44 protein-coding genes are annotated in these 57,671 nt (G+C 42.6%); 25 read left to right on the forward strand and 19 right to left on the reverse strand.

The genetic code is table 11. The features are described 5' to 3' along the window. Nucleotides 1–85: 85 nt before the first annotated feature. The gene (locus PY364_RS10580) at nt 86–592 is read right to left on the reverse strand and encodes an adenylyltransferase/cytidyltransferase family protein (protein WP_275522356.1); all 507 of its coding nucleotides are present in this window, start codon (nt 590–592) and stop codon (nt 86–88) included. A gap of 257 nt (nt 593–849) precedes the next feature. Here PY364_RS10580 and PY364_RS10585 point away from each other — a divergent pair, with 257 nt between their 5' ends. Both PY364_RS10585 and PY364_RS10590 read left to right on the forward strand, forming a co-directional pair. Then, nucleotides 850–1,680: an HpsJ family protein gene (locus PY364_RS10585; protein WP_275522358.1), complete on the forward strand. Its 831-nt coding sequence runs from the start codon at nt 850–852 to the stop codon at nt 1,678–1,680. An 82-nt stretch (nt 1,681–1,762) separates the two neighbouring features. Further along, nucleotides 1,763–2,647, forward strand: a complete 885-nt coding sequence (locus PY364_RS10590) for a glycosyltransferase family 2 protein (protein WP_275522361.1) — start codon at nt 1,763–1,765, stop codon at nt 2,645–2,647. Between the two features lie 213 nt (nt 2,648–2,860). Here the strand turns inward: PY364_RS10590 and PY364_RS10595 are convergent, their stop codons facing one another. Together PY364_RS10595 and PY364_RS10600 are read right to left on the reverse strand one after the other, a co-directional pair. Continuing rightward, complete coding sequence (locus tag PY364_RS10595) at nt 2,861–3,223, reverse strand: hypothetical protein (RefSeq protein ID WP_275522363.1); 363 nt, start codon at nt 3,221–3,223, stop codon at nt 2,861–2,863. Nucleotides 3,224–3,240: 17 nt separating this feature from the next. Continuing rightward, the gene (locus tag PY364_RS10600; protein ID WP_275522365.1) at nt 3,241–3,519 is read right to left on the reverse strand and encodes a hypothetical protein; all 279 of its coding nucleotides are present in this window, start codon (nt 3,517–3,519) and stop codon (nt 3,241–3,243) included. A 322-nt stretch (nt 3,520–3,841) separates the two neighbouring features. Between PY364_RS10600 and dxs the strand changes: the two genes are divergently transcribed. The 3 genes from dxs (at nt 3,842) to PY364_RS10615 (ending at nt 6,523) form a co-directional block, all read left to right on the forward strand. Further along, nucleotides 3,842–5,749 (forward strand): 1-deoxy-D-xylulose-5-phosphate synthase, encoded by a 1,908-nt coding sequence (dxs, locus tag PY364_RS10605; protein ID WP_275522367.1) that lies wholly within the window; start codon nt 3,842–3,844, stop codon nt 5,747–5,749. 91 nt (nt 5,750–5,840) lie between these two features. After that, nucleotides 5,841–6,158 carry a hypothetical protein gene (locus PY364_RS10610; protein ID WP_275522369.1) on the forward strand — a complete coding sequence of 106 codons (318 nt, stop codon included), beginning with the start codon at nt 5,841–5,843 and terminating at the stop codon, nt 6,156–6,158. Continuing rightward, nucleotides 6,155–6,523 carry an aspartyl protease gene (locus PY364_RS10615; RefSeq protein ID WP_275522371.1) on the forward strand — a complete coding sequence of 123 codons (369 nt, stop codon included), beginning with the start codon at nt 6,155–6,157 and terminating at the stop codon, nt 6,521–6,523. The genes PY364_RS10610 and PY364_RS10615 overlap by 4 nt, the downstream gene beginning before the upstream one ends. Before the next feature lie 363 nt (nt 6,524–6,886). On the opposite strand, the gene PY364_RS10620 is transcribed toward PY364_RS10615, so the two are convergent. Further along, a complete protein-coding gene (locus tag PY364_RS10620; protein ID WP_275522374.1) occupies nt 6,887–11,458 on the reverse strand; it encodes a DUF4347 domain-containing protein in 4,572 nt (1,523 codons plus the stop codon). A 535-nt stretch (nt 11,459–11,993) separates the two neighbouring features. Between PY364_RS10620 and mtnA the strand changes: the two genes are divergently transcribed. Together mtnA and PY364_RS10630 are read left to right on the forward strand one after the other, a co-directional pair. Further along, the gene (mtnA, locus tag PY364_RS10625; RefSeq protein ID WP_275522377.1) at nt 11,994–13,055 is read left to right on the forward strand and encodes an S-methyl-5-thioribose-1-phosphate isomerase; all 1,062 of its coding nucleotides are present in this window, start codon (nt 11,994–11,996) and stop codon (nt 13,053–13,055) included. 286 nt (nt 13,056–13,341) lie between these two features. Further along, nucleotides 13,342–14,958, forward strand: a complete 1,617-nt coding sequence (locus tag PY364_RS10630; RefSeq protein ID WP_275522379.1) for a type IV pilin-like G/H family protein — start codon at nt 13,342–13,344, stop codon at nt 14,956–14,958. 119 nt (nt 14,959–15,077) lie between these two features. Here the strand turns inward: PY364_RS10630 and PY364_RS10635 are convergent, their stop codons facing one another. Together PY364_RS10635 and PY364_RS10640 are read right to left on the reverse strand one after the other, a co-directional pair. Next, the gene (locus tag PY364_RS10635) at nt 15,078–16,220 is read right to left on the reverse strand and encodes an ABC transporter ATP-binding protein (protein ID WP_275522380.1); all 1,143 of its coding nucleotides are present in this window, start codon (nt 16,218–16,220) and stop codon (nt 15,078–15,080) included. Between the two features lie 125 nt (nt 16,221–16,345). Continuing rightward, the gene (locus PY364_RS10640) at nt 16,346–16,912 is read right to left on the reverse strand and encodes an HD domain-containing protein (protein WP_275522382.1); all 567 of its coding nucleotides are present in this window, start codon (nt 16,910–16,912) and stop codon (nt 16,346–16,348) included. A gap of 72 nt (nt 16,913–16,984) precedes the next feature. Between PY364_RS10640 and PY364_RS10645 the strand changes: the two genes are divergently transcribed. The 4 genes from PY364_RS10645 to PY364_RS10660 all read left to right on the forward strand — a co-directional run bounded on the left by PY364_RS10645 (nt 16,985) and on the right by PY364_RS10660 (nt 21,118). Further along, a complete protein-coding gene (locus PY364_RS10645) occupies nt 16,985–17,563 on the forward strand; it encodes a Uma2 family endonuclease (RefSeq protein ID WP_275522383.1) in 579 nt (192 codons plus the stop codon). A gap of 196 nt (nt 17,564–17,759) precedes the next feature. Then, nucleotides 17,760–19,259: a thymidylate synthase gene (locus PY364_RS10650; RefSeq protein WP_275522384.1), complete on the forward strand. Its 1,500-nt coding sequence runs from the start codon at nt 17,760–17,762 to the stop codon at nt 19,257–19,259. A 34-nt stretch (nt 19,260–19,293) separates the two neighbouring features. Further along, nucleotides 19,294–20,085 (forward strand): hypothetical protein, encoded by a 792-nt coding sequence (locus PY364_RS10655; RefSeq protein WP_275522385.1) that lies wholly within the window; start codon nt 19,294–19,296, stop codon nt 20,083–20,085. A gap of 430 nt (nt 20,086–20,515) precedes the next feature. After that, the gene (locus PY364_RS10660; protein ID WP_275522437.1) at nt 20,516–21,118 is read left to right on the forward strand and encodes a dCMP deaminase family protein; all 603 of its coding nucleotides are present in this window, start codon (nt 20,516–20,518) and stop codon (nt 21,116–21,118) included. A 209-nt stretch (nt 21,119–21,327) separates the two neighbouring features. Here PY364_RS10660 and PY364_RS10665 read toward each other — a convergent pair whose 3' ends face one another. Next, nucleotides 21,328–22,305: a DUF4917 family protein gene (locus tag PY364_RS10665; protein ID WP_275522386.1), complete on the reverse strand. Its 978-nt coding sequence runs from the start codon at nt 22,303–22,305 to the stop codon at nt 21,328–21,330. Between the two features lie 353 nt (nt 22,306–22,658). Next, the gene (locus PY364_RS10670; protein WP_007356714.1) at nt 22,659–23,195 is read right to left on the reverse strand and encodes a P-loop NTPase family protein; all 537 of its coding nucleotides are present in this window, start codon (nt 23,193–23,195) and stop codon (nt 22,659–22,661) included. 238 nt (nt 23,196–23,433) lie between these two features. Between PY364_RS10670 and PY364_RS10675 the strand changes: the two genes are divergently transcribed. Further along, nucleotides 23,434–23,991, forward strand: a complete 558-nt coding sequence (locus PY364_RS10675) for a nucleoside monophosphate kinase (RefSeq protein ID WP_275522388.1) — start codon at nt 23,434–23,436, stop codon at nt 23,989–23,991. Between the two features lie 151 nt (nt 23,992–24,142). Then, on the forward strand, nt 24,143–24,871 hold the full coding sequence (gene rph / locus PY364_RS10680; protein WP_275522390.1) for a ribonuclease PH: 729 nt from the start codon (nt 24,143–24,145) through the stop codon (nt 24,869–24,871). Nucleotide 24,872: 1 nt separating this feature from the next. Here the strand turns inward: rph and PY364_RS10685 are convergent, their stop codons facing one another. Next, complete coding sequence (locus PY364_RS10685) at nt 24,873–25,340, reverse strand: DUF29 domain-containing protein (protein ID WP_275522391.1); 468 nt, start codon at nt 25,338–25,340, stop codon at nt 24,873–24,875. A 235-nt stretch (nt 25,341–25,575) separates the two neighbouring features. On the opposite strand from PY364_RS10685, the gene PY364_RS10690 reads away from it, so the two are divergent. Further along, a complete protein-coding gene (locus tag PY364_RS10690) occupies nt 25,576–27,243 on the forward strand; it encodes a hypothetical protein (protein ID WP_275522392.1) in 1,668 nt (555 codons plus the stop codon). Between the two features lie 400 nt (nt 27,244–27,643). Further along, the gene (gene bchB / locus PY364_RS10695; RefSeq protein WP_275522394.1) at nt 27,644–29,170 is read left to right on the forward strand and encodes a ferredoxin:protochlorophyllide reductase (ATP-dependent) subunit B; all 1,527 of its coding nucleotides are present in this window, start codon (nt 27,644–27,646) and stop codon (nt 29,168–29,170) included. A gap of 58 nt (nt 29,171–29,228) precedes the next feature. Here the strand turns inward: bchB and PY364_RS10700 are convergent, their stop codons facing one another. Further along, a complete protein-coding gene (locus PY364_RS10700) occupies nt 29,229–30,266 on the reverse strand; it encodes an Ldh family oxidoreductase (RefSeq protein ID WP_275522397.1) in 1,038 nt (345 codons plus the stop codon). A gap of 143 nt (nt 30,267–30,409) precedes the next feature. Between PY364_RS10700 and PY364_RS10705 the strand changes: the two genes are divergently transcribed. Continuing rightward, complete coding sequence (locus tag PY364_RS10705; protein ID WP_275522398.1) at nt 30,410–32,035, forward strand: calcium-binding protein; 1,626 nt, start codon at nt 30,410–30,412, stop codon at nt 32,033–32,035. A 3-nt stretch (nt 32,036–32,038) separates the two neighbouring features. Here the strand turns inward: PY364_RS10705 and PY364_RS10710 are convergent, their stop codons facing one another. Beyond that, entirely contained in the window at nt 32,039–32,398 is a 360-nt protein-coding gene (locus tag PY364_RS10710) for a hypothetical protein (RefSeq protein WP_275522400.1), read from the reverse strand. Nucleotides 32,399–32,863: 465 nt separating this feature from the next. Between PY364_RS10710 and PY364_RS10715 the strand changes: the two genes are divergently transcribed. The 4 genes from PY364_RS10715 (at nt 32,864) to PY364_RS10730 (ending at nt 42,281) form a co-directional block, all read left to right on the forward strand. Then, nucleotides 32,864–33,703, forward strand: coding sequence for a photosystem II manganese-stabilizing polypeptide (locus tag PY364_RS10715; RefSeq protein WP_275522403.1), 840 nt, complete (start codon nt 32,864–32,866; stop codon nt 33,701–33,703). Between the two features lie 494 nt (nt 33,704–34,197). Then, nucleotides 34,198–34,965 (forward strand): RNA polymerase sigma factor SigF, encoded by a 768-nt coding sequence (locus PY364_RS10720; protein WP_275522404.1) that lies wholly within the window; start codon nt 34,198–34,200, stop codon nt 34,963–34,965. 373 nt (nt 34,966–35,338) lie between these two features. Then, entirely contained in the window at nt 35,339–40,654 is a 5,316-nt protein-coding gene (locus PY364_RS10725) for an ATP-binding sensor histidine kinase (protein ID WP_275522405.1), read from the forward strand. A gap of 88 nt (nt 40,655–40,742) precedes the next feature. Beyond that, a complete protein-coding gene (locus PY364_RS10730) occupies nt 40,743–42,281 on the forward strand; it encodes an ATP-binding protein (protein WP_275522407.1) in 1,539 nt (512 codons plus the stop codon). Nucleotides 42,282–42,616: 335 nt separating this feature from the next. Here PY364_RS10730 and PY364_RS10735 read toward each other — a convergent pair whose 3' ends face one another. After that, nucleotides 42,617–43,792, reverse strand: a complete 1,176-nt coding sequence (locus tag PY364_RS10735) for a pyridoxal phosphate-dependent aminotransferase (protein WP_275522410.1) — start codon at nt 43,790–43,792, stop codon at nt 42,617–42,619. A gap of 322 nt (nt 43,793–44,114) precedes the next feature. Between PY364_RS10735 and PY364_RS10740 the strand changes: the two genes are divergently transcribed. Continuing rightward, nucleotides 44,115–46,781 (forward strand): GAF domain-containing protein, encoded by a 2,667-nt coding sequence (locus PY364_RS10740; protein WP_275522412.1) that lies wholly within the window; start codon nt 44,115–44,117, stop codon nt 46,779–46,781. A 135-nt stretch (nt 46,782–46,916) separates the two neighbouring features. Here the strand turns inward: PY364_RS10740 and PY364_RS10745 are convergent, their stop codons facing one another. Beyond that, complete coding sequence (locus PY364_RS10745) at nt 46,917–48,002, reverse strand: class I fructose-bisphosphate aldolase (protein ID WP_275522414.1); 1,086 nt, start codon at nt 48,000–48,002, stop codon at nt 46,917–46,919. A gap of 119 nt (nt 48,003–48,121) precedes the next feature. Further along, a complete protein-coding gene (locus PY364_RS10750) occupies nt 48,122–48,700 on the reverse strand; it encodes an antibiotic biosynthesis monooxygenase (RefSeq protein ID WP_275522416.1) in 579 nt (192 codons plus the stop codon). A gap of 306 nt (nt 48,701–49,006) precedes the next feature. Between PY364_RS10750 and PY364_RS10755 the strand changes: the two genes are divergently transcribed. From PY364_RS10755 to PY364_RS10765, 3 genes are all read left to right on the forward strand, one after another. Further along, nucleotides 49,007–51,628, forward strand: a complete 2,622-nt coding sequence (locus PY364_RS10755; protein ID WP_275522417.1) for a M1 family metallopeptidase — start codon at nt 49,007–49,009, stop codon at nt 51,626–51,628. 132 nt (nt 51,629–51,760) lie between these two features. After that, on the forward strand, nt 51,761–52,174 hold the full coding sequence (locus PY364_RS10760; RefSeq protein WP_275522419.1) for an NUDIX hydrolase: 414 nt from the start codon (nt 51,761–51,763) through the stop codon (nt 52,172–52,174). A gap of 321 nt (nt 52,175–52,495) precedes the next feature. Further along, the gene (locus PY364_RS10765; RefSeq protein ID WP_275522421.1) at nt 52,496–53,179 is read left to right on the forward strand and encodes a manganese catalase family protein; all 684 of its coding nucleotides are present in this window, start codon (nt 52,496–52,498) and stop codon (nt 53,177–53,179) included. Between the two features lie 141 nt (nt 53,180–53,320). Here the strand turns inward: PY364_RS10765 and PY364_RS10770 are convergent, their stop codons facing one another. The 5 genes from PY364_RS10770 to PY364_RS10790 form a co-directional block, all read right to left on the reverse strand. Next, nucleotides 53,321–54,403 carry an FAD-dependent oxidoreductase gene (locus tag PY364_RS10770; RefSeq protein WP_275522422.1) on the reverse strand — a complete coding sequence of 361 codons (1,083 nt, stop codon included), beginning with the start codon at nt 54,401–54,403 and terminating at the stop codon, nt 53,321–53,323. A gap of 2 nt (nt 54,404–54,405) precedes the next feature. After that, nucleotides 54,406–55,254, reverse strand: a complete 849-nt coding sequence (locus PY364_RS10775; RefSeq protein WP_275522423.1) for an alpha/beta fold hydrolase — start codon at nt 55,252–55,254, stop codon at nt 54,406–54,408. A gap of 5 nt (nt 55,255–55,259) precedes the next feature. Then, nucleotides 55,260–55,391 carry a hypothetical protein gene (locus PY364_RS10780; RefSeq protein ID WP_275522424.1) on the reverse strand — a complete coding sequence of 44 codons (132 nt, stop codon included), beginning with the start codon at nt 55,389–55,391 and terminating at the stop codon, nt 55,260–55,262. A 35-nt stretch (nt 55,392–55,426) separates the two neighbouring features. Continuing rightward, nucleotides 55,427–56,416 (reverse strand): apocytochrome f, encoded by a 990-nt coding sequence (gene petA / locus PY364_RS10785; protein ID WP_275522425.1) that lies wholly within the window; start codon nt 56,414–56,416, stop codon nt 55,427–55,429. A 153-nt stretch (nt 56,417–56,569) separates the two neighbouring features. Then, on the reverse strand, nt 56,570–57,112 hold the full coding sequence (locus tag PY364_RS10790) for a cytochrome b6-f complex iron-sulfur subunit (protein WP_275522427.1): 543 nt from the start codon (nt 57,110–57,112) through the stop codon (nt 56,570–56,572). Between the two features lie 226 nt (nt 57,113–57,338). Here PY364_RS10790 and PY364_RS10795 point away from each other — a divergent pair, with 226 nt between their 5' ends. Further along, complete coding sequence (locus PY364_RS10795) at nt 57,339–57,647, forward strand: DUF3067 family protein (protein ID WP_275522430.1); 309 nt, start codon at nt 57,339–57,341, stop codon at nt 57,645–57,647. Nucleotides 57,648–57,671: the final 24 nt, after the last annotated feature.

Below are 57,671 nucleotides of genomic sequence, written 5' to 3' on the forward strand. Positions count from 1 at the left end.
GGTAAAGATACCGCCTAGAAGGCGGCGTTACGGATAGTTTTGCGTAAGTCCTGTTTACAAAACATCACAGTTTTATTGAGAAAAGTTAACTTTTGTCTCTCTGGCTATGCTCCAAAATGCGGTTAATTAGGGCAGTTGTAGAACTGGGAACCTCCACTTTCACAAAAGAAATCTCACAGCCGATCGCTTGTGCGGCCGGGCCTTCCGGCAAAGTTTCAATTAAATAGTCACCACCTTTAACATAAATATCGGGCTTTAGCCTCTCAATCAATTTAATAGCCGTAGTATCAGCAAAAATTACCACTGCGGTCACTGGTTTTAAGGCCGCCAGCACTTCTGCCCGCTGCATTTCCGGTACAATAGGACGAGATGGAAACCCAAGCTGTTGCGGCTTGATAGCTTGCACGCTAGTATCGCTATTTAATCCCACAACCAGCGATCGCCCCAAAGCTTTCGCCGCCTGCAAATATCGGACATGACCCGCGTGGATCATATCAAAGCAGCCATTAGTAAAGACCAAAGGTCGCCACAGCAGCGGGTCAGCCGCGATCGCCTCTTCAAGTTCCGTCAAAGTATAAAGACCTGAAATCATAGAATTTTAGACATTAGATTTCCAATTCGGCCAACCCCAGACTTCCCGCATCCATTCTCTTGTCCAGCTCACTCTCCGTTACTATAAGACAGGGGATACTTTAGCCCCTCATTCTCCAAACCGTCGGCGTAGGGGAGGGGGGTAGGGGGGAGAGGTCAGATTGCGTAAGTCTTATGTATCCTCAGAGAGGATGTAAGCCCGTAGCAAAGATAATCTATTTTGGTGCAAAATAACCTAACTCATTAAGCACAATCTAAATGAAAGCAACTAATAGTCGTCAATTTTCCTCAATGGCCGCTCGGACTTTAAAAGTAGTGGGTATTATATTGATTTTGTCCGCCGTCTTCGACTGTATCATCCTGTCGCTTCCCGGCGAATCCTCTGACTTTTTTACTAGAGGCTGGCAAATGGCCTTAACAACTCAAGTAGTTGACCGAGGAATTTTGCCCATGACAGGTATCGCCCTTCTATTTACAGGCTTTTGGGTTGACAGCAATTCTGGAGTCGTCCAAGAACCGCGCAATATTGGCCTCGATCTCAGATTTTGGGCAATTTTGTTTTCCAGCTTAGTCGGGCTATTCTATCTGCTGGTAGTTCCCGTCCACCTTAATAATACTCGCCTAGAAGTCACCGAAAGTCTTGCTCAAATCGATCGCGAAGCCACCGCCGCCGAAAATCAACTTAATGCCCAACTTAGCAGCGATCAATTCAAAACTCAGGTCGAACAACTCAAAAGCCAACGCCGCAGCCAAATCACTAGCGTACTTAGCGACGAACAAAAATTAAAGGAGGTACTCCAGAACCCACAAACCCCACCAGAGTTAAAAAAATTACTTCAAGAGGCCAAAAGTAACCCGAAAGCCCTGGAAACATTTCTCGACCAGCAAGCCCAATCCCTGCCAACTCAGGCTATTAAAGAGATTACCACCCGCAAACAGCAAAAAGAAAAAGAGATCAGAATGCGATCGCGCAATTCTAGCTTACAGACAGGAATCAGCAGTTTATTGTTAGCGATCGGCTACATTACTATTGGCTGGACTGGATTAAGAAGTATGGGGATTTTGCGAGCCGGTCGCCGCAAAGCTTAAAGTAACCTGGATGGCAGTACGAAAATTAGGGCATCCTGAAATATCGTCACCAGCCTAGCATTGCCCTCAATGAAAGCTTGGAATGTTCTCAATTTATATTCTGACTTACAACGAAGAAATTGACATCGCCGCTTGCATTGAATCGGCGCTGCTATCCGACGACATCATTGTAATTGACTCTTTCAGCACCGATCGCACCATTGAAATAGTCCGCCGCTATCCCGTGCAAATCGTGCAGCACGCCTTTGAAACTCACGGGAAGCAGCGGACTTGGATGCTAGAGGAAGTACCCACTAAAAACGAATGGGTTTACATTCTCGAAGCAGACGAACGAATGACCCCAGAACTTTTTAATGAATGTTCTGAAGCCATAAAAAATCAGAACTACATCGGTTATTATGTCGCAGAGCAGGTAATATTTATGGGGCGGTGGATTCGTCGCAGCACCCAATATCCTCGCCACCAAATGCGCCTATTTCGCAAAGATAAAGTCCGGTTTGGCGATTACGGTCACGCCGAACGAGAAATTTGCGAAGGCCCCACTAGCTTTTTGAAAGAAACCTATCCGCACTATACCTGTAGCAAAGGTCTTTCCCGCTGGATTGAGAAACACAATCGCTATTCTACTGACGAAGCCGCAGAAATTTTACGCCAATTAGAAGCGGGTAAGGTGAATTGGTGGGATTTGTTTTTTGGGGCCACTGAAGTAAACAGGCGTAGAGCTTTAAAAGACATCTCTTTGCGTTTGCCTTTAAGACCATTAGTACGCTTTTTCTATATGTATTTTTTGCTAGGTGGGTTTCTGGATGGCCAACCGGGATTTGCTTGGTGTATGCTACAAGCTTTCTATGAATATCTAATATCAATTAAAGTTTGGGAAATGAGAAATATGCCTTTGCCGAAGTTGGATTCTACAGGTAAGCAGCTTTCTAGCGAAGAAACTAAATTAGAATTGCATAGGCAATAACTGCGATCAAATCCATCGGCTTTTTAATCCATCAACAAATATTTTCTTTAGTACCTAGCCTCCGTTTTATTAGGCGATCGCTCTTTTTTCCTTAGCGCGATCGCTATAATCCAAAAGTTTAAGGAGTTTTATCATAGTTTAAGAAAAGCTTAAATCAACCGAGGGTTAGAATTCAGACTTCGCGGACTTCATCTGTTGATAAAAATCTGACTATCACTCAATAATAACCAAATCTTTTGCAACAATTTCGCTCTTGTGAGTTAAGAGCTTACTACGATGCTTATCAAAGTAAACCACCTCATAATCAGGGGCTAGTTCTTCCCTAAGCTGTAGCCACAAACTAACTCCCTCCTGCTCAAAATCCTCCTTAGCTTCCCTACTAGAAAATCCAACAGAGTTAGCAGGATCGGCCATATTTAAAGTAGCGTCATAGACATTCGCCCAAGCATCTAGCCGCTTAATCGTTTCCTGACTCAGAGGTAAAGTTTCTGGGTCAATGTTACCAACTTTACCCGGTACTTTCCACCACAGCGGATAGCATCCATAATCAGGCATCAGTTTGATAGTTTCCGGCATATTTTTCATTTATCAAATTAAGGTCTATGGGCTGGATTAGCACCGACTATGTAGCCGTTGTCTCCAACTGTAACACTTATGTACTGGATGTTGCCATCAAAGAACACTTCATAAATAGTGCGAGGGGTAGGCGATCGCGTTTTTTGATACCCAATTATTTGCCCTTGAGTGACAGCGGCCATCACTGCATCTATAATTTGAGTAGCACCAATTCCACGTTCCATAAAATCTTCCTGATGGTTCTCCAAAATGTGTGCAAGACCCCGCCCACCTTCACCGCCTTTTCCTTCTTCCAAAAATACTATTTTACCATCTTCTAGCTTAGCTATCCGCAGGATTTTCTCTGGTGTATGCTTAATTCCTGCCTGTTGTAGTTCAGCAATTAGAGCTGCTTTTTGAACTTCTATTGTAATTACTGATAAGTTTCTGTTGTTAATGCCGATTAACTATCCTTTCCGCAACCATGTGAGAACGCATTATCAGGCTTAGCACAACTCCAATATATCGTTAGTATAAAAGTGGTTAACTTTTGTACCCCAGACCAACCAAAATTAGAAGGGGCAAACCAAGTCAGTTAAAATTGCTTGAAGTAATAGCTATCCAGGGTAATTAAACTTTATGCACTTGAGCGAACTGACTCATCCGAATCAACTGCACGGTCTATCCATTAACCAATTGCAGCAGATCGCGCGGCAAATTCGAGAAAAACATTTAGAAACAGTCGCAACTAGCGGCGGACACCTCGGCCCCGGCTTAGGAGTCGTCGAACTAACGATCGCACTTTACCAGACCCTAGACCTCGATCGCGATAAAGTCCTCTGGGATGTCGGCCACCAAGCCTACCCTCACAAATTGCTAACCGGTCGCTACGATCGCTTTCACACTCTACGCCAAAAAGACGGCGTAGCTGGCTACCTCAAACGCTGCGAAAGCAAATTTGACCATTTTGGTGCCGGTCACGCTTCCACCAGCATCTCCGCCGGTTTAGGTATGGCCCTAGCGCGGGACATGAAAGGTGAAAACTTTAAGGTTGTAGCCGTAATCGGTGACGGCGCATTAACTGGCGGTATGGCCCTAGAAGCCATCAACCACGCCGGTCACTTACCGAAAACTAACTTATTAGTCGTCCTCAACGACAATGAAATGTCAATTTCGCCCAATGTCGGCGCAATTCCCCGCTATCTCAACAAAATGCGCCTCAGTGCTCCAGTCCAGTTTCTCAAGGATAATCTAGAGGAACAATTCAAGCACATTCCCTTTGTCGGTGAAACTTTCACCCCAGAAATGGAACGGCTAAAAGAAGGAATGAAACGGTTAGCAGTACCGAAAGTTGGCGCTGTGATTGAAGAATTGGGCTTTACTTATATGGGGCCAGTAGACGGCCACAATTTGGAAGAATTGATTACTACTTTCAAACAAGCACATACAATACAAGGGCCCGTATTGGTTCATGTAGTGACAGTGAAGGGAAAAGGATATGCGATCGCAGAAAAAGACCAAGTAGGCTATCACGCCCAATCTCCCTTTAACTTAGCTACTGGCAAAGCCATACCCTCCAGTAAACCCAAGCCTCCCGCTTACTCAAAAGTCTTTGCCCACGCCCTAATCAAACTAGCAGAAGATAACCCTAAAATTGTCGCTATTACTGCGGCAATGGCAACAGGAACAGGTCTAGATAAACTTCAGGAAAAACTGCCTAAACAATACATCGACGTTGGCATTGCCGAACAACACGCCGTTACTTGTGCCGCTGGATTAGCCTGCGAAGGAATTAGACCCGTTGTCGCCATTTATTCTACCTTTTTGCAAAGAGCCTATGACCAAATAGTTCACGATGTTTGCATCCAAAAGTTACCAGTTTTCTTCTGTTTAGATCGGGCAGGAATTGTCGGCGCAGACGGCCCCACTCATCAGGGAATGTACGATATTGCTTATCTGCGGTGTTTGCCAAATATCGTATTAATGGCACCAAAAGACGAAGCCGAATTGCAGCGGATGATTGTTACTGGCATTAATCATACTTCCGGCCCGATTGCGATGCGTTATCCTCGCGGTAATGGTTACGGCGTACCCCTGATGGAAGAAGGATGGGAAGAACTACCAATTGGTAAAGGTGAAATTTTGCGTCAAGGCGACGATGTACTCATACTCGGTTATGGATCTATGGTACAACCAGCGATGCAAACCGCTGAAATTTTGAGCGAACATGGCATTGAAGCAACAGTCGTGAATGCCCGTTTTGCTAAGCCTTTAGATGAAGAATTAATCTTACCTTTAGCTCAAAAAATTGGGCGGGTTGTTACCTTGGAAGAAGGCTGTATTATGGGCGGTTTTGGTTCAGCAGTGGCCGAATCTTTACTGGATAATAATATCCTAGTACCAGTAATGCGAATTGGCGTGCCTGATGTCTTGGTCGATCATGCAACTCCTGAGCAATCTTTTGCAGAATTAGGTCTGAATCCATCTCAAATTGCAGAGCGTGTGCGGGCAAGCTTCAGCTCAAAGTTATCAACAGTTAGCGTCTAGTTAGCTATAATTGTAACGCCGCCCTCTGGGCGGTCAAAGAACCGCCAAGATGGCGGCGTTACGGCAATTTGAAAAAGAGAGAAAATCAACTATGACTCAAGCAAAAACAACTCGGACTGTAAGGCGAGGTCGATTATTTCCTGAAATCCAGTGGTCTGAAGAAAAGAAAGCCCAGTGGCGAGCTGAAATAGAAGATATTTACCAGCGTTGCAAAATAGTGTTCGATCGCCTTCAACCGGAGTTGATTAAAACACACTATAACTGGTATATGGCAGTTGAGCCTGATAGTGGTGATTATTTCATTGCCAACGATGATGAATTAGTGACAAAAATGGCAAAAGAGAAGCATTCCCATGCTAAAATTCACGTTTTTCGGATTAACGAGACAGGAGTTTGTGGCACAATATGATAGAGGGAAGGTTTGGTCATGAGGATGAACTTTTTTTTGAAATTGAGTTAATAACTCCTGATGACTTAGAGTTACCAGTTGATGCCATGCTAGATACAGGTTTTTCAGGCTGGTTAGCGATAGAAAATCAGGATTTAGAAGGCCTTGATTGGATTTACGTTAAGCAGGAAAGGATGCGTACAGCTAAGGGAGAATTCATTTTCGAGCTTTATGCAGGAAAGGTACGAATAGATGGACAAGAATTTGATATTCCCGTCCATGTGCGTGATGGAGTCCCGGAAATTTTAATCGGTAGGCAATGGCTAAAAACTCGGCGTTTGATAGTTGATATGCCGTTAGGTATATTAACATTAGGTGCAAATTGAAGTGGGAGCGAACTAAAGTTTTTTTTCAAATATATAAGTGTAGAACTTACGCACAGAATAACTAAAAAATCACCCTTTAATACCAAATCCGACTTTACTACCCCCTCTATTGTCATTGCGAGCCAAGCGAAGCGCAGTTGCGAGGGTACGAAGCAAGCCCGAAGCAATCGCAGAGACTAGGCGATTGCTTCGCTTCGCTCGCAATGACGGATTATTGCTAATAAAGGGGATGACTAACCCTGATTTGGTATAAGATTGCTTGAATGCGTAGGTGTAAGCAGTCAAAGGTATCAAAATGACAGCCAACGCCAATGACAGAAATAGTAGTGAGTGCGTAAGTCCTAAATAGTTTGCAGACAGACTCTAGATCATGGCAAAATTTGTGGCATTAATTAAATTTGCCGAAATTCCGTTCACAGAGGCAAGCAATTCATTGGTACTCGCCAGCCGAATTAAGGCAGCATTATTGCCCTGAGTAATACTCAGATCGAAGAAACTTAAACCATTACTTAATCCCATCAAATCTTGACCTGTTTGAAAGTCCAAAATAATATCGCTTCCTTCTCCAATAACTAAAGCGAAGATATCCTTTCCGCTACCTCCCAACAGAGAATCATTGCCCTCATCGCCTTTCAGCAAGTCATCATTAGCACCACCAATCAGGTAATCATCATCTTTACCGCCGTAAAGAGTATCATTACCAACATAGCCATTGAGTGTATCTTGACCTTCATTACCATAAAGTAAGTCATCGCCCAAACCGCCGCAGATTTGGTCTTGCCCACCCGCAGTACCGACGGCAAGGGGACTGCCTGTATCCCCGTAGATGGTATCATTTCCGTCGCCGCTGCAAAGAGTGTCATTTCCTTCATCACCGAAAAGTAAATCGTCGCCTAAATCCCCTACGGCGATGTCATTGCCTTTGCCGCCCTGTACTGTATCATTTCCATCACCGCCAGAAAGAGTATCTTCGCCTTCCTCTCCGTTGAGGTAGTCATTGCCAGTACCGCCAAAAAGTAAATCTTGGCCTGTTAAATCGGGATTTGAAGGGTCAAGAGTACCGCCATAAATGGTGTCGTTACCTTCATTGCCAAGTAGGGTATCGTTTCCTTTGTCGCCAAAAATCAGGTCGTCATCTTTGCCGCCGATCGCGATATCGTTATCTTTACCTGCGAAGATAGCATCGTTGCCTGCGTTGCCGTTGAGGTAGTCATTGCCTTCATTTCCAAACAGCAAATCGGGGTCTACGTCGGGGCCAATGGGGACAATGTTAGGAAATCCACCGTAAATATTGTCGTTTCCTGCTTGACCAATGAGGCGATCGCTACCATCTAATCCATTAATGCTGTTATTGGCATTATCGCCGATGATGTTGTCGTTGCGATCGCTACCATTTAGTATATTCTCGACTGCATTTGGGCCGGGAATATCACTTAAGCTAGGGAAGGTTATCTGTTTGCAAATGCAATCAGGATCTTGAGGTTCTGGAGTTGGAGTTGGAGTTGGAGTATTTGTTGGAGTTGGAGTTGGAGTATTTGTTGGAGTTGGAGTTGGAGTATTTGTTGGAGTTGGAGTTGGAGTGTTTGTTGGAGTTGGAGTTGGAGTATTTGTCGGAGTTGGTGTTGGTGTCGGATTCGGGGTTGGAGTTGGAGTTGGAGTCGGATTCGGGGTTGGAGTTGGTGTTGGTGTTGGAGTCGGATTCGGGGTTGGAGTTGGTGTTGGTGTCGGATTCGGATTCGGGGTTGGAGTTGGTGTTGGTGTCGGATTCGGATTCGGGGTTGGAGTTGGTGTTGGTGTCTGCAAGTCGTCATTTGCGATCGCGCCAATGCCCGTCGCTTTTGCTATAGTCGCATTAGTAGGAGTGCTGAGATTAACATTAAATGTTTCGTCAGCTTCAAACTTAGCATCGCCATTGACAGCAATAGTAATGGTTTTTGTGGTTTCTCCTGCGGCAAAAGTGACGCTTCCTGTGGCCGCTGTATAATCGCTGTCACCAATAGTAGCAGTGCCGTCAGACGTAGCGTAATTAACGCTGACTGCTTGGGAACTAGCATTATTTAAGCTAACAGTAAATACAGCATTTGTAGTGCCGCTGTTGCCTTCTGTAACCGTGAGATCGTTAATGCTGATACTAGGTTGAGTAGATAGAGTATCATCATTAGTAATAGTCCCAAGGCCAATCGCTTTGCTAATAGTCGCATTCGTAGGAGTGCTGAGATTGACATTAAATGTTTCGTCAGCTTCAAACTTAGTATCGCCATTGACAGCAACATTAATGGTTTTTGTGGTTTCTCCTGCGGCAAAAGTAACGCTTCCTGTGGCTGCTGTATAATCGCTATCAGCAGTGCTAGCAGTACCGTCTGATGTGGCGTAATTAACAGTAACAGGTAAATTAGAAGCTGCTGAAAGAGTTGCAGTAAAAGCGGCATTAACAGTACCAGAATTTCCCTCAGTGACAACTACATCATTGATAGAAATACTGGGAGTATCATCATTTGTGATAGTAGCTGTTGCGGTACTTGTGGTGACTGTAGAACTTTCCGGCGCTGCGGTCAAATTCGGGTTAGATAAAGTGGCAGTAATTGTCTCATCAGCTTCACCTAATGTTTCTCCCAAAACATCGAGAGTAATGGTTTTACTTGTCTCGCCGGCAGCAAAGGCGATCGTTCCTGTTGCCGTAGTAGCGGGGTTTGCATTGATGTTATTGTAGTCTGCGCCGTTAGTAGCCGTGCCTGCGATCGCATAATCTACCGTACTCGCTACCCCAATACCGCCGCTGCGGGTGACAGTGTAGGTGACAGTTTGAGTGCCAGAATTGCCTTCAGTTAGAGAACCTGTAGCGGGATTTGTCAGCGCGATCGCATAGGAAATCGGGTCATTCGCAGAAATCGTAACTGTAGCATTGCTATTAGTGGTATCTATCGTGTAATTGCCAGTACCTAAATTCAGTCGCAGCGTCTCTCCAATCTCAGGAATAGTATCGTCAACCGGGGTGAGAGTAACATCAACAAAAGCTTGTCCGTTGGGAATAGTAACAGGAAAATTACTGCTAAGATTGTAGTCAGCAGCAACAGCGGTGCTACTGCCATCAATAGCGAGATTAACTGTTAAAATACCTACGGTGCTATCACTGCGGCTAATGCGAAAAGTACCTGGGCTTCCACCTTCAATAGCTGTAGCGGTTGGGGCTGTAATGCTGACGGTTTGCTGTAGTTCAAAAGCACCAATATCAGCAGCACTGCCAGAAGGTCGAGTTAAGCTACGTTGATCGGTAGCAGGTGCGATCGCAATATTACCATTATCAAGAGCAGGACTTCCAGCGAGTAAGGCGTGAGTTTGTGTAAGGCCGCCGTTATTTGCTAGTGTTGCTAGTCCGGGAGTTAGATTAACAATATCGCTGCCAGTGCCAAGCGTACCCGTATTACCCGTTAGATTCCCGATCAGGTTATTGTTATTCCCAGTGATGTTGCCAGAAACGTCGGGGTTGATAGTTCCTGCTGCGGGAGAGGCATCAAAGTTACCGGCGATGATAGTATTTCTGAGAGCGATCGTAGCCAGACTGCTGAATATTCCACCCCCGTTATCATTTGCGCCATTGGTAGCATCTGAATCAGCAGTGTTATTCGTGATAGTGCTATTAGTGATAGTCCCCGCAGTACCAATCCACCAGATAGCACCCCCTTTTTCCAGTGCAGTGTTCCCGGAGAGAGTCGTATTGGTGAGGTTGAGAGTGCTGCCACCTCCGCCGTAGATTGCGCCGCCTCCCCAAGTAGCGTCGCTGGCTTTGTTGCCAGAAAAAGTGCTGCCAGTGATATTAAGCGTACCTTCGCTGTAAATGCCGCCGCCACCTTGCGATGTCACCTCGTTATTGGTGATGCTGCTATCAGTGACTGTCATCGTGCCTTGGTTTCTGATCGCACCGCCACCGAATGCAGTTGCCTTATTATTAGTAAAGGTGGTATTAGTGAGTGTGGCCGTACCACCGCCATTATTGAAAAGAGCACCACCTCCTCCAGCAGTGTTATTAGAAAAGGTAACGTTGGTGAGGTTTAGCGTAACGCCATTGCCGTTACTAATGCCACCGCCACCAGCAGCAGTATTGGCGTTAGCAAAGGTCAGGTTAGAGATGCTAACAGTGCCGTTAGCAGTGCTAAGTATCTGCACTGCGTTGCTGCCGCTAACGGTCAAAGTAGCTGCACCTGGGCCGTTCAGAGTGACGCTTTCATTAATAGTTGGTAATGTCGCAGTGAGGGTAATTGTGCCAGTAATGCCAGTCAGGTCAATAGTGTCGTTAGTATTGTTGAAAACAATAGCGGCGAGATCGGCATTTACGGGTGTATTGGTGTTGAGAGAAGTAATTGCTTCGCGCAGAGTGATCGTGCCGTCAACAGCAATAGTATCTGCTGTGCTATTTACATTAATAGTTGTCAGTACAGAGGTGTAAGCTGCGATCGCATCTTGGCTAAATGCCAAAGGTGTCTCAATCGAACCAATTTTCACTTCTAAATCCCAGTCGCCGCCTAATGCAGCACTCCCTGTAAGACTTTTGGAGGCCGCAATATCTGCACCCGTAAGTTGATTGAGGCGAGAGATAAAATTTTTCCCTTCTATTTGGGCCGCTACGTTGCAACCATATAGAAGGATGTCAGCCTTGGTAGTTAAAGCATTTTTCCACTGCTGAAACTGACTAGCGTATACGTCTAAGTTGTGAGAATTTAGCTGAATTGCGCCCAGTTGCAAACTTCCAGGGCCGCCGTGAGAAACGATGTGAATGGCAGAAATATTAGTACAGCTAGCAAGTAACTGTGTAATTTGTTCGACTCCATCTCCCGTTGCGTCCAGTATAAATACTTCTTTCCCTGATTCCGCACTCTGTGCAAGACTTTGGTAATCTTCAACGGTAGAGTCAATAAAAACTATTTGTGTATTTTCCATGATGAGTTTTCCTGATAGATGCAAATGGGATTGATGATGACTTTTCCCAGTAAATACAAATACAGCCAGATGAACAGGACTTATGCACTTTGAAGTCAGAAACCTGGTTTCTTCGTAAATTTCTAGCGAGAAACCAATTATTTTTCTGAGAATCCCGGTTTCTGTGCGAAGTCCTAATCAAATAGCGATCGCCTTGCCAACAATGCAAATTAGTATTGAAAAATAACCATTAACTTGACAGTAATGGCTGAACTAAGTTTATGAGCGGCAAAACGAAATACTTGAGTCATCGCCTGACTTAAAGCTCAAGGACAACAACTAGAACAAATTCGTTCCCAATTCTAGTAAAAATATCTGTAAGGCAAGCATTCCGGCAGTAAATCTCTGCGTCTAACCAATAACTTATCAGCGGTTATGCTTCGCCCCTACAAAATTGGGATGCTACCCTGGATGTATCCCTGGCAACATTGGCGAAGTACCGCTAATATGGCATGATTAGGTTTGTCTGTGATATTTTTAAGTTCCCTTCACGTCTATGACTTCCCAAGCCACTCAAGTTTCTCCTGTCATCTGGAAAGAAGACCGCGTATATCTCATTGACCAAAACCGACTTCCCAGCGAATATACACTTGTCGAAATTAGCTGCTGCGAAGATATGGCAGAGGCGATTAAGACCATGATTGTCCGAGGTGCTCCGGCGATTGGTATTGCGGCGGCCTACGGCATTTATTTAGGTGCAAGAGAAATTGACACAACTGACCGCGATGAGTTTTTAACTAAACTCGAAGCAATCGGCGATTTATTAGCTGCAACTCGTCCTACTGCTGTTAATTTGTTTTGGGCAATATCGCGAATGCTAAAAACTGCCCGTCAAACTAGCGGTTCTGTCGAACAAGTGCAACAAGCATTGTTAGAAATGGCGAAAACCATTCATGCAGAAGATTTGCAAACTTGTAAAGATATTGGCGATAAAGGTTTAGAAGTATTGCCAAAAACCCCAGAAAAGCTAACTCTTTTAACTCACTGCAATGCAGGTGGTTTAGCAACTGCTGGCTATGGTACGGCTTTAGGTGTAGTGCGTTCCGCTTGGCGAGATGGAAGATTAGCAAGAGTTTTTGCTGATGAAACTCGCCCCCGCCTTCAAGGTGCAAAATTAACAACTTGGGAATGCGTGCAAGAAGGGATTCCGGTCACTTTAATTAGTGATAACATGGCGGCTCACTGCATGAAACAAGGTTTAATTCATGCTGTAGTTGTAGGTGCTGACAGAATTACCGCAAATGGTGATGCTGCTAATAAGATTGGTACTTATAGTTTAGCAATTGTTGCCAAGGCTCATAATGTACCATTTTTTGTAGCTGCGCCCCTATCTACGATTGATTTTGAGTTGTCCAATGGCGATTTAATTCCGATTGAGGAACGCGATCCAGTTGAGCTTTATCAAGTTGGCAATACGCGGATTTGTCCCGTAGGAGTAGAGTTTTATAATCCCGCTTTTGATGTTACGCCTGCTGAATTAATTACTGCAATTATTACAGAGTATGGCGCGGTTACTCCAGGGGAATTAAAACAGTTTCAGGCTAAGCAATTAGTTTAATTGTTAACGGTTAACGGTTAACAGTTAACTGTTATAATGGTACAGTTTAAATGTAGGGTGGGCATTGCCGCAGACAATCGTTGATTATTAGCCGATATTCATCGCCGGCAATGCCCACCTTACAAAGGCTAAAAACAGTTTCAGGTTAAGCAATTAGTTTACATATAGCAACCTTCTTGGCAGTTAGGACATTCTAGTTTCGACCAAACCCTTAATTATCTTCCCTTCTTCCCTAGTGCCTAGTCCCTTCTTCCCTAGTCCTTAGCCCCTAGTCCCTAGCTATAGTATGTCACTAAACCACTTGTTCAATCGGATTTCTATAAGACTCAGAAATGCTTATAGCTACTGCAATCGGCAGATCAAAGCTATTTTAATGGCTCTGATGACAGTTTTTTTCACTACAACCAGTCATTCACAGTTAGAAAAAGAAGCGATTAACGCCAAGGAATCAGAAGGAATACAATATATTTGGGCTATGAATATATCTCAGCAAGGTTACTATGCAGAGAATGGTGATTTTACGGATTCTATTCCCAACTTGGGGAGTAGCATCCAAACTCAAACTGCCAATTATAACTACTCAATAAGCAAGGGGAACCAAGCTGTATTTAATTATGCCACAGCGCGAGAACAAAACCTAAAAAATTTTGTAGGCGGAGTCTTTTTGGTAGGTGATGAAATTCAAACAATTTTATGCCAAGCTAATATTGCAGAGACGACTAAACCTGCTAATCCAATTAATAACAATGGCGTTTTACTCTGCGGTGTTAATACTACAGAAGTAAGCAATTCACCGCTGCGCTCAAATGCCAGACAGTCTGTTTCATCAATGAACTATGCTCAGCAAGCTTACTATGCAGAAAATGGTAGTTTTACAGATTCCCTTCCAAAACTAGGAATTGGTATTAGGGCTCAAAATCCTAATTACAACTACTCAATGAGCCTCAGCAACGAAGCTGTATTTAATTATGGAATTTCAAGGGAATCAGACCTATATAGTTATGTAGGAGGTGTCTTCTTAGTAAGAGATGTTAACACCGATATTTCTACTAAGACAATTGTATGTGTAGCTAATCTTCCAGGCACGGTTCAACCCGCCAATCCTACTAATAATAATGGCGTTTTAGCCTGTGGTGCTAATACTACGGAAGTAAACAATAATTTACCTAGTGCTCAAAAGTTTGTTTCGTCAATGAACCTTGCTCAGCAAGCTTACTATGCAGAAAACGAGAGTTTTACGGATGTAGTTGAAAAACTAGGACTTGGTATTAGTCCTGAAAATCCCCAATACCACTACTCAATTCAGCTAAGTAACAATACGGTATTTCATTATGGAATTTCACGGCAATCTGACCTTAAAAGTTATGTAGGAGGTGTATTTTTACTACCAAATATTGATAATGGGATTTTTTTTAAGAGAATTTTATGTGTAGCTAATCTTCCAGGTACGACTCAACCCGCAAATCCAATTAACAATAATGGTGTTTTAGCCTGCGGTGCTGATACTGTGGAAGTAAGCAATCCACCACGATCATTAAATACTGATGCTAAGCAGTATATTTTTTCAATGAACATCGCTCAGCAATTCTACTATGTAAGGCACGATAGTTTTACAGATTCTCTTGAAAAACTAGGGGTTGGCATTAAGGCTGAAACTCCAAATTACAACTACTCAATTCACCTGACTAACAATGCTGTATTTCATTATGGAATTTCACGGGAATCGGGCTTTAAAAGTTACGTGGGGGGTGTATTTTTACTAGGAACTGGTGACAAAGAAATGTCTGCTACTCATAGAATTTTATGTGTTGCTAATCTTCCGGGTACGATTCAACCTGCTAATCCAATTAATAATAATGGTGTTTTAGTCTGCGGTGCTGATACGACAAAAGTTAGCCTATAAATACACCAATGTGGAAAATTAGCTAGTTTAAACTCAAAATTAAGTTAATACTGAGATTAAGGGGTTAGTTTCAGCTTTGTTAATTAATTGTACAGTATTCTACGAAGATATGCCCGAAGCTATGGATATAACGCCTCGCCAGTGGTAGGATCGAAGACAAAGAGATGATTAAAATCTAGTTCCACAGAAATGCGATCGCCTGGATGTAAACGCACATTTGCTGGTACTTGTATCTGTATAGATGTTACGGAATTATCTCCCCCTAAAATAGGTAAAGCAGCACGGATTAAAGTTTCTCGTCCCAGAGGTTCAACTACTTTGACTTCAACTTCTAGCGGCAATTTCTCCAATGCCCAAAGATCGCTATTTAAGTCGTCTTCCTGTTTACTAAAACTGCCAAATATTTCTATATATTCGGGGCGAATCCCTAAATCAAAACCTTGCCCATCACGGGGTTGCAATCTCTCTCGAATTGATGGCGGACAGGCTAAAGATTGACTTCCTATTTGAAAAGTGCTATTAGTATAAGTGGCAGGCAAAATATTCATTGAAGGATTGCCTAAGAATGTGGCAACCATTCGGTTAGCAGGTTTAGCATAAATATTTTGAGGTTCGCCAATTTGTTGAATTTTACCCTGATTTAATACTACAATTTTATCAGCTAATGTCATCGCTTCTACTTGGTCGTGAGTAACGTAAACTGTAGTAATTCCTAGTCGTTGATGTAATTGTTTTAGTTCTGCCCTAGTATCGTCTCGCAATTGGGCATCGAGGTTAGATAAAGGTTCATCTAATAGAAATACTTTCGGTTCTCGTGCGATCGCTCTTCCCAATGCTACCCGCTGTTGTTGTCCTCCTGATAACTGTTTGGGTTTGCGGTTGAGGAGGTGATCGATAGAAAGAGAACGGGCTACATTTTCAACTCTCTCTCTGATTTTTGTAGCTTCAAAATTACGCATTTTTAACCCAAATGCCAGATTTTCTGCTACTGTCATGTGTGGGTAAAGGGCGTAATTTTGAAACACCATTGCGACATCTCTTTGTCGGGCGGGGACATTATTAACTAATATATCTTGAATGTAGAGATTGCCAGAGGTAGCGGTTTCTAAACCTGCAATTGTCCGCATAATTGTAGATTTGCCGCAACCGGAAGGCCCGACTAAAACCCAAAATTCACCATCAGGAACTTTAAAGGTAATGTCTTCGATGGCGGTGACGTTATTAAATCGTCTGGTAATGTTTTCTAAGCGCAGGTTTGCCATTTGGTAATTGTTAGTTGTTGGTTGTTAGTTGTTGGTTATTTAGTCAGGACTTACGAACATCGCGTAACGCCGCCCTCTGGGCGGTAAAATTACCGCCCAGAGGGCGGCGTTACAAACTGTTGGAATTAACCATTAACTAATTTTTCTAACTCTAAAACTACCCGGTCTAATTCTTCAACAACAGGTGTTGGTTCAGCCTTGCGAAATGCCTCGACTAAAGACCGATAATACCAGAGACTTCCCTCTTTTCTGCCTTTGAAGCGTTCCCAAATTAACTCTCCAATTTGGCGGTAATCATTGAGAATTGACCTGGCATTATACAGCTTATCTGCGGCTGAAACTAATCTTACCGATCGCGTAGCTGTGGGGATGTGGGCGATGTAGGCTTCCTTGCGCGATCGCCAAGGGGGTTTCGGGGTCACATCTGAGTCCGTACACCCGTCTACAATAGCTGTTACAGCGTCCCCAAAGCGGCGGCGAATCTCTTGGCGGGTAGCGTCGCCGCCTTGGTCTTCGATCGCATCGTGGAGGAGGGCCGCGATCGCTTCATCCTCACTTGCGCCATATTCTAAGGCAATACTGGCAACACCTAACAAATGAGCAATGTAAGGAACACCCGAACCTTTACGGATTTGATTAGCATGGAGTTCGGTAGCATAAATGAGAGCTTCTGTAAATCTATTTGATAGCATTTTTTGTGTTTATTTACTCAAGTTTATGTTTTAATAGTAATGGTCAGTTTTTTCTGGAAACGAGGTAACAAAATGGTAATTGCCATTAATCCAATTTTAGCAGATAAATCGGAAGAATTGCAAGTAGAAGAGCCGCAAAAAGTTTTATCCTTAGAAGAGTTTATCGCACACCCTCCCGACAGGATGGAATGGGTTGACGGTCAATTAGTGGAGAAAACAGGAATGGGTTTTAAACATGGTCTTGCTCAATCTAAACTAGCTACTTACTGGAGAAATTACCAAAACTCTAGCGGGCAAGGGGGAGAAGTTATTACAGAAGTTCTTTGTCGCACTCAAAAACAGGGTCGTAAGCCTGATGTTGCCTATCTTACGCCTGAATTGATACCAACAGATAATTTGACAATATTTCCTCAAAGTTTTCCGCTGATTGCCGAGGTTGTTTCTCCTGATGATAGTGCTGAAGACTTATTTGCCAAAGCTCAGGAATATTTAGAATCAGGTTGTCAGGAAGTGTGGCTATTATTTCCTGAAGCTAAGTTGATTTTAGTTAACGATCGGCAGCGGTGGATATTATTTAATTCGGGGGAAATTGTCAGCACTCAAAATGTACTTTTAGGGTTTAGCGTGGCAGTGAATGAATTATTGGTGTGACTTGGTTGCTAAAAGATCCATTTTATGAAATGAGATTTATAATCTCAAGCAAAAATTTGCCTATTGATATTATAATGATTACTTATAATCAATTAATTTATCATTTGAATTTTCTATCTATTTTAGGGTGACTTTGTAATTTCTGCGTTATATTATAATTTTTGTGCTAAGGTGATAAGTTTGTGGGCATAAATTAATGGTACTAACCGAACAATTAACTCAATTTCCGTACAAACCTCTGTACAAACCCAATCAACTAATTTGCGGTACGGGTCAAATTGGAATTGTAACCGGTTGGACTGTCAGAGGAGCGATCGCTAAGCATTTATCTTCCGATGAGTTTGCTGTGATTGGGCAGCTATACAGCCCAACTCGCGGAATTAGTTTTTTAATTAGGAATTTATTAGCTAACCCTCATGTTCGTTTTCTGGTAGTGCTTAACGCTACAAAAGAAGACATTAACGCGGGTGGATGTGAATGTTTACTAGACTTTTTTCGTCAAGGTTTTAGCGAAGGCAAAAGTGATACTGGGCGCAAATGTTGGATAATTGAATCTCGCATTTCAGGATACATTGATATCGAGATTGAAGCCAATGCTTTAGAACAACTGCGACAATCTGTGCAATGTCGAGAAGCCAAATCAATTTCTGATGCAGTCAGTATAGTTAAAGATTATTCACAACTTAGAGAAGTTAAACCTTGGGGTAAAGAATTAAAATTTCCTCTAGCAGAAATTATCCCAAATGTACTGCCAGGAACACGCTATGGTCATCGCATTGAAGGAAGAACAATTGCGGAAACCTGGGTAAAAATTATTCATCGAATTAAAACAACAGGTACACTGCGACCAACAGGTTATGATGGGCAATGGCAGGAACTAATTGATTTGATGGCAATAGTTACTGATGAACCACCTGACTTTTATTTCCCTGAACCCAATTATTTACCATTAGATAGAGAGTTTATTGAAGAATACGTCCATCAAGTTGTTGACGATAGTGCTTATAGACAAGGAGTAAAATACACTTATGGTCAACGATTGCGTTCTTGGTTTGGACGCGATCAAATTGAACAAATTATCCATAAATTGATAGGAGAGATTGACGCTGCTAGTGCAGTTATGTCTTTGTGGGATGTTAAGGATCACGATACAGGTGGTAGTCCATGCCTTAATCATATTTGGTTGAGAGTTGTGGATAACGAACTGTCAATGACTGCTACTTTTCGCAGTAATGATATGTTTAGCGCCTGGCCTGCTAATGCGATAGGATTGCGTAAATTACAAGAACATATCCGAGACGAAATCGCTAAGAAATCTGAGTATAACTTAAGAATGGGACCGCTAATTACGATCAGTCAAAGCGCTCATATTTATGATGATACTTTCGATTCAGTCGATCGGACTATTAACGATCATTACCATCATATTATTGAAGAGGAACGTAAGCGTTATTTGGATGCCGTTGGCAACTTTTTAATCAAGGTAGAAGGGAAAGAAATGTTAGTTTGCCAGACAACTCCTGGTAGTGGGGAGGTTGTCATGTATTATCGTGGTAAAGACCCACTCAAACTATTGCGAGAGATTTGTGCTAGTTCTCCGGCAATTCAGCCTGAACATTCGGGTTACTTAGGTCTGGAGTTACAAAAGGCTTTTGACTGCATTAGAAGCGGTAAAATCTACGTTCAAGATCAGTAAATTTAAGTGAAAATTAAAGTGCAAGGAGTTGTTTATGTCAGTTCTCAGTGAGTGGGACATCATTAATGAACTAGGTAGAGGACTATTCATTTATCCCTTTAGAGGAAGGGAGGAAAGTATAACAGGTTGCTGTTTATGTCTAACGGCAAGTAGATATGCTTATAGATTTGAAGTTGAGCAGAATGGAGAGAAAAAAACAAAGCCTTTAGAGATTAAAACTGATTCAGAAAGTCTACATCAATTTTTGATAATACCTCAAAGAAAAACTGCTGTAGTATGGACTAATGAATCTGTACTTTTGGGAAATTATTTATGTGGCTCAATTCATTCAAAAGTAAAGCTAGTGTCTAAGGGAATAGGTCATATTGGAACAAGAGTAAATCCAAATTATGGAGGTATTATGGCTATAGCTCTTCATAATTTATCAGACCAAGATATAGAAATTGATATTGGCAAAAATGATGAGGATTATGGTGAGACTATTGCTTATTTAAGAATTTATAGGTTAAGCTCTAAATCTTCATCCTCTGAAAGAATAGATCCTGCTGGCAAGCTTAAAGATGCTATTCCTCCAGGTTTTACACCCCCTCCTGAGCTTATTTCTTGGCTTTATAAAAAAGCGTGGAGAAATGGCGATAAAAGTGCTCTTGAAGAAATTTTGGAACAGTCGCAAAAATATAAGGTTGCTAAAAATGAACTTGCCAAAAAATCTATCCGCTATCGTTTCTTTTTTAAGTATTTGCCTCATTGGGATACAAGCATTTGGGTGCAAATTATCATAGCAGGAGTGACAGCTATTAATGTAATAGTGGCGATAGTTAAATAATACTGTTTAGGAAGTGTAAATCTCAATGCTCAAAGTATATATCTCAGGTGCCTTAACAGGAATCGAGAAAGCCGCAGAAATCAAAGCTTTCTATGAGGCAATTGGTTCACTTTGTGATCGTATAGGACTCCAAGCCTATGTTCCCCACCTTTATACCGATCCTATTAACAATCCAGATATCAGTCCTAGCCTAGTCTTTGAGAATGATAAACAACAGGTCAGTAGATCGGATTTAGTTATTGCTTATCTAGGCTCCTTCTCTTTCGGCGTAGGGATGGAACTAGCCTATGCAGAGACAAATGACATACCTGTTATTCTTCTCTACGAAGAAGGTAAGAATATATCAAGATTTCCACGCGGTATTCCTACAGTGATTGCGGAAATTGAGTTTAATCTTTATGAAGATGCTTTAGTCAAACTTAAAGAAGTTATAGAACAGAAGGTACTAAATCAAATTGAGAATAAACCCCATCATAGACCAAATTGGGATGAATATTTTCTAATGTTGGCAAAACTCGCGGCCACGCGCTCAACTTGCCTCGCTTTTCCCGTAGGCGCAGTAATAGTTAAGGATCGCCAAGTTGTAGCTACAGGATATAATGGTTCCCCGTCGGGTTCAGTTCACTGCACTGCTCAAGGATTCTGCTATCCGGGGTTGAGTAGTTGCGATGCTAGTCAAGCATTGCCATCCCGTGCTATTCATGCGGAGGCGAATGCGATCGCGCAAGCTGCCAGACACGGCATTAGTACCGCTGGCGGTAGCATTTATGTCACCTTAGAACCTTGTATTTATTGTTTGAAATTAATCATTTCAGCAGGAATTAGGGAAGTATTTTACGAGGCTGTTTTCAATACTGGAGATAAGGCTAAAGTCAGAGATTCTTTCGTGAGTGAAGGTATTGTGACTATCAAACAAGTTCAGCTATCGGAAGCTACGGCAAAAATGGCTGCTGTTTATTTGCTTAATCCCACTTCTGTACAGACAAAGCCTTTAACAGATGTCAGTTCATTTTCAAATTTTGTTACTAAATAGACTTCTTGCAAAAGTAGGCGAGGCGATCGCTATTCCTGTGAGTCGTAATTATTAGGCGATCGCTTATAAATTCTCGGAACTCAACAACAAAGTAGAGCGTTTTGAGTCACCTAATCTTGGCAAAAACAGATAATCTGAGCGGACTTTTCGGTTTACTATAACGTCATCGCTAACCTGCCGCATACTCGCGGTCGGTGTGAATCGGGTTGTTATGACCAGATTGGAGCGGACTGAGCATCAAAAAACTCAACATTTGAACTGGGCGATTTGAGATATGCAATAGCATTCGCCTGAACCCTTCTATTCTCTTCGCTGGATTCGTCACCAAAAATGCTTACAAAAAACTTCTGGACTTTGCTCCGCCTCAGTTGGTCAAAAATATGTTTATCATTTTCATCCATCGAATGTCCCTGAATGAAGAAAGTTCCAGTGACTCTTCCAAGTTCGCGAAAGCAGAAATTCAAGTACGGATTGTGTTCTATTCTCTGCTTTTTCTTGGTCGAAGTTGGCTCAGAAACGAAGAGAGGAAATTTCCCTTTTTCCAAATTGGCTTTAACTAGATCGACGATGCCAATACCTCTTTCAGCATTAGCGTGTTTTTCGATTGCTGTTCCACTATCAAAGATGTGCAAGCCTCCGTGCAAAAAGTGAGCTTTTTGATTTGTCCCGTATCCTTGCCATTCACAACCGATGCGAAATCCATCGTCTGTCGAATAATCTTCGGGTGGCAAATTATCCTTATTTATCGCCCAGTAGAACAAGAGATCGTAGTTCACCGTAAAAATTTGCTCGTAGCGAGAAAGGAAGCGACGAACAGATATGAACTGCTCGTTGGTAACATCTCTTGGTCGCTCTGGGTGCGTGATCGAAATCGCACTAATGAGAGCATCTTTCAGGAGTTGCTGGTCTCTTTCGATCATTTCGACCAAAACTTCGTTGCCACCATAGGCTTCAAGGACTGCCTTTGCTGCTATAAGTGATCTCATCACTGCTTCAAAGTCATAGGTTCCACTAAGCGTAAAAAGCTTCCTAATTTCGGCTTCACGATCAGTGAACTTGGCAACATCAAGCAGGTTTGCGTAGTTGAATACATCGTTCCGCCAAGCGAGAGAAAAGCCGTTACCCAACAAGATTGAAGGCTTATCACCATCTTCAACCGTTGCCATTGCCTCGTCGAAAGAGAGCATTCGCTAATCCTCATTGGTAAGTAGGCATAACTATATATTATCTTGCAGATTACAAGATAAATATTTATACAAGATGAATATTACATAAATTTTCAGATAAAGCAACCAATAAGTGTGATAACAAGATTTTTGCAGGGTAACATCCCTGAATAGAGTTTTATTTGGCAAAATGGAACCTTTTAGAGTCACCCCATTTACAATGATCTATCCTGCATGATACAAACTCGGTAGCATCATTAATAGAGTAGTGCAGGCATCTTGCCTGCTATTCTACAAAATTGCAGGCAAGATGCCTGCACTACAAAATAGATAAAGGAGGTAAACTAACCTCACCCTCTTTAGGGTTTTCCCAGTTAAGGTCTGTGACTTTTCCTAATTTCTGTTACTTGATCTGCCGCATCTAAAAGTGCCTGTGGCATCTCTGGCCCTGTCAAAATGAGATCGATTTGACGGGGGCGCTTTTCTAGCAGGGTCAAAACTTCTGCTTCTGAAATCAAGCCAAAATTAACCGCCAAACTCAATTCATCTAGAATTACCAGATTGTAACGTCCTTCAATGACAGCATCCTGAGTCCACAGCCACAAATCTCGCAAAGAATTAGTCTCTGCTTCATCCAACTGCGGCGTGTCAATGCAGCGGGGCAAGTTGCAGCGCACCCAATCTAAATTTTGCCCCAACCGCACGGGATGCTCGTGTCCCTGATTAATTCCTCCCTTGAGAAACTGCACCACTAGCACTCCTGTCCCCTGTCCCGCAATTCTGAGCGCTTGAGCCATTACACTGGTAAAAAAGCTCCGGTGATGGCAACTGAAGACTTGCACGAGTCCTTCGACTGTGTGGGGTAAGCTGCAAGGCAAATTGAGAGTGGGGGTTTCAAGCTGGGCAACCATAAGGCAATCTCGAAATTAGCGGTGGGTCTTTCAGGCGGCTCCGAGTTTGAAACAGAGCCACGCTACTTAACAATATATAGTGTAGTTGGCTGATTGCAAAGCTCTGTACACACTAGATGTATGCGACGGCTTTAACCTAGTTGCTGTCTCGATCTCAGCTTTTTGGCAGGGAGACAGCATCAAAGGTACACTTCCGAAAGATAAATTTTTAATATCAGGGCATGAGGAGTAGGAAACAGTGAGATTAGTGATTCTGGGGGGGCCGGGGGCTGGGAAGGGGACTCAAACTGAAAAATTATGCAGTTATTTGAGTATTCCTTGCATTGCGACGGGTGATATCCTGCGAGAGGCGATCGCATCTCAATCTAATTTAGGTCGTCTTGCGGAACCCTGTGTAGAAAAAGGGGATCTCGTTCGTGATGAGACTATGATCGAGTTCATCCGCCAACGGCTTCTACTTCCTGATGTCACTAAGGGCTGGCTGTTGGATGGCTATCCCCGCACTGCTTTTCAAGCTGAGGAGTTAGATTTTTTAGTGGATGAGTTTGGGCAAAAAGTAGATCGAGCGATATATTTGGATGTAGCTGATTCTGTATTGATGAGTCGTTCTCTGGGGCGATCGCGTGCTGATGACCAACCAGAAATAGTACAACGCCGGATCGATTTATTTCGCGATCGCACCATCCCCATCCTAGAATATTACGAACACCGCCAAAAACTCTTAACTGTCAGCGGCGACCAACCCCCAGACCAAATACATCAAGAAATCTTAAAAAAGCTAATGGCTAATGGCTAATAGGTACGTAGTTGGGCTTTAGCCCTCTTACACGCCTCTTACACGCTGAAGCCCAACAACGTACCTAAAAATTCACCCTAGTCTTGTGACACTTGCATAAATCCTACAACTAACAATCAACAACCAACAACCAACAACTAACAAAATTATTATGTCTTGGCAACGTCCCGACGGCCGACAACCTAACCAACTCCGTCCAATCAGTTTTGAGCGAGACTTCACCAAATTTGCCACTGGTTCAGTTCTAGCTAGAAGTGGCGACACGCAGGTACTTTGTACTGTTTCTATACAGCCAGGAGTACCTAAATTTCTACAATTCACAGGACAAGGTTGGTTAACTGCTGAATATCGAATGTTACCGGGATCGACACCCCAGCGACAAGAAAGAGAATTGATGAAATTATCGGGACGTACCCAAGAAATTCAGCGATTAATTGGTCGCAGTTTGCGTTCTTGTTTAAATATGAACCTATTAGGAGAACGCACAATTATTGTCGATGCCGATGTTTTGCAAGCCGATGCAGGCACTCGCACAACATCAATTACTGGCGGATTTGTAGCTTTAGCTGATGCCTTAAATAAGCTGGTAAAAAACGGAGAATTAGAACAATCTCCCATCGTTTCCCAAGTGGCAGCCGTATCAGTTGGACTTTTGGAAGGAGAACCATTTTTAGACCTGAATTACCCAGAAGATGTCGCGGCTGAGGTGGATTTTAATGTCGTAATGAAAGAAAATTTAAGCATTATCGAAATGCAGGGGACAGCCGAGCAAGGAAACTTTAGCCGCACTCAGTTAAATCAAATCTTGGATGTAGCAGAAACAGGAATTAAAGAATTATTAGAGTTTCAGCGGCAAGGTTTAGGCATTACCTCTATCTAAGTCAATTTTGTTCCAAATTTTCCTCATTGTCTTCTAAAATATACTCTTCCTCAAACACTTCTGACCAAGAAAGCGAGAGTAAGTGACATTTAGCTTTCCTCATTTCAAATTCAGCTTGCTTCACAGCTTTCTGGAAACATTGCTCCCAGACTGATTCAATAAAATCTCTATTCAAACTAGGAACTTCTTCGTAAATATCTTCAATTTCTTGACGGGCTAAAAAAATGGTATTTGCCCAGCTAGATCCGCGTCGTTCAGGTTGAGATTTCCACTTAATAATATGAACCATTAACCGAATTAGCTGGCTTTTCATTGCCAATCTTTTAGATTTTCCCATTGATTCAATTAATTCGTACAGCCCTTGATTAGCTTCTATCACCTTACCCTCCTCTAAGAGTTGCTGAATCGCCACAGCAGTTTGATATTCAGAACCCGCCGCTAACCATTCCCAATCTTGTTTAGTTGACATTACTCGCTCCTAACTTACTTAAGCAATTGTCACACTTCATCAGCTTGTAAGGTGCGTCAGACCCAAGGCTATAACGAGAGAATTAGGGTGCTGCTGCTGACGCACCCTACTAATTGTACCTTTATAAATTTCAGATTAATTTATTTTGCGTTTTACTTTAGAAAATTTAATTTTCACTTGCCTACCTTTAGCGATCGCTGCTACAATCGTACCATCTAGATTGTAGCAAATAATCATGACAACCACATTTTTCTCTAAATGTCAAGCTGCCTTGAAACATTCTGCGTTCAAGATAGGTATGGTAATTGTAACAATCGCCCTCATTGGCTTTTCAACAGTTGGTCAGTATGGATTCTCCATTGATGAAGCTACAGAGATCGCTATGGTGCGGAGAAACTATGAACTGATTACCAAAGGTCAGCCTATTCCCAGCGATCTAAAATACTTTGGAACCTTATTTAATTTTACTGCCGAAGCAATATTTCAAGTTAATCAATATCTTCATAAAGGCTTATCCTACAGTCCAACTAATTACGAAGGCGATGCTAATAACGATCGCGGGAAAGCAAAAGCACTCTACGATCGAATTCAGATTAAGCACCCTTTAACTTTTTTAGTTTCTCTGATCGCCTATCTTTCAGTCGCGGGGATTGTTGGCATACTTTGTGGTTGGGAATACGCTTGGTTTGCTCCCATAGTGCTAGCACTTTTTCCGAGATTTTGGGGACATAGTTTCTTTAATCCTAAAGATATTCCCTTTGCATCTTTATTTACTCTTTCTACCTATGCCGGCGCTCATTTACTCAATTACTATCAAAAGAATCAGCCTGAATTAAAACTTGGATTTAATCAAACTCATCTCTTTTCAATCTTGTATGGAATTTTAGCTGGAATGCTTACCAGCGTTAGAATTGGCGGATTTTTGATGATGTTTTTTATCTTTATTGCTCACGTAGGAATTACCTTGGGACAAGGTGTCAGTAAAGTAAAAAACCTTTATAAATATGCAATTTGCTATATCTTAATGTTTCTTTCATGGGCGACAACTGTTACTATCTTACAGCCTGCATCTTGGTCTAATCCCCTGGGCTGGTTTTTGGAAACAATTGGATATCTCTCCAAACATCCTCTGCCTATAAAAACTTTGTTTAATGGCATTGAATATCCGATCCAAGATATTCCTTGGTACTTCACATCTCAGTGGTTATTAATGACAATTCCCGTTATTTTTCAAATTTCCTTTTTAGCAGGTTTAGGTTTACTGGCATCAAAATATAAGAATTTCTCCTCCCTTCAGCAATCCTGTTCTCTATTAATTATGTGCCAAGTATTTGGGCTCCCAATTATTGCAATAATTAAACACGCATCAGGCTATGACGACATGAGGCACTTTATGTTTGTGTTGCCGGGAATTGCCAGTATAGCTACTGCTGCTTTGATTTGGATCTACCAAGCAGTCGCAATCAAAAAACCTGTACAAATAGCAGGCGTAGCATTTATTCTGACAGTTTTTGGTGCAATTATCATTGAGATGATTCAGCTACATCCCTATCAATATATTTACTTTAATAGGTTATCAGGAGGATTAGCAGCAGCCCCTAATCGGTACGAAATTGATTATTGGGGATTGGGGATGCGGGAAGGTATGGAGTGGATCAACAAAAATGCCGATCCCAAAGAGCCTGTTTTAATAGGAGGATTTTTGTACTCAGCTAATATATTTGCCGATCCAAATCTAAATGTGAGTAAGTATAAAAAGGCAGAAAAAAAGGAAATTTCTAAGCCATTTTACTATTTACCTTGGGGGCGGTGGGGATTCCCAAAAGAATTCCCAGAATGTCCAGTTGTACATAAAGTTGAAAGACAAGGGGTGGTATTAACAATTGTTAAAAAGTGCCAATAGTGAAGAAGAGGGACTAGGGGCTAGGGGCTAGGGGCTAGGGAAGAAGGCGAAGAAGAGGGGCTACGATACTCAGGAAGAAGGGAATAGAATCAATGTTTCAGCTATAAGCGAGTGTCCTAACCGTCTTAGGGGTTGCTATAAATACAACTATTTTTTTTAAACGATCGATAACAATCTTAACAGTTTTTTATTGACATTGTTATTGAATCGTGTATATAAAAATCTTTACGAAATATGTAATTAATTTTTTTTAAAAGTTAAGCCCCGCAGGATTGTTCTCTCTGCGGGGCTTTATCTTATGGTAATAGTTGACTAGAGTGAAAATCAGAAACGAGTTCACAAATCAGTAATCATCGCCCAATAATGGGCAATTTTGAATTATCACAAGGGAGAACACTGTATGAAATTAGCTTATTGGATGTATGCAGGCCCCGCTCACATCGGCACTCTCCGCATCGCTAGTTCCTTCAAGAACGTCCACGCCATCATGCACGCGCCGCTGGGTGACGATTATTTCAACGTCATGCGCTCCATGTTAGAGCGGGAGCGGGACTTCACCCCCGTAACCACCAGTATTGTCGATCGCCACGTTCTCGCGCGGGGTTCCCAAGAGCGAGTAGTGGACAACATCACCCGCAAAGATAAAGAAGAACAGCCTGATTTAATCGTTCTTACCCCGACTTGCACCTCCAGCATTTTGCAAGAAGACCTAGAAAACTTTGTGCAACGCGCTCAGTTGGATGCCAAAGGCGACGTGATGCTGGCGGATGTTAACCACTACCGCGTCAACGAACTGCAAGCTGGCGATCGCACTCTGCATCAAATTGTAGAGTTTTATATCAACAAAGCTCGGAAAAAAGGTAATTTGCCAGAAGGAAAAACGGAGAAACCTTCTGTTAACATCATCGGCATTTCTACCCTCGGTTTCCACAACCAACATGACTGCACGGAGTTGAAGCGGTTGATGGCAGATTTGGGCATAGAAGTTAATGAAGTTATCCCAGAAGGCGCTTCGGTTCACAATTTAAAAAATTTGCCTCGTGCTTGGTTTAACCTAGTTCCTTATCGCGAATTGGGGCTAACTTCGGCGATGTATTTGGAGAAAGAGTTTGGAACGCCCTATGTAGATATCACGCCGATGGGTGTGGTAGAAACTGCTCGTTGTATCCGCAAAATTCAGCAAGTGCTTAATGCTCAGGGTGCTGATGTTAATTACGAGGAGTTTATCGATCGACAAACTCGTTTTGTTTCTCAAGCTGCTTGGTTTTCTCGCTCGATTGACTGTCAGAATTTGACTGGCAAAAAGGCTGTGGTATTTGGTGATAACACCCATGCAGCGGCGATGACTAAGATTCTAGCTCGTGAAATGGGTATTCATGTGGTTTGGGCGGGTACTTATTGCAAATATGATGCTGACTGGTTCCGGGAACAGGTAAGCGAGTATTGCGATGAGGTGATTATCTCCGAAGATCACGGGGCGATTGGAGATGCGATCGCGCGTGTGGAACCTTCTGCTATTTTCGGTACGCAAATGGAACGGCACGTCGGTAAGCGGTTAGATATTCCTTGCGGGGTAATTGCTGCACCGATTCACATTCAGAATTTCCCGATTGGTTATAAGCCATTTTTGGGTTATGAGGGAACTAATCAGTGTGTGGATTTGGTGTATAATTCCTTTACTTTGGGCATGGAAGATCACTTGCTAGAAATCTTCGGTGGTCACGATACTAAGGAAGTAATTACTAAAGGGATTTCGGCTGATTCTGATATGAATTGGACGAAAGATGGACAAGCTGAGTTGAATAAAATCCCTGGTTTTGTGCGCGGTAAGGTGAAGCGGAACACTGAGAAATTTGCTCGCGATCGCGGTATTGCTCAAATTAATGCCGAGGTGTTATACGCAGCTAAGGAAGCTGTGGGCGCGTAGTTAGTTTTAGTGAGGGCATCTGTTGTAGATGCCCTTGCTTATTTACACAAAAAAACAACTAACAACTCAGATATTCAGGTGAAGCAACAGCCAACTTTTCCGACCACTGACTGAACTCTAAAACTACTGCCGGTTCAATAGGAATACCTACTTCCCGGCGATTCTTTTCCGATTTATACTCAAGTTCACCAGGAAAAAGAATCGCCTCCCCTTGAGCCTTTACTTCCTCAATCGCCTGAGTCACAACCTGCGAAAGTAACGCACCTCCAGCAAACCTTTGGGGGTCAATAGCTATCATCAAAGAACCCAAACAGCGGTTCCGATCCAAGTCTTTATACATATTAGTAACATGAGGCCCAAAAGCCATCCCATTCAACGGGCCGCACAGCATATCAATCATAAATCCCAAGGCATATCCCTTATGTTCAGCTATGGGTTTAAGCGCCACCATTTCTGTTAACTCTTCAGTATCTTTTCCCTGTTCATTAACTGCCAATCCTAGCGGAATAGATCCCCCATCGCGACGGGCATTTACAATTCGATTCCAAGGTACTATACTGGTAGCCATATCCAGACATAACGGTCGATCTACAATCGTTGAAGGAATCGCAATCGAAATCGGATTAGTACCAAAAAAAGCCTGCTTTCCTAAATGGGGAACTACTAAAGCATCTGTATGAGTAAAAGCAATTCCCATCATTCCCTCTAAGCAAGCTTGTCTGGTATAAAGTCCAATCGCACCGCAGTGGGAAGAATTACTAATCCCCACAATTCCTACTCCTGCATTTCTAGCAAGAGAAATCGCTTTTTCCATAGCAAAATGGCACACAAATATCCCTAAACCATGATTTCCATCTAATTGACCAGTCGCCGCCCCAGTCTCAGTAAATTGTAGTTGAGGACGCGGATTAAGAGTACCACCAGTAAGACGATTGAGATAATGGGGAACTCGCGAAACACCGTGAGAATCTATTCCCCAAAGACTTGTTTGTACTAAACTAGATGCTACAATTTCTGCGGCAGTTTCAGGCATACCCGTTGCCATTAAAACTTGGCTAACCCAAAGAGATAATTTATCAGAAGAGATTGCTAACATTTATTTGTGATTTTGCTCAAAATATGGTTGTGTCTTAGTCTTAATTGGGAAATATATGATTTAATCTCACGGGATTGACAAATTCAGTTAAAACTGGAGATATTCATCAACTGTGGTTTTTTTGAGGAGTAACGTATTCAATTATGGCAAATATCTTCGGCACTGACGGCGACGACGAAATTGTAGGAAATCCAGCTAGCGACCGAATTCGCGGCTTAGATGGCGACGACACCATCTTCGGAGTAGGCGGAGACGACACTTTAGAAGGAGGCCAAGGCTTAGATTTGCTCTTTGGCGGGGATGGGGCCGATTCAATTCTAGGCGCTGAAGGCAATGATACTTTAGTAGGCAACAGCGGTCGGGATTTAATTTTCGGCGGAGTTGGTGATGACTGCATTCACGGCGGTCTGGGTAACGATATCATCCTGGGTGAAAATGGTAACGATACCTTGTTTGGAGACGCTGGAGATGATTTCGTCGGCGGTAACATCGGCTTTGATATCGTCACAGGCGGCACCGGCAATGACACCATCCGAGGCGGTGAAGATGACGATAGCTTGTTTGGAAATGCTGACGATGATTACCTATATGGAGATACGGGTAACGATTCTCTCAGTGGCGATCGCGGTAGCGACCAACTTTTCGGTGGCGATGGTCAAGACTTCCTAACTGGAGGCGACGGCGCAGACACCCTTTTTGGCGAAGCTGACAATGATTTACTTAATGGAGATTTTGGCAATGACCAAATCTACGCCGGCAAAGGTAACGATACAGCCTTCGGTGGCGCTGACTCGGACACCATTCTAGGAGGTGAAGGTGACGACTCGTTATTTGGAAATGACGATAACGATTTTATCTTCGGCGGTAAGGCTAATGATGCTCTTGATGGCGGCTTTGGTGACGATTCTATGTCAGGAGGACTCGGCGATGATACTATCATTGGCGGCTTTGGCAATGACAATTTATTGGGAGCAGAAAATAATGACATCCTAATTGGAGGCGAGGGCACGGATACCCTGACTGGCGGTAGTGGTAGCGATTTATTTGTATTAGGAGCTGGTGCTGGTAGTTTGTCTATAATTACTGACTACGACGATACCGCAGATTTTATCGGATTGCCCAGCAATTTATCTTTTAACGATCTCCAAATCCAGCAAGGAAATGGTTTAAATCGCAGAGATACAATTGTCTCCATAGGTGGCAAGATTTTGGCAATTTTTGTAGACAATCCTTCGTCGCTGATCACTGTAGATGATTTTATAGATGTTGGCGAAACCTTGGTATCAGTACCGACGAGGACACCGACACCGACACCGACACCGACACCCACACCCACACCCACACCGACACCCACACCCACACCGACACCCACACCCACACCGACACCCACACCAACGCCAACGCCAACGCCAACGCCAACACCAACGCCAACGCCAACACCCACACCAATACCAACGCCAACGCCAACGCCAACTTCTACACCGACACCGACACCGGAATCAACAGCGACCCCAGCGCCCACACCGACACCAACAGCCACTCCTACCCCAACAGCCACGCCAACTCCCACGCCCACAACTTCGAGGCTGACTTCCCCACCTGAGATTAATCCGCCAGCAACACTGCCGCTCTCAGGTATAACAGTCAGCCCCGCGTCTGAGCATAGCTTGTTGCCAGTGATTCCTGGTCAAGTACCAACGATCCTGCCGGTGCAGCCGAACCTGACACCCTTAATATCCAACCCAACGATACCGACTCTCTGGCTGTAGAGTTTAACGTTCCAGAGGAGTCTGAGTGCCATCCCACTCAGACTCATGCTGGTCATCTTCTAGAAGCGAGAGGCGATCGCCACCACCCAAAAACGATCGCAACTTCATGCGGTGAATATAAGGCCAACCACCTTCCGCTTCAATATTCCTTAGTAGTTGATAAAGTGCTTGTCGGTTATCTGGCAAAGACGCTTGAAACAAACCCTCCCGAATTTCCCGGTGCAAACCTTCCAAAGTTCGCAGCACAGCTAAAAGTAGCAGACTGTTCCCTTGACAACTCTCAGCCAAACCGTAAACCTCTTCAGTAAGGGATTGCAACTCAGACTGCAACTTTCCCGACTCCAAATCTGTGTCCCTGTCCATACCGCTAGTTTCTTTTAGACAACATTTATAAAAATTACCCTGAAAACCCTGCGACTTTAGTTTAGGGATGTTTCGACTACGCTCAACACAAGTGAAAAGGGGCTCTTCCGTATTTGTGGTCATAAAGTAGACTTATAGTTTAGCCACATCAAGGTTTTCAGGCGACCTTCGACCTTTAAATTGTATCAATTACTACTTTTTACACCTAGCATCCGGGAGAGCCGTTCTATTCCCTTCTTCATGTGAGCACAAGCCATGTACAATTCTGTATTGGGCTATTAACCGAACCTTTTCAGAAATTTTAAGTTATCGCTTAACTTCACCGCACTTGCTCAAATTTTGAGTCGAGTGCAGGGGAGTATTTTGGATGGTTGTGTTGCCGTAGCCTGCCCTGCCTGCACAGCGTCTTGCCCAGAGTAGGGCTTTCTACATTTATTATTCCGATGTTGGATATTGAGGTTGACAATGAGGTATCGCGCTTTAATTGTTACACTCCTAGCTCTGTGCTTGAGTGTACTGACAGCTTGCTCAGAAGGGCCGACGGTTGCTAGTAGCGAGGCACTAACCTACGACCAAATTAGAGGCACTGGCTTGGCTAATAACTGCCCTAATTTGCCGGAAACTGCTCGCGGGTCAATTTCTTTGACTTCAGATAGCACCTATTCGCTGACTGGTTTGTGTTTACAGCCAACCAGTTTTTTTGTTAAGGAAGAACCCGTTAATAAGCGACAAGAGGCTGAATATATTCCCGGTAAATTGCTGACCCGGTTTACGTCTAGCATTGACCAGGTACAAGGCACTCTGAAGGTTAGCTCTGACGGTACTCTCACTTTTAAGGAACAGGATGGCTTAGATTTCCAAGCGATTACTGTTCAGCTTCCCGGTGGGGAACAAGTGCCTTTTCTCTTTACTATTAAAGAGCTTGTTGCTAAATCGGAACCAGGATCTACTATTGTCAATACTTCTACGGATTTGGAAGGTGTGTTCAATGTTCCTTCCTACCGCAGTGCTGGCTTCTTAGATCCAAAAGCTCGCGGCGTGTCTACTGGTTATGACAATGCTGTGGCTCTTCAAGGTAAAGGTGAACAAGGCGAACTTAGTCGCGCGAACGTGAAATTAGCTGACACTCAAACGAAAGCTGGCAAAATTTCTCTGCAAGTTGCTAAGGTGAATGGCAGCACTGGTGAAATTGGTGGGATTTTTGAGAGCGAACAGCCTTCTGATACTGATTTGGGAGCTAGACCTGCTCTTGATGTGAAAATTCGCGGTTTGTTTTATGCTCGGATTGAACCCTCTGAGTCCTAATTTTGGGGCTGGGCAGAGGTGGGCGATCGCTCAGTGTTGAAGAAAGGTTTCTCAGCTTAGGGCGATCGCTTCCCCCCTCCAAACTAAGGCAAAATATTTAGTCTCTGGTTTTGAGGTTAAATTTTCTCTACTGACTCTGCATCAAATGCTTGGAGGGGCAATTAGCCCCTCTTTTTTGTGGCAATATAGCGGTTTGGCTGTTGTCTGAGAACAGGATAATTGCTAGTTGCTAATTGCTAATTGCTAAGTCCATTTAAGTAGGGTCTTGCGATCGCAGCGCTAATCAAGTAAGATACGCAGTTAAGGACTTACAGGAAAAGGCAAAAACTACAGGTCGAGCCCGATCGAGCGAAAGCCTGAAGCATCTTGTATTTTCTCAAAGTGTTTCCGATCACTTCTGTTAAGTGCTGCGATCGCACCAGTTTAAGCAAAATTTGCTCATACTGAAGCTCAAGCACAATTCAGTGGTCTGCTCTACCAACCCAAACCTCGCCATGTCTACCAGAGTTAACAATGATCTAAAAACTGAAAGCTTACAGTTGTTACGGGAGTACCAAAATGCTCCGTCAAACGAAGTACGCAATGAATTAGTTCAACTCAATATCGGACTGGTGAGGAAAGAAGTTCACCACTGGCTTCACCAATGTACTGAAAGCTATGACGATCTACTACAAGTAGGTTCTATTGGCTTAATTAGAGCCATTGAACGATTTGATATGTCAAAGGGCAATGCCTTTAGTTCCTTTGCTATTCCCTACATTAGAGGTGAAATTCAGCACTACTTGCGCGATAAAAGTCCTTCTGTTCGAGTACCTCGCCACTGGCTAACCCTAGAACGCCAATCATCCTCGATAGTAAAGGATCTGCAAGTGCGGCTCAATCGGAATCCTACCGATATAGAAGTAGCAACAGCTCTGAATATTTCTGTGGGAGAATGGCAAGAAATTAAATTAGCCTGTCGCAATCGCGCCCCTCTGAGTTTAGATGCTCCTCTACAGGATGAAGAAGAAGGTGCTACTTGTCTGGGAGAATTAGTACCAGATAATCGCTATCGCAGTTTTCAGTTGGCTCAAGAGGATCAAATTCGTTTACAGCAAGCTCTGGCTAAGCTGGAAGAACGAACTCGCGAGATATTGGAGTTTGTTTTCCTCTACGATTTGACGCAAAAAGAAACAGCGGAACGCTTGGGTATTAGTGCGGTGACAGTTTCTCGGCGAGTAAAGAAAGGACTGGATTCGCTTAAGGAAATGATGACTAAATAACTATTAGAAGATTGAAGAAATAGAGATTTAAGATTTTTGGGATACGCCACGATCTTTCCATTAGACCTCGACCCAATTTAGGTTTTTTCCAGACAGGGAAAGCATTTCCGATTCTTTTTCGCAGATGTCTATGGATGTGGCTAAATCTTAAATCTTATTTCTTTGCGAGTGAGTAATCTTTGCTGCATTGTGAAAGATTTAACAAACCAATCCTATTTTAAAGAAATGTTAAAAACAAATAACTTTATTTAAAATAATTAAGTTTTCCTTAAATTTTAGGGTAGTCTAATAATTATCAATAGATATAAACATTACAAATTAACACTTCCTAAAAAATTTGTTTGTTTATTGATACTTAAAAGAGGCTACAAAAATGATTAGCTTAGCTGGCTACGAGATTACCAACCAAATTCATGAAAGTAATAATTCTTTAGTTTGCCGAGGACTAAGAAAGCAAGACAACAAATCGCTCATTCTCAAATTTCTCAAGCAAGATTATCCGATGCCAGCTTCGTTAGTCAGATATAAGCAGGAATACGAAATAACGAGGAATCTCAACATAGAAAGTGTTCCTAAAGCCTACAGCTTAGAAAGATATAAAAATAGTTTAGTCATCATTTTTGAGGATGGTAAGGGAGAATCATTAAGGATATTTTTTGCTTCTAAAAAAATTACATTAGAGGAATTTTTATCAATAGCTATTAAAATAACTAAGGCTTTAGGTCAAATTCATCAACATAATATTATTCATAAAGATATCAATCCCAGCAATATTATTATTAACCCAGACACCGGGTTAGTCCAAATTATAGATTTTGGCATCTCCACTGTCTTATCGCGCGAGAATTCTACCATTAAAAACCCCAATATTTTAGAAGGAACTCTTGCGTATATATCACCAGAACAAACAGGTAGAATGAACCGGGCAATCGACTACCGCACTGATTTTTACTCATTAGGAGTAACTTTTTACGAACTGCTAACGGGGCAATTGCCTTGCGATTACAGCGATGCAATGGAATTAGTTCACTGTCACATTGCTAAACAAGCAATTCCACCCTATGAGATCGATTCTCAAATCCCTAAAGCAGTTTCCAATATTGTAATGAAGCTGTTAGCAAAAACGGCTGAAGAAAGATATCAAAGTGCTTGGGGAATTGTCGCAGATTTAGAAGAATGCCTGCAACAAATACAGACTAAAGGAAAAATTGTAGATTTTGCAATTGCCCAAAAAGATATTACGGATAAGTTTCAAATCCCTCAAAAACTCTATGGTAGAGAACGAGAAGTTGAAACCTTATTAGTGGCTTTTGATCGCGTCAGAAATGGCACAACAGAAATCATGTTAGTATCGGGTTACTCTGGCATTGGTAAATCTGCCTTAGTGCAAGAAGTTTATAAACCGATTACTAAGGCTAGAGGTTATTTTATTGCTGGTAAATTTGACCAATTTCAACGCAATATTCCCTACGCTGCTGTTGTCAAAGCCTTTCAATCCTTAGTCAAACAACTACTAACTGAAAGCGAAATAGAACTTAATACTTGGAAAGAAAAACTGTTAGCTGCTATTGGTGCTAATGGCCAAATTATTATCGATGTTATTCCTGAAGTAGAATTGATAGTTGGCAAACAGCATCCTGTACAAGAATTAGGCGCTACAGAAGCGCAAAACCGCTTCAACTTAGTATTTCAAAAATTTATCGGCGTATTTTGTTCAGTTGACCATCCTTTAGTCATTTTTCTAGATGATTTGCAATGGTCTGATTCCGCTACATTGAAATTACTGCAAACAATGATGTCAGAGGAGAAAACGAAATATCTATTTCTAATTGGTGCTTATCGAGATAACGAAGTTAACCCCTCTCATCCTTTAATGATAACTCTGGATGAGCTGCAAAAACAAGGTAAAAGAATCGATCGAATTACTTTAACTCCCTTACACCTTCAGCAGATTGGTAACTTGATTGCTGATACCGTGCGTAAGGACAAAAAATCAGCGATCCCTCTAGCCGAGTTAGTCGTGAGTAAAACTCAAGGTAATCCTTTTTTTGTAAATCAGTTTCTCAAAACTCTCTATCAAGAAAACCTGCTAAACTTCAATCCCCAGCAAAGAAACTGGGATTGGAATATTTCGGAAATAGAAGCTGTAAGAATTACCGATAATGTCATTGAATTGATGCTTGGGAAATTAAGAAAAATGCCTGAATTAACTCAGCAAGTTTTGCGTTTAGCAGCTTGTGTGGGCAATAGCTTTGACTTAAACACCCTCTCAATCATTAATCAAAAATCTCCTGGCGAAACCTTTCAAGAACTTTTGCCAGCCATCCAAGATGGATTGATTCTAACTACTTCTGAATTAGGTACTATAGAAGAAGAAATAATTAATTCAGACCTGGTAATTACTACTTATAAATTTTTGCACGATCGCGTGCAGCAGTCCGGCTATGCTTTGATTGAACCACAGCTTCAAACAGCTATTCACCTGCAAATTGGTCGGCTATTAGTAGCGAATATTTCTCCTGAACGACGAGGAGAAAGAATTTTTGAAATCGCCGATCATTTGAATTCAGGTCGGAATTTAATCATTGAGGATCGGGAGAAAGTTGAGCTGGCTATTTTAAATTTAACAGCAGGTCGCAAAGCCAAAGATGCAACGGCTTATGCTGCTGCAAGAGACTACTTAAAAATCGGGTTGGAAATTTTACCGGGCGATATTTGGCAAGAATATTACGACCTAGCTTTTACCTTTCATAAAGAACTGGTAGATGCCGAATATTTAAATGGGAATTTTGAAGAATCTGAAGCCTTAATAGAACTGACTTTTTCACGAGCAAAAACCGATATAGAAAAAGCCGAAGTTTACAATATTTTGATCGTGCAGTACACTCTACTGACTAAATATGAAGAGGCAATTAAATCGGGATTAAAAGCCCTGCACTTGCTAGGAATAGACTTAGCTGAAGATAATTTAAGTGAGGCGGTTAGCGCTGAACTGGCTGAAGTAAAAGCTAATTTAGCGAACCAAGAAATTGCTTCATTAATTAATGCCGAAAAGATGAAAGATCCATCTAAAAGAATTGCCTTGAAATTATTGGGAAATATGGGGCCGCTAACGTTCTTTTCATCTCAAGAGCTGTGGAAGCTGACAGTTATTAAAGCGATTAATCTTTCTCTCAAGTACGGTTTTGTGGCAGGAGGATCTTACTGCTACTCATGTTATGGAATTATCCTGAATTCAATTTTAGGGGATTATCAATCTGCTTATGAGTTTGGCAGACTCGCCCTTGCTCTTAGCGAAAACTCAAATAACCTGTCTCAAAATTGCCAAGATAGTGTTATTTTTGCCAATTATTTAAACTGCTGGGTTAGACCAATTAAAACAACTGTAGAAATTAATAGCGAAGGCTATAAAGTTGGCTTGCAATCTGGCAATTTGCAATGGACTGGTTACAACCGGATGTTTCAAACGATTACCTATGTTTTTCAGGGTATGAATTTGAATAACCTGTTAGAAGATATTGGCAATTCGCTCCATTTCTGCCATCAAACGAAAAATTTGTGGGCAATTGATATAATTATTGCTAATAAATTAGCAATTTTAAATTTGATGGGAGAAGAGGATGAAATTAGCGAAAAACAGCATTTAGAAAATTTCCACAGACGTAAAAGCATGGCGGCGCTATGCGAATTTTATGTTTTAAAAGCACAGAATTTTTATCTTTATGAAAAGTATGCTGAGGCGCTGGAAGCTTCCGATCGCGCTTCAGAAATTATTGATTATTTGATGGGTCACATTTCCAGCGCTCACCATAACTTTTACCGTTCTCTGATCTTAACAGCTCTGTATCCATTCGTTTCTGAATCAAAGCGAAAAGATTACTGGCAGCAATTAGAAGCTAATCAGAAACAAATAAAAATTTGGGCGGATAATTGCCCAGAAAATTTTGCCCATAAATTCTGTCTAGTAGCGGCAGAAATGGCCAGAATTTCAGGTCAAGATTTAGAGGCAATGGACTTATACGATCGCGCGATCGCTTCAGCCAGAGAGGGTGATTTTATTCAGAATGAAGCCCTCGCAGCCGAACTCGCTGCTAAATTCTGGTTAGCGAAAGACAAAGAAGAATTTGCCCAAATCTATCTGACAAAAGCTCACTATGGCTACCAAAACTGGGGTGCTAAACGTAAAGTTAAAGATTTAGAGAAAAGACATCCCCAATTATTAGCTAGAACATCATTCCCCAAAAGCACTAAAACAAAAGTTAGTCAAGTCACTGTTGCTCCTAATACTACCATGAATAGTTTGGGAGAGACATTAGATTTAGCGACAGTAATGAAAGCAGCAGAAGCAATTTCAGGTGAAATAGTTTTGAGTAAGTTGCTAGCTAAATTAATGAAAATTGCGATCGAAAATGCGGGTGCCGAGAAAGGCTTTTTAATTTTAGAAAAAGCAGGAAACTGGGCGATCGAGGCTGAAGGTTCGGTTAAGGAGAATGAGGTGAGTGTGTTGCGATCGCTTCCCCTAAATGCAACAACCGATTCGAGGGAAATACCTCTGCTGGCAACTGCGATCGCCAATTATGTCATTCGCACCCAAGAAAATATTGTTTTAAATAACGCCGCCCAAGAGGGACAATTTACCCAAGATCCTTATGTTGCAGCGACTCAACCAAAATCAATTCTCTGCACTCCTCTGCTACATCAAGGTAAGCTAACAGGCATTTTTTATCTGGAAAATAACCTCACAGAAGGGGCTTTTACTACAGATAGGCTAGAACTATTAAAACTGCTATCTGCCCAAGTTGCCATTTCCATTGAAAATGCCCAACTTTACAAAAATTTGCAGGAGTTCAATCAAAACTTAGAGCAATTAGTTAGCGATCGCACTCAAGAATTATCCAAGACGCTAGAGGCTTTAAAAGCCACCCAAACTCAGCTAGTAGAATCTGAAAAAATGGCATCTCTGGGAGGATTAGTTGCTGGTGTTGCCCATGAAATTAATACTCCCGTCGGAGTGGGTGTCACTGTTGCTTCAGCTTTGGCAGATCATACCACAGAATTTGCCTCTATTTATAAAAGTGGCAAAATGAAACGCTCCGATTTAGAAGAGTTTGTGGATATTGCTACCCAAAGCAGTAAAGCACTTCTAATTAATCTAGATCGGGCGGCCGAATTGATTCAAAGCTTTAAGCAAGTCGCAGTCGATCGCTCTAGTGAAGAAAGGCGAACTTTCCAGATCAGAGCTTATCTTGATGAAATTTTATTACAATTGAAACCCAAATTGAAAAATGGCAAACATTCGCTTAAAATTAAAGGAGATAGCAAGATTGCCATCGATTCTTATCCAGGTGCTTTGTCCCAAGTTGTTACTAACTTGCTGATGAATTCTCTGATTCATGCTTATGAACCAGGCATTTCTGGGGATCTAATCTTTACTTGGCAGCAAGAGGGCGATCGACTCATGTTTGAATATGCCGATGAAGGTAAAGGCATCCCGACAGAAAATCTGAGTAAAATTTTCGAGCCATTCTTTACTACTAAGCGTGGTCAAGGTGGCAGTGGATTAGGATTGCATATTGTCTACAATTTAGTCACCCAAAAACTAAAAGGTGAAATTGAATGTCAAAGTGAAGTGGGAATCGGCACCAAATTTATCATCAAATTACCAATGCAAATCGATGCAGAACTTTAGGCTTTTAATTCCCAGTTATTTGCAAAAATAATTAACAGGCTTTGTATCTTCCACCCTCAACATCAGTGAAAAATAAAGGTGTACAGCAATGAAAAATAATTTTGACTTTTTGTTAACCAAACCATCTCCAGAATCAGTATTCTTTGCTGAAGAATTGAACTCAGATGACGAACTATTGTTTGCAGATGAAATCACTGAAGATCGAGTGACTGAAAGTTGGAAAATTTTAATTGTAGATGATGAGGAGCAAGTTCATACGGCTACTGAGCTTGCTTTAAGGAAGTTTGTCTTTGAAAATAAATCTTTAACCTTTATTAGTGCTTACTCTGCTCGTGAAGCCAAAGAATTAATCCAAGAACATCCTGATGTTGCCATCATCTTACTTGATGTAATCATGGAAACAGATGATGCTGGCTTAGAGTTTGTTAAATATGTTCGGGAAGTGCTAGGTAATCAATTAGTGCGAATTATTTTACGCACGGGTCAACCCGGACAAGTGCCAGAAAAAAGCATTATTATCAATTATGATATTAATGACTATAAAACCAAAACTGAATTGACAACATCAAAGCTATACACTACAGTGCTAACAGCTTTGAGGAATTTTTTTCTCAGTCATAAATTGCAATCTGAAATAGAGCGGCGCGAACAAGTAGAGCAAGCACTTCGGATCAGTGAAGAAAAAGAACACCAAAAAGCTCTTACCTTAGAGCATTTTGTCAAACAACTGCAAGAAACACAACTCCAGCTAGTTCAAAGTGAAAAAATGTCTAGTCTCGGTCAATTAGTTGCAGGTGTCGCTCATGAAATTAACAATCCGGTTAACTTTATTTACGGCAATCTTTCCTATGCTAATGACTATATCAAAGAACTCATCTATCTGTTAAATCTCTACCAGCGGCATTACCCGCAACCAGAAGCAGAAATTCTCAAGGAAATAGAAAATGCAGAGTTGCCATTTATCATAGAAGACTTACCCAAACTGCTTTCTTCCATGCAGTTAGGAATCGAACGGATTCGCGATATTGTACAGTCGCTACGCAATTTTTCACGGTTGGATGAAACCGAAATCAAATCAGTAGATATCCACGAAGGGATTAATAGCACTTTGATGATCTTACAGCATCGACTAAAGGCTAAGTCAGATCGCCCTGCTATTAATGTGATTAAAGACTATGGTTCGCTACCGCTTGTAACCTGTTATGCAGGTCAGCTTAATCAGGTATTTATGAATCTTTTAGCGAATGCTATAGATGCTTTAGAAGAGCAGGGAAATAAAAAAAAGGGTGCAGTTTTTTACCCCAAAATTTGGATTCGTACTGAAGTCCTACCGAGTAATTTGCATAACGATATTAGCTTCAGTTCACGCATTCGGGTAACAATTGCTGATAATGGGATTGGCATGAATGAGAAAGTTATTTCTAAACTTTTTAGCCCCTTTTTTACTACTAAGCCAATAGGAAAAGGTACAGGGATGGGATTGTCAATCAGCAAAAAAATCATGGTAGAAAAACACGGCGGTCAATTACAATGTATTTCTACGCCAGAACAGGGAACGCAGTTTATTATTGAAATGCCGACGAACTGTAAAGTAACTAATCTCGCGGTAGCTATTGGTAATGGCTAATGGCTAATGGCTAATGGCTAATGGCTAATTGCTAATTGCTAATTGGTAATTGGTAATTGGTAATTGGTAATGGCTAATGGCTAATGGCTAATGGCTAATGGCTAATGGCTGGCTAATTGCTAAGTAGTTGGACAAAAATAAATAATGTCATTGCGAGCCCAGCGAAGCAATCCCAAACCCCTGCGTTGGCGTAGCCTGCCCGTTAGGGCTTAGCAATCCCAAACCCCTGCTATTGCTTCACTTCACTATAGTGACCTTCGCTTCGGACATGGTTGCGTTTATTTATGTCCGACTACTTACTAACTGACAACAAACAACCAACCTAACAGTTTATTTTACAAAGGCATAACTTGCCGGACAAATTTATCTAATCTTTCCATTCCTTTTTCAATTGTAGCTAAATCAGTCGCGTAAGATAAGCGAATGTGGTCATCAGCGCCAAAAGCAATACCAGGAATTACTGCTATTTGCTGTTGTTCAAGCAAAGCATCAGAAAATTCCAGGGAAGTCATACCAGTTTTGGCAATATTGACAAACATATAAAAAGCACCGTCAGGTTTTGTGCAACTAATTCCCGGTATAGAATTGAGTAAATCAAACATTACTTGCCGCCTTTGTGCAAAAGCTAAACGCATCTTTTCAACACATTCTTGGTCGCCTTCCAAAGCAGAGATCGCGCCGTACTGTGCGAAAGTACAAACATTTGATGTACTGTGTCCTTGAATGGTGATTGCGGCTTTAATTAACTCTAGGGGCCCTGCCAAATAACCAATGCGCCAACCAGTCATTGAATAAGCTTTAGCAAAACCGCTGCTGATAATTGTGCGGTCAAAGATTTCTTTTCCGAAAGAACCAATGCTAGCGTGTTTGGCTCCATCATAGATAATCTTTTCGTAAATTTCATCAGAAACAACCAAGATATCTCGCTCAACCACAACCTCTGCTAGAGCCTTAACTTCTGCGGGTGAATACACCATTCCCGTTGGATTAGAAGGAGAATTGAGTACAAATAACTTCGTGCGGTCAGTAATAGATTTACGGAGCTGTTTAGGCGTGATTTTATATTCAGTAGAAGCATCAGTGGGAACAATTACAGGCTTACCACTGGCAAGTTTCACCATTTCTGGATAGCTTAACCAGTAGGGAGATGGAATAATTACCTCATCCCCCGGATCGATCAGCGCCATCATCAAATTGTAGAGAGAATGCTTACCACCGTTGGTAACGATAATATTTTCAGGTTGGTAAAGGAGATGATTATCCTCCCGGAGTTTACGCGCGATCGCTTCTCTGAGTTTCGGTTCTCCAGCAGCAGGGCCGTATTTAGTCAAGCCAGAGTCTAAAGCAAGTTTCGCCGCCGCCTTGATGCGATCGGGGGTGTCAAAATCCGGTTCCCCAGCGCTGAAGCTACAAACATCAATCCCCTGAGCCTTCATCGCCTTAGCCTTAGCTGCGATCGCCAAAGTTAAAGAAGGGGGAACTTCACCGACTCGTGCTGCTAGTTGGATCATGATTATTTTAGATTTTAGATTTTAGATTTTAGACTTTAGATTTTAGATTTTAGATTGGGTTGCGGCTACCTTCAACCCTAATATCAGGTAATTTTGACACTACTCTAGCTTTTAAGGGAGGAGATCGCCGAGCCCAAAGTCAGATAAACTTGTACAAAGCCCTCCAGCGTGTGAGGATTAGCAGCCTTCGGCATTCAAATCACAATACTCTTAGATATGTTTAGATAAAATCAGGTTGCCGCCTAAATTATAGGCGTGACCTACGTCTCATAATTAAAAAATGCTCTCCCTGCATCGCCCTCATAGGTGGAATAACTCGACAGTGAAGCGCCCCTATTTTTTGCGCTACGGGGTCGCTATATTAGCAGTAGCGATCGTGCTGACAATCGTACTGTTACTCAAACCGCTACTAGACCGCACCCCTACCCTGCCATTTTTTGCGATCGTCATGTTGAGTTCTTGGTATGGCGGTTTTGGGCCTGGTTTAATCGCCGCAGTTTTGTCCGCCCTTACCATCAACTACTATTTTCTAGACTCGATTAATACGCTGCATTTTACAGGTGTTGCCGACATCCTGTTATTGAGCGCCTTCATAACTGTAGCAGCGTTCATCAGTTGGCTCAACGCCGAGCGCCAGAAAGCTGAAAAAACTCTGCTTGCTAGCTTAGAAGAAGTCAGAAATCGAACGCAACAGCAAGAAGCGATCGCTCTACTGGGTCAACGAGCCCTTGGGGGTGCAGAGCTTTCTGTCCTCATGGATGAAACCGTTACCCTAATCGCTAAAACCCTAGAAGTAGAATATTGCAAACTTTTAGAACTACTGCCCGATCGCCGCGCCTTGCTACTACGGGCGGGTATCGGTTGGCACGAAGGACTCGTAGGTAGCGCCATAGTCGGCGCAGAACTTAATTCCCAAGCTGGTTACACCCTATTTTCCTCTGAACCCGTCATCGTTACAGACTTGCGTGTAGAAACGCGATTCAGCGGCCCATCACTGCTGCTGGAACATGGGGTAATTTCTGGAATGAGCGTAATTATTGCTGGTCGAAACCAACCTTGGGGTGTTCTAGGTGCACACACGAGGGAGCAGCGAACATTTACTAAAGATGATATTAACTTCTTTCAAGCTGTGGCAAACATTTTGGCTGAAACTATAGAACGCCAACGGGTTGAAAGTGAACGCGATCGATTTTTAGAGCAGGAGCAAGCAGCGCGGGCCTTGGCGGAGCGATCTGCGGAGCGGGTACACAGTCTGCAAATGCTGACAGATGCTGCGATCGCTCCCCTGGCGATCGATGATTTGCTTGCTGAGTTGCTAAATCGCCTCAGCGAAATTCTGCGCGTGGATACAGCGGCGATTTTACTGGTGGAGGCGGACGACACTCTGGCACTAAAGGCAGCTAAGGGGTTGGAGGCGGAAGTAGACTGCTTTGTTCGCATTCCCCTAGGGGTTGGTTTGGCGGGACGGATTGCGGCGGATTGCCAACCCTTGTCGATCGAGCGAGACGCTTATACTCAAGCTTATAGTCCCCTACTGCGAGAGCGCCGGATTCAGTCGCTGATGGGTGTACCGTTGCTGGTGGAAGGTAGAGTCTTGGGGGTAGTTCATGTTGGGACTGTGGATGTCCGGCGATTTACTTCTGAGGATTTGCAGTTGCTACAATTGGCTGGCGATCGCGTCGCAATGGCGATCGACCGCGCTAATTTGTACGAAGCAGAACAGAAAGCCCGTCAACAGGCGGAAGCTGCTAACCGAATTAAGGATGAGTTTTTGGCGATCGTTTCCCACGAACTTCGTACACCTCTGAATGCGATCTTGGGCTGGGCGAACATTCTCCGCAACCGCAAAATCGATGAAGCGAAGGTCAGTAAAGCCTTGGAGACAATTGAACGCAACGCTAAACAGCAGGCGAAGCTGATCGATGACATTCTCGATGTTTCTCGGATTATTCGCGGTAAAATTCGCCTTCAGGTGCAGCCTCTAAACCTTGCGCCCATTATTGAGGAAGCAGTAGAGACGCACTCGGCAGCGGCCTATGCTAAAAATATTGAAATCGAGTTTTTACAGGTTGATTCCCCGATCGCAGTTTTGGGCGATCCAGATCGCTTGCACCAAATTGTCGGGAATTTACTTTCCAATGCAATTAAGTTTACGCCTGTGGGAGGTAGGGTGGAAGTGCGGCTGGATGAGGATTGGGGATGGGTTGATAGTGACTGCTACTTAGCGCATCCAGAATCTTCTGAATTTATCTCTGGAGGTGTTGGGGGAAAGCAAAATCGAAAGTTGCAATATGCGTTGATTCGTGTCAAAGATACTGGTATTGGTATCGACCCTGAGTTTTTGCCCCGCGTTTTTGATGGTTTCCGCCAAGCAGACGGGTCGATTACTAGAGCTCACGGTGGACTGGGACTGGGATTGACGATCGCCCGCTATTTGATTGAACTGCACGGGGGAACTATTGAGGCTACTAGCGGGGGGATAGGCGAGGGAGCGACTTTTACTATTAGACTACCGATCGCAGAGGGAGTAGGCGATCGCCCACTGGGAACTCTACCAGCCCCATCACCTGCAACCTTCCCCACAGCAATTCGCCCCTTACCAACTCCCCTGTCTGGGGTGCGAATACTGGTAGTTGATGACGATGCGGATACCTGCGAGTTGATTGCTACGGTTTTGGGGCAGTTTGGTGCTTTGGTAAAGACGGTAAGTTCTGCGAAACTGGCTCTAGAAGCGATCGAACAGGCGAGGCCGGATTTATTGGTGAGCGATATTGGAATGCCTGGTGAGAACGGTTATCAGTTAATTCGCAAAGTCAGACAGTTGGAGGCGGAGCGCGGGGGATACATTCCAGCGATCGCACTTACTGCCTATGCTAGGGAGGAGGATCGACGACAGGCGATGCAGGCTGGCTTTCAGTTGCACTTTCCAAAACCTGTGGAGCCGGCTTTGTTGGCGGCGGTACTGGCTAATTTGGCTGGGCACAATTGAATTAGGAATTGGGAATTGCTAATTGCTAATTGCTAATTGATGAAAGAAGGTTTTTTTCTTCCTTCTTCCTTCCTCCTTCCTCCTTCCTCCTTCCTCCTTCTTCCTTCTTCCTTCTTCCTTCTTCCTTCTTCCTTCTTAAGCAACCGTCACATCAGGCGATAAATAAACATCTTGAATTGCGTGAAACAATTTTACCCCCTCTTCAAACGGACGTTGAAAAGTCTTGCGACCAGAAATTAATCCGCAACCTCCAGCACGTTTATTAATCACCGCCGTGCGAATTGCCTCCGCAAAATCATTCTTACCCGCAGCACCACCAGAATTAATTAAACCCATGCGACCACAATAACAATTTAACACTTGATAGCGGGTTAAATCGATCGGATGATCGCTGGTTAAATCTGAGTAGACGCGCTTGTCTGTTTTCCCGTAACTATTACCGCTGGCTTTAGCAACAGCCTCATAGCCGCGATTGCACTCTGGCAATTTCTGCTTAATAATATCAGCTTCAATCGTTACGCCCAAATGATTCGCTTGCCCAGTTAAATCTGCCGCAAGGTGATAATCTTTATCTGGTTGTTTGAAAATATCGTTGCGGAGATAGCACCACAAAATTGTCGCCATTCCATATTCATGAGCCAGTGCAAAAGCTTGACTGACTTCTTGGATTTGCCGAGTTGATTCTGGCGATCCAAAATAAATTGTAGCACCTACAGCTACAGCTCCTAAATTCCAAGCTTGCTCCACAGAAGCAAACATTACTTGGTCGAATTGATTGGGATAAGTTAGCAATTCATTGTGGTTAAGCTTGAGAATAAAGGGGATTTTATGAGCGTATTTACGAGAAACACTACCTAAAACTCCCAAGGTGGTTGCTACTGCATTGCAGCCAGCAGATATCGCCAACTTGATGATATTTTCGCTGTCAAAATAGATCGGATTCGGTGCAAAAGAAGCCGCAGCAGAATGTTCAATTCCTTGGTCTACAGGTAAAATAGACAAATAGCCAGTGTTTGCTAAGCGACCGCTAGAATAAAGTTGCTGTAGCGATCGTAGCACTTGAGGAGAGCGATCGCTGTGAGCAAAAATCCGGTCTACCCAATCGGGGCTCGGAAGGTGTAACAAATCTTTGGAAACTTTAGCTTTATAGCTGAGTAAGTATTCAGCTTCATCGCCTAGGGAAGTCTCAATTAATTTGGGAACTGATAGTGTAGTGGTCATAAAATTTGCCCTAAATACTTCAGTTTCAGGCTTTGCCTTTAAAGACACTGCCCTAGTAGCAATTCTAACAAAAATTTCTCGATTTTCCCATTCCTTACCCCTTAAAATAATCTAAAAAACTATGTAGACTCTTTTGCTTGCGGGTACAGCCACCGATAACATAGTTTAGTCAGACGCGGCATGACCACATAAGTTAACATTGCTACGACAATTCCTATACTAATAATAGGCACGAGTGGGGATGGGAGGAGGCTAAAAATTGGGCGAAATACAAACTGAACTAGGCTCAAGCAACAATAGACAGCAAACCAAGTAAGTAGTGCCATTTTATATCGGGGTGGCGGCGATTTTGGCTGCTTTCCCGGTACAGAAAACCAACTTTCTATCCCTGTTGTTACTTGGATCTTTTCGGGCTTTTCAATCAGAGGTTTCGCTCTTTCAATACATTCTTTGCGAATATCCGATTCTATCCAGGTTCGCAAATTCAAGTAGGAGTTAAACCTAAGAATAATGACATATTCTAGGTCAATTTCTTTTGTGGGTCTGATGATACTAACACCACAATAACCTTCAAATTCTCTAGCTAAAGCAGAGATTACTGTTAGCCATTCTTCATATCCTTCTTTACGAGTTTCTTTAACAAAGTGGGAAATCACCGCTGTGACTTGCTGGTTTTCTGGGGGGATATTGTTGCTCATTCCGATCGTCTCTAATCGTCAAGTAATTTTTCTTTGTATTGGTTTTGTTCTATATATTAAAGCATATTTAGATATTATGAATACTATGCACTTTAAAGTAAGATAGTAACAAAAAAGGTACGATGGGTGCTAAGAGTAGCTGCGATCGCAATCTCTGTCCACTAGGAACCACTTTTACCATTTACAAGCGATCGCGCCCAAACCCTAGGTACTAAGGCTAAGACGCGCTACCCTGTAATAAGCGGTGCGATCGCTCGCAGTTAAAGCACCAGCTATCCTTTATTCTCTCATACCCTGATAGTCGCGATGTTGCATTTTTTCTTCGATTCCGAAACCAACGGCAAAAAGTCCTTCGAGTTACCTGGTGCCCGTCCCCACTATAACCCAGATCGTCCTGGTCAAGTTGAGCATATTTTCTTAGACTTAGTGCTTGATATTCCCAAACATAGCTTTCATGGTACTTGCAGTATCCGCCTTAACCCGGTACGCAGCGATATTGACAAATTGACTTTAGATGCTGTCAACTTAAAAATTAAATCCGTTAAAGTTGGTGAAACGGAACAGACTTTTGACTATGATGGCGAACAGTTAGAGGTACAGTTACAATCACCAACAACAGCAAATATTCCAATAACAATTGATATCGCCTACTCAGTCGAAAAACCCCAACGCGGCCTCTATTTTATCGGCCCAGATAAGCACTACCCCGATAAACCAGTTCAAGTTTGGACTCAAGGCGAAGATGAAGACTCCCGTTTCTGGTTTCCCTGTTTTGACTACCCCGGACAACTCGCTACATCAGAAATTCGAGTACAAGTTCCCAAGGAATTTTTAGCAATTTCCAACGGCGAATTAATCGACACAAAAACCCAAGGTAGCGATAAAATTTATCACTGGTCGCAGCAACAAGTTCACCCGACTTATTTAATGACTTTAGCAGTGGGAAATTTTGCGGAAATCAAAGACGAATGGAATGGCAAAGCCGTCACGTACTACGTCGAAAAAGGTCGCGAAGCCGATGGTCGGCGTAGCATGGGTAAAACGCCCAAAATGATTGAATATTTCTCTCGAACTTATGGCTATCCTTATCCATATCCTAAATACGCTCAAGTCTGTGTAGATGACTTCATTTTTGGCGGAATGGAGAATACTTCTACCACATTGCTAACAGATAGATGCTTGTTAGATGAACGTGCCGCCCTTGACAATCGTAACACAGAAAGTTTAGTTGCTCACGAACTTTGTCATCAATGGTTTGGCGACTTAGTAGTAATTAAACACTGGTCGCACGCTTGGATAAAAGAGGGAATGGCTTCTTATTCTGAGGTAATGTGGACGGAACACGAATATAGCAAAGATGATGCCGCTTACTACCTATTAATGGAAGCTCGTAACTATTTAGCTGAGGATAGTTCTCGCTACCGCCGCCCCATTGTTACTCATGTTTATCGTGAAGCAATTGAGCTTTATGACCGACATTTGTATGAAAAAGGTGCTTGCGTCTATCACATGATTCGGGCTGAGTTGGGAGATGAATTATTTCTGAAAGCTGTGCAGACTTTTGTACAGGATAACGCGCACAAAACTGTAGAAACCATTGACTTGCTAAGGGGAATAGAAAAAGCCACTGGCCGCAATCTTTTGTTTTTGTTTGACCAATACGTTTATCGCGGCGGTCATCCTGATTATAAGGTAAGTTATTCCTGGGATAATGACAGCAAGTTAGCGAAAGTTACGGTGACGCAAACACAAGTAAAAGAAGGTAAAAATAGCAATGGCAATGGTAATGGCAAAGATTTATTTGATTTAAAATTGCCCATTGGATTTGGCTACACCCAGCAGGAAGGTGAAACAACTAATTCATCAGTTAAAAGTTTCACAGTCCGCGTCCACGAACGAGAACAAAGTTTCTATTTCCCCTTAGAAACAAAACCAGCTTTTATTAGTTTTGATGCTGGTAATAACTTCTTAAAAACTGTTAGCTTGGAATATCCAGTTGGGGAATTAAAAGCACAGTTGAAATTTGACCCAGACCCAATTTCGCGGATTTATGCAGTCCATGCTTTAGCAAAAAAAGGAGGTTTAGAAGCAGTAAAAGCGCTATCAAAAGCTCTCAAGAACGATCCGTTTTGGGGCGTGCGGTTTGAAGTAGCTAATCAGTTGGTTGAGATTAAACTCGATCAGGCATTTGAAGGTTTAACAATTGGGTTGAAAGATAAAGATGCTCGCGTTCGGCGTGCTACTGTTGGTGCTCTTGGTAAAATTAAAACCCACGAGAGTTATAAACTGTTAAAATCGATAGTAGAAAAGGGCGATCCTAGCTACTATGTAGAAGCTGCTGCTGCTAGTGCTATTGGTGGAATTGCTGCAACAAATGCCGATGAAAAGCCATCAGATGAACAGGTAATTAAAGAGTTAAAATCTGTTCTGAAGGAACGGGAAGGTTGGAATGAGGTAGTACGATCTGGTGCGATCGCGGGTTTAGCGCAAATGAAGACTTCTGAAGATGCGTTAAATCTGATTTTGAAATATACTGCGGCTGGTACTCCTCAAGCTTTGCGCTTAGCGTCTATTCGCGCCATTGGTTCTATTTCTAGTGGTCAAACTCATGCTAACTTAGAGCGGATTTTGCAGCGGTTGGGAGAGCTTTCTAAGGAGACTTTTTTCCTGACGCAAGTAGCTGTAGCTGTGGCTTTAGGACAGATAGAAAATCGCAAAGCAATACGCATTTTGCGTGGTTTGGCTAATCAAACTCCTGATGGCCGGGTGCGTCGGATTGCTGAGGAAGCAATTCAAAAGGTACAGAAAAATGTAGGTTCTGATGAAGCTGTTAAACAGTTACGGGAGGAGTTCGATCAGGTGAAGAAAGACAATCAGGAATTGCGGAGTCGTTTGGAGAATTTGGAGGCGAAATCTAAAAAAGATTAGTTTTTAAACCCGGCGGTTGAAACCGCGTCTACACAGACAAAACCCGCCTGCGCGGGTTAAAATTCTACAGTCCCTCTTAACTCGGACATTGTTTGTAGATGCGCGATTTCAATCGCCTAATACTTATTGCTTATGAATCCAAAGCCACCCTTATTTATTCAACAATCAGCCGTTATTCCCTATCGCATTGTCGATGGGGAAATCGAAATCATGGTAATTACTTCTTCCACAGGGAAACGATGGGTAATACCGAAAGGATTAGTGGAACCTGACATGACTCCGCAAGACTCTGCTGCCAAAGAAGCTTGGGAAGAAGCCGGACTAATCGGTAATGTTTTACCTACTTTACTTGGCACTTACGAGTATCCGAAATGGGGAGGTATTTGTCGAGTTGATGTATTTTTATTACAAGTAGAAATAGTCTTAGAAAATTGGCCGGAAGCTAAAAAAAGAAAGCGAGAATGGGTAAGCCTTGCTAAGGCAGTAAAACGAGTTGAAGAAGTAGAACTTAAACGAATTATTACAAATTTAACGAGTATGTTATGAATTTTGTCAAGCCTTGGCGGAGAGAGCGCAGATTATAACTGACTGAACTATAGATATTCGAGCTCTGCTTAACCCTCTAAAACGGGGCAATCTCCATATATTCAATCCACCAAATGCAAAATACTATAAAAATTAAGGCGATCGTAACTCTATCTTATTGCAGATAAAACTCAAATATTAGATGTATCTAGCGGCCGAAGTAAAACCAGGTTAATTTGCCGACAATATATTTCAAAGCTATCAATAGTCTAGTTGGGAATCTCACTCCCAGCAAGTCAAGAATTGGCGAAAGCAGACGCAACTTACAGGAGGAATCGAGCCTTGTTTTTTCACAAAAAAGAACTAATGTATACGGTGAAGATTGACGAGCCGAACCCTCGTTTCGCCCAATTATTGCTAGAACAATTTGGGGGAGCTACCGGAGAACTAACGGCCGCTTTGCAATATTGGGTGCAGTCCTTTCACTGTGAAAATCCTGGGATTCGGGATATGCTTCAAGATATTGCACTTGAAGAGTTTAGCCATTTAGAAATGGTCGGCAAACTGATCGAAGCTCACACTCGAAAAGTCGATCAAACTGAAGCTTTCAAGAGTACGCTGTTTACAGTGCGCGGTATGGGCCCACACTTTTTAGACAGTCAAGGTCAATCTTGGACAGCATCTTATATCAATGAAGGTGGTGATGTTGTCCGCGATTTGCGTGCTGATATTGCTGCGGAAGCGGGAGCTCGTCAGACCTATGAAGCGTTAATTAAGTTGGCACCAGATGAAGGCACAAAAAATACCTTGGTATTTCTACTAACCCGCGAAATTTCTCATACCAAGATGTTTATGAATGCGCTCTCATCGATGGATAAGCTCACAGATCCAATGTTTGGAAATATCCAGCCGGATGAGACTGTAAATCTTTACTTCAATTTGTCTACTAATGGCAAAGATGAGCGAGGTTCTTGGAATTCTGAGCCTGATTTCCGCTATATTGCCGATCCTACTCCTAAAGGTTAAGTATAGGCGAAGGAAGAAGGAAGAAGGAAGTACGATTTTCTGTCATTGCGAGTGAAACGAAGCAATCCCAAACCGTAACCTTGCGATTGCTTCGTTTCACTCGCAATGACATACTTATGTATTTTCCCGGTTATCTACTTTTTAGCTGAGAATGATATCTCGAATTACCTGTGCAGTTGCCGGTGCTAATAATATGCCATTTCGATAATGTCCAGAAGCAATAATTACGCGATCGCAACCAGAAAGTTTACGAATAATTGGTGCTGGTTGTCCTTCTGGGCGGGGGCGCAATCCCGACCATTTCCTAATAATATTAGCTTCAGCTAAAACAGGACAAAAGGCAATTGCCTTTGCCATTACTTCATTTAACTTAACATCATCCGCTACAATTTCACCCTCATTTAGAGGAAACTCAACCGTCGCTCCAACCCAACATTCGCCCTTTCTTAAAGGGACGATATGAACATCATCGCAGGTAATTACTGGCTGAAAATTAGAACTAATCGAGGTATTTTCTAAGCGTAAATGTAACGCTTGGCCTAAGACGGGGCGAATATCGATAGACTGTTTTAAAGCTGCTGTTAAAGGAGTCGAACCTAAACCAGCCGCAATAATTAACCAGTCGCATTCTAAGTTTTCTGTTGGTGTTTGAATCTGATAGCTACCTGTAGGAGAAATCTTAATATCTAAAACAGTGCAATCGAATTCAAAATCAACTCCTTTTTGCTGAGCAGCATCAACTAAATCCAAAGTTAAAACAGTTGGATCTACTTGTCTATCTTGAGGGGAATAAATACCAGTAATAATCCTCTCTAAGTTTAGCTGAGGAAAGCGATCTCGCACTTTTTCTACATTCCAAATCTCTAAATTCCAACCTTGAGACTTGCGAGTTGCAACCAACTTTTCCCAATTACTTAAATCCTCTCCTTCCCGACAAAGCATAAAAATTCCGTCTCTATTAACAGGAATTTTTCGCCCAGTAATTGCCTCTAACTCTGGTATCAGGGTTTCATAACGCTTGATACTATTTTCTCTTAATTGCCAATTTCTGCCCTTAATTTTCTGACTAACAACACCCATTAATACACCGAGGGCGGCCCCGGTAGCAGCTTTTGCGGGTGTCTCTTTATCCAAAACTGTAATTTTTAGTTCGGGAAATTGGCTGAGTTCATAAGCAATTGTTGCCCCAATTACACCACAGCCAATAATTGTCACTCTACTCATTTCTATATCTCTATTCGGCGTAGAAATGATAACAGAGCATTGCTAACTTTTTCCGACCAATGTTCTTGAGGATAATGGGCGGCTCCTTCTAGTTTAACTAATTCTCCATTTGGTAGAGATTTAACTAAATTTTTTGCCTGGTCGATATTAATCCAGGGATCTCCTGTCCCCCAGAGAATTAAAGTTGGTCGCTTCCATTCTTTTAACCCAGTTTCAATTTCTGCCATTGACTCTGGTAACTGGAGATTTCGCACAGTTGCTAATAGCGATCGCCCCGCTTCGGAACTTTTCAAAAAGGGGCGACGATAGACATCTAAATCTTTATCAGATATGGGGTAACGACAGCCACTTTCTAGAGTTCTGTCAACTAAAAGGGGGTCTTGTACGATCATGTCGCCTACAAAAGGCAACCCCAATTGTTGAATTTTCCAAGGTAATCTTGATTCGATAGAAATGGGTGTATTGAGTATAGCTAAGCGCTCAATTTTATCGGGATGACGTAAGGCGTATTGGATACCGACGGAACCTAAAAATCCTTGAACAACTAAGTAAAGCCTGTCAATTTCTAGGGTTTCAATAAATTCGGCAAAGGCGGTAACAAAGGCATCGGGTGTATAAGCAAAGTCGAGTTTATCGGGTTTTGCTGATGAGCCAAAACCGATCCAATCTGGCGCGATCGCGCGAAATCCAAATGTTGCTAAATCTGGCATTATGGCAGTCCAGGTGTGGCTTTGAGAAGGCAATCCGTGCAGTAGCAAAACTGGCGGCAGATTGGATTCGTTAACCGGCTTTGCTTCGCGGTAAAACCATTCAAGATTTCCTACTTTAATTGTCTGTTTATCAAGTGACACTGTTTTTATTTCTTAGTAATAAACGACTTATTGATGACTAACATAATGCCGACTTCTGGGCGGTAAGTATACCGCCGAGACGGCGGCGTTACAAACTGTTTTGCGTCAGTTCTGTTAGTAATAAAAATGTAGGGCATGAATTACACGCCCTACAGGATTGATGTGGCCGCACTTAGAAATTCATTTCAGCAGCTTGCACTTTTTCGACTTGTTTCTTCTTCAGAACTAGCAAAATTTGAGCTAGCATGACAAGAGCAAAGAATGCAATCAGCCATTGAACGCGACCGGCACTTTGTAGGACAATTTCAACGTCTTTCTGACCGAATCCACCCACATTCGGGTTATTAGTCAAAGCTTGTGCTGCTTTCACTTCTTGCCCTTCAGCAACAATCAACTCAGGGCCAGCGGGAATTGTATCCACAACTGCTGCACCTTCTGCGGGTTGAATTGTTACTTCATAACCGCCATCTTCTGGTTGGGAAATCTTAGAAATTGTACCTGCAACAGAGGCGTTGAAAACAGCATTATTGGTTTTTTCGCCAGTTGGGTAAACCTGTCCGCGTCCGCGATTTCCGCCAACGTGAATTTGGTATTTACCGAAGTGAACGGATTTGTCAGTTGCTGGATTGGGAGACAAAACAGGGAACACTATTTCCTGATATTGTTCGCCAGGTAGTGGCCCGATGATGACGATATTTTCCTGGGTTTCGCTGTAAGGTTGGAAGTAAAGTTCGCCAACTTTTTCCTTCATTTCCTCTGGAATTCTTTCTGGAGGAGCAATCTTGAAACCTTCGGGTAACATCAGGACAGCGCCTACATTGAGGCCGCCTTTGCTGCCATCGCCTGTTACTTGCTGTACGTTAATGTCGTAAGGAATTTTGACAACGGCTTCAAAAACTGTATCTGGCAAAACAGACTGGGGAACTTCAACTTCCGTAGGTTTAGCGCCGAGGTGACAGTTAGAACAAACAATCCGCCCAGTTGCTTCGCGGGGTGTTGCGGGTGCGGTTTGTTGCGCCCAAAAGGGATAGGCGGATGCTGTTTGAGGTAGTGCGATGTCGCTGGTGATGAAAAATGCTAGGGTTGCGATCGCAACTAGCGTGGTCTTCGCGATCGCCCCAACAGTGCGGTGCAATATCGCTGATAAATCAATTTTTGGCATCAGAGTATTTCGATCTCAAAGGTCAAACAGTTTCGTAATTGGTAATTGGTAATTGGTAATTGGTAATTGGTAGTTGATAATTGGACAACAGACAAATAAAGACTTATGACCAATTTGACAGAGTACAAATAACCAATTGCCAAAACTCAATAATTAAGACCACCAAGGGGCTTCGCCAGTGCGGAAGTCTGTTTCTTTCCAAGGGGTAAAGGTCAGCTTATCATCTGCGACAGTAGCGTGAGCTAAGGCTAAAGATAATGGTGCAGGGCCGCGCACAACTTTCCCTTCGTTGTTGTATTGGGAACCGTGACAAGGACAAATAAATTTGTTCTCGCTGTTATTCCAAGGCACTACACAGCCTAAGTGGGTGCAGACTGCGTTGATTCCATATTCGGCAAGACTTTGTTCTTTGTCTACAATAATATAGGTGGGGTCGCCTTTTAGGCCTTGTGCTAAAACGCGATCGCCTACGGCGTGTTCTGCCAAAAACTTGCTGACAACGATATCATTACCCAGTTTGTCCTTAGCAGTTAAGCCACCGCCAGTACCACCGCTCGACGGCGGGATAAAATACTTGACAACAGGATAGAGTGCACCCAGTGCTACGCCCGTTACAGTTCCGAACGTGAGCAAATTCATAAATTGACGACGGCCCATATCAGGGACATCTGGATTGTGAGCAGAAATTTGAGCCATAACCTGCCTTTGCCGTGTTAAGTTACGTTTTTTTACAAACTATCTGTGAATCAGTATGTGCAGACAACAGGGATAATTGCGGTTAATCTGCTTTCAATAGGCATTAAGGCGAAAATTCCTTTGAAGAATAAGCCTTACAGCCTTGATTAGAGCATTATTACATTTTTTGAACTACGGATTTTACTGTTAAGAAATGTAAACTTAAGCGGTTAACTGAGGAGCAACCATGACGGGCCTGGATTTACGGCAGCTATTGCTAGATAAGTGGGGAAAATCCTACGATATCCAACTGCGGCGGACGCGGGGTAAGATTTTTGTGCAAGTCATGTGGAAATACCTGGAACAGGCTTCTTTTCCGATGGGGGAAGCGGATTATATTGAGCATTTAGATGCGATCGCGACTTACCTGCACGCTTGGGGTAGTACAGAACAAGTTAGAGAGTATATTGCCACAACTCGCGATCGCCCGCGTCTTGGTAAGGCCGTCAGCATCCCCCTTGACTTAGGCGAAAGAGCCTCTGAATGGTTGTTATAGCTAGGGTCTAGGGACTAGGGAGTA

The sequence above is a fragment of the Kamptonema sp. UHCC 0994 genome, assembly GCF_029167235.1.
In the GTDB taxonomy this organism is placed as follows: domain Bacteria; phylum Cyanobacteriota; class Cyanobacteriia; order Cyanobacteriales; family Microcoleaceae; genus Kamptonema.

Excerpts from the sequence above, each read along its gene's own strand:
- PY364_RS10630 (WP_275522379.1), top strand. The coding sequence starts at position 13,342 with ATGTCACTAAACCACTTGTTCAATCGGATTTCTATAAGACTCAGAAAT.
- PY364_RS10735 (WP_275522410.1), bottom strand. The coding sequence starts at position 43,792 with ATGATCCAACTAGCAGCACGAGTCGGTGAAGTTCCCCCTTCTTTAACT.
- PY364_RS10760 (WP_275522419.1), top strand. The coding sequence starts at position 51,761 with ATGAATCCAAAGCCACCCTTATTTATTCAACAATCAGCCGTTATTCCC.
- PY364_RS10590 (WP_275522361.1), top strand. The coding sequence starts at position 1,763 with ATGTTCTCAATTTATATTCTGACTTACAACGAAGAAATTGACATCGCC.
- PY364_RS10655 (WP_275522385.1), top strand. The coding sequence starts at position 19,294 with ATGTCAGTTCTCAGTGAGTGGGACATCATTAATGAACTAGGTAGAGGA.
- bchB (WP_275522394.1), top strand. The coding sequence starts at position 27,644 with ATGAAATTAGCTTATTGGATGTATGCAGGCCCCGCTCACATCGGCACT.
- PY364_RS10730 (WP_275522407.1), top strand. The coding sequence starts at position 40,743 with ATGAAAAATAATTTTGACTTTTTGTTAACCAAACCATCTCCAGAATCA.
- PY364_RS10610 (WP_275522369.1), top strand. The coding sequence starts at position 5,841 with ATGACTCAAGCAAAAACAACTCGGACTGTAAGGCGAGGTCGATTATTT.
- PY364_RS10700 (WP_275522397.1), bottom strand. The coding sequence starts at position 30,266 with ATGTTAGCAATCTCTTCTGATAAATTATCTCTTTGGGTTAGCCAAGTT.
- PY364_RS10665 (WP_275522386.1), bottom strand. The coding sequence starts at position 22,305 with ATGCTCTCTTTCGACGAGGCAATGGCAACGGTTGAAGATGGTGATAAG.
- PY364_RS10715 (WP_275522403.1), top strand. The coding sequence starts at position 32,864 with ATGAGGTATCGCGCTTTAATTGTTACACTCCTAGCTCTGTGCTTGAGT.
- petA (WP_275522425.1), bottom strand. The coding sequence starts at position 56,416 with ATGCCAAAAATTGATTTATCAGCGATATTGCACCGCACTGTTGGGGCG.
- PY364_RS10595 (WP_275522363.1), bottom strand. The coding sequence starts at position 3,223 with ATGCCGGAAACTATCAAACTGATGCCTGATTATGGATGCTATCCGCTG.
- PY364_RS10645 (WP_275522383.1), top strand. The coding sequence starts at position 16,985 with ATGGTAATTGCCATTAATCCAATTTTAGCAGATAAATCGGAAGAATTG.
- PY364_RS10710 (WP_275522400.1), bottom strand. The coding sequence starts at position 32,398 with ATGGACAGGGACACAGATTTGGAGTCGGGAAAGTTGCAGTCTGAGTTG.
- PY364_RS10745 (WP_275522414.1), bottom strand. The coding sequence starts at position 48,002 with ATGACCACTACACTATCAGTTCCCAAATTAATTGAGACTTCCCTAGGC.
- PY364_RS10650 (WP_275522384.1), top strand. The coding sequence starts at position 17,760 with ATGGTACTAACCGAACAATTAACTCAATTTCCGTACAAACCTCTGTAC.
- PY364_RS10615 (WP_275522371.1), top strand. The coding sequence starts at position 6,155 with ATGATAGAGGGAAGGTTTGGTCATGAGGATGAACTTTTTTTTGAAATT.
- PY364_RS10750 (WP_275522416.1), bottom strand. The coding sequence starts at position 48,700 with ATGAGCAACAATATCCCCCCAGAAAACCAGCAAGTCACAGCGGTGATT.
- PY364_RS10685 (WP_275522391.1), bottom strand. The coding sequence starts at position 25,340 with ATGTCAACTAAACAAGATTGGGAATGGTTAGCGGCGGGTTCTGAATAT.
- PY364_RS10585 (WP_275522358.1), top strand. The coding sequence starts at position 850 with ATGAAAGCAACTAATAGTCGTCAATTTTCCTCAATGGCCGCTCGGACT.
- PY364_RS10620 (WP_275522374.1), bottom strand. The coding sequence starts at position 11,458 with ATGGAAAATACACAAATAGTTTTTATTGACTCTACCGTTGAAGATTAC.
- PY364_RS10780 (WP_275522424.1), bottom strand. The coding sequence starts at position 55,391 with ATGCCCTACATTTTTATTACTAACAGAACTGACGCAAAACAGTTTGTA.
- PY364_RS10580 (WP_275522356.1), bottom strand. The coding sequence starts at position 592 with ATGATTTCAGGTCTTTATACTTTGACGGAACTTGAAGAGGCGATCGCG.
- PY364_RS10635 (WP_275522380.1), bottom strand. The coding sequence starts at position 16,220 with ATGGCAAACCTGCGCTTAGAAAACATTACCAGACGATTTAATAACGTC.
- dxs (WP_275522367.1), top strand. The coding sequence starts at position 3,842 with ATGCACTTGAGCGAACTGACTCATCCGAATCAACTGCACGGTCTATCC.
- PY364_RS10770 (WP_275522422.1), bottom strand. The coding sequence starts at position 54,403 with ATGAGTAGAGTGACAATTATTGGCTGTGGTGTAATTGGGGCAACAATT.
- PY364_RS10670 (WP_007356714.1), bottom strand. The coding sequence starts at position 23,195 with ATGGTTGCCCAGCTTGAAACCCCCACTCTCAATTTGCCTTGCAGCTTA.
- PY364_RS10795 (WP_275522430.1), top strand. The coding sequence starts at position 57,339 with ATGACGGGCCTGGATTTACGGCAGCTATTGCTAGATAAGTGGGGAAAA.
- mtnA (WP_275522377.1), top strand. The coding sequence starts at position 11,994 with ATGACTTCCCAAGCCACTCAAGTTTCTCCTGTCATCTGGAAAGAAGAC.
- PY364_RS10755 (WP_275522417.1), top strand. The coding sequence starts at position 49,007 with ATGTTGCATTTTTTCTTCGATTCCGAAACCAACGGCAAAAAGTCCTTC.
- rph (WP_275522390.1), top strand. The coding sequence starts at position 24,143 with ATGTCTTGGCAACGTCCCGACGGCCGACAACCTAACCAACTCCGTCCA.
- PY364_RS10705 (WP_275522398.1), top strand. The coding sequence starts at position 30,410 with ATGGCAAATATCTTCGGCACTGACGGCGACGACGAAATTGTAGGAAAT.
- PY364_RS10690 (WP_275522392.1), top strand. The coding sequence starts at position 25,576 with ATGACAACCACATTTTTCTCTAAATGTCAAGCTGCCTTGAAACATTCT.
- PY364_RS10720 (WP_275522404.1), top strand. The coding sequence starts at position 34,198 with ATGTCTACCAGAGTTAACAATGATCTAAAAACTGAAAGCTTACAGTTG.
- PY364_RS10640 (WP_275522382.1), bottom strand. The coding sequence starts at position 16,912 with ATGCTATCAAATAGATTTACAGAAGCTCTCATTTATGCTACCGAACTC.
- PY364_RS10790 (WP_275522427.1), bottom strand. The coding sequence starts at position 57,112 with ATGGCTCAAATTTCTGCTCACAATCCAGATGTCCCTGATATGGGCCGT.
- PY364_RS10725 (WP_275522405.1), top strand. The coding sequence starts at position 35,339 with ATGATTAGCTTAGCTGGCTACGAGATTACCAACCAAATTCATGAAAGT.